This is a genomic window from Rothia sp. 32237D007AR, from assembly GCF_053544675.1.
The window spans coordinates 1-57,671 of record NZ_JBPPUO010000005.1; the positions used below are offsets into that span (position 1 = coordinate 1).

General features: G+C 55.6%; 53 protein-coding genes, 2 tRNA genes and 1 pseudogene (1 of these 56 running past the window's edge). 13 read left to right on the forward strand and 43 right to left on the reverse strand.

Annotation, left to right across the window (positions count from 1 at the left end; genetic code table 11):
• Positions 1–209: 209 nt before the first annotated feature.
• From ACED87_RS04505 to ACED87_RS04515, 3 genes are all read right to left on the reverse strand, one after another.
• Complete coding sequence (locus ACED87_RS04505) at positions 210–1,991, reverse strand: RNA-directed DNA polymerase (protein ID WP_449083935.1); 1,782 nt, start codon at positions 1,989–1,991, stop codon at positions 210–212.
• A gap of 168 nt (positions 1,992–2,159) precedes the next feature.
• On the reverse strand, positions 2,160–4,166 hold the full coding sequence (gene thrS, locus ACED87_RS04510; protein ID WP_449083933.1) for a threonine--tRNA ligase: 2,007 nt from the start codon (positions 4,164–4,166) through the stop codon (positions 2,160–2,162).
• Between the two features lie 105 nt (positions 4,167–4,271).
• Complete coding sequence (locus ACED87_RS04515) at positions 4,272–5,171, reverse strand: DNA-methyltransferase (protein WP_449083931.1); 900 nt, start codon at positions 5,169–5,171, stop codon at positions 4,272–4,274.
• 141 nt (positions 5,172–5,312) lie between these two features.
• On the opposite strand from ACED87_RS04515, the gene ACED87_RS04520 reads away from it, so the two are divergent.
• Both ACED87_RS04520 and ACED87_RS04525 read left to right on the forward strand, forming a co-directional pair.
• The gene (locus ACED87_RS04520) at positions 5,313–5,612 is read left to right on the forward strand and encodes an ArsR/SmtB family transcription factor (protein ID WP_449083929.1); all 300 of its coding nucleotides are present in this window, start codon (positions 5,313–5,315) and stop codon (positions 5,610–5,612) included.
• Between the two features lie 3 nt (positions 5,613–5,615).
• On the forward strand, positions 5,616–5,939 hold the full coding sequence (locus tag ACED87_RS04525) for a hypothetical protein (RefSeq protein ID WP_449083927.1): 324 nt from the start codon (positions 5,616–5,618) through the stop codon (positions 5,937–5,939).
• A 118-nt stretch (positions 5,940–6,057) separates the two neighbouring features.
• On the opposite strand, the gene ACED87_RS04530 is transcribed toward ACED87_RS04525, so the two are convergent.
• Complete coding sequence (locus ACED87_RS04530) at positions 6,058–6,882, reverse strand: fumarylacetoacetate hydrolase family protein (protein WP_449083926.1); 825 nt, start codon at positions 6,880–6,882, stop codon at positions 6,058–6,060.
• Positions 6,883–7,064: 182 nt separating this feature from the next.
• Here ACED87_RS04530 and ACED87_RS04535 point away from each other — a divergent pair, with 182 nt between their 5' ends.
• Positions 7,065–7,571 carry a GNAT family N-acetyltransferase gene (locus tag ACED87_RS04535; RefSeq protein WP_449083924.1) on the forward strand — a complete coding sequence of 169 codons (507 nt, stop codon included), beginning with the start codon at positions 7,065–7,067 and terminating at the stop codon, positions 7,569–7,571.
• A 112-nt stretch (positions 7,572–7,683) separates the two neighbouring features.
• On the opposite strand, the gene ACED87_RS04540 is transcribed toward ACED87_RS04535, so the two are convergent.
• The 13 genes from ACED87_RS04540 to ACED87_RS04600 all read right to left on the reverse strand — a co-directional run bounded on the left by ACED87_RS04540 (position 7,684) and on the right by ACED87_RS04600 (position 19,539).
• A complete protein-coding gene (locus tag ACED87_RS04540; protein WP_449083922.1) occupies positions 7,684–7,878 on the reverse strand; it encodes a hypothetical protein in 195 nt (64 codons plus the stop codon).
• Positions 7,851–8,567, reverse strand: coding sequence for a lipoate--protein ligase family protein (locus ACED87_RS04545; protein WP_449083920.1), 717 nt, complete (start codon positions 8,565–8,567; stop codon positions 7,851–7,853). The genes ACED87_RS04540 and ACED87_RS04545 overlap by 28 nt, the downstream gene beginning before the upstream one ends.
• Positions 8,567–9,400, reverse strand: coding sequence for a GNAT family N-acetyltransferase (locus tag ACED87_RS04550; protein ID WP_449083918.1), 834 nt, complete (start codon positions 9,398–9,400; stop codon positions 8,567–8,569). The genes ACED87_RS04545 and ACED87_RS04550 overlap by 1 nt, the downstream gene beginning before the upstream one ends.
• A 212-nt stretch (positions 9,401–9,612) precedes the next feature.
• Entirely contained in the window at positions 9,613–10,587 is a 975-nt protein-coding gene (gene nrdF, locus ACED87_RS04555) for a class 1b ribonucleoside-diphosphate reductase subunit beta (protein ID WP_449083916.1), read from the reverse strand.
• 107 nt (positions 10,588–10,694) lie between these two features.
• Entirely contained in the window at positions 10,695–11,186 is a 492-nt protein-coding gene (locus ACED87_RS04560; protein WP_449083914.1) for a MarR family winged helix-turn-helix transcriptional regulator, read from the reverse strand.
• Between the two features lie 157 nt (positions 11,187–11,343).
• Positions 11,344–13,524: a class 1b ribonucleoside-diphosphate reductase subunit alpha gene (gene nrdE / locus ACED87_RS04565; protein ID WP_449083912.1), complete on the reverse strand. Its 2,181-nt coding sequence runs from the start codon at positions 13,522–13,524 to the stop codon at positions 11,344–11,346.
• Positions 13,488–13,934: a class Ib ribonucleoside-diphosphate reductase assembly flavoprotein NrdI gene (gene nrdI, locus ACED87_RS04570; RefSeq protein ID WP_449083910.1), complete on the reverse strand. Its 447-nt coding sequence runs from the start codon at positions 13,932–13,934 to the stop codon at positions 13,488–13,490. Before nrdI ends, nrdE begins: the two co-directional genes overlap by 37 nt.
• A 117-nt stretch (positions 13,935–14,051) precedes the next feature.
• The gene (nrdH, locus tag ACED87_RS04575) at positions 14,052–14,285 is read right to left on the reverse strand and encodes a glutaredoxin-like protein NrdH (RefSeq protein WP_449083909.1); all 234 of its coding nucleotides are present in this window, start codon (positions 14,283–14,285) and stop codon (positions 14,052–14,054) included.
• A 496-nt stretch (positions 14,286–14,781) separates the two neighbouring features.
• A complete protein-coding gene (locus tag ACED87_RS04580; protein ID WP_449083908.1) occupies positions 14,782–15,864 on the reverse strand; it encodes an App1 family protein in 1,083 nt (360 codons plus the stop codon).
• Between the two features lie 111 nt (positions 15,865–15,975).
• Entirely contained in the window at positions 15,976–16,416 is a 441-nt protein-coding gene (locus tag ACED87_RS04585; RefSeq protein ID WP_449083906.1) for a hypothetical protein, read from the reverse strand.
• 178 nt (positions 16,417–16,594) lie between these two features.
• Positions 16,595–17,686, reverse strand: coding sequence for a 2,3-butanediol dehydrogenase (locus ACED87_RS04590; protein ID WP_449083904.1), 1,092 nt, complete (start codon positions 17,684–17,686; stop codon positions 16,595–16,597).
• A 189-nt stretch (positions 17,687–17,875) separates the two neighbouring features.
• Positions 17,876–18,331: a 23S rRNA (pseudouridine(1915)-N(3))-methyltransferase RlmH gene (locus ACED87_RS04595; protein ID WP_449083903.1), complete on the reverse strand. Its 456-nt coding sequence runs from the start codon at positions 18,329–18,331 to the stop codon at positions 17,876–17,878.
• A complete protein-coding gene (locus ACED87_RS04600) occupies positions 18,328–19,539 on the reverse strand; it encodes a class I SAM-dependent methyltransferase (RefSeq protein ID WP_449083901.1) in 1,212 nt (403 codons plus the stop codon). Before ACED87_RS04600 ends, ACED87_RS04595 begins: the two co-directional genes overlap by 4 nt.
• 239 nt (positions 19,540–19,778) lie before the next feature.
• Between ACED87_RS04600 and ACED87_RS04605 the strand changes: the two genes are divergently transcribed.
• The 6 genes from ACED87_RS04605 (at position 19,779) to ACED87_RS04630 (ending at position 24,175) form a co-directional block, all read left to right on the forward strand.
• Positions 19,779–20,393 carry a DUF4190 domain-containing protein gene (locus ACED87_RS04605; RefSeq protein ID WP_449083900.1) on the forward strand — a complete coding sequence of 205 codons (615 nt, stop codon included), beginning with the start codon at positions 19,779–19,781 and terminating at the stop codon, positions 20,391–20,393.
• Positions 20,394–20,571: 178 nt separating this feature from the next.
• On the forward strand, positions 20,572–21,264 hold the full coding sequence (locus tag ACED87_RS04610) for a LysE family transporter (RefSeq protein ID WP_449083898.1): 693 nt from the start codon (positions 20,572–20,574) through the stop codon (positions 21,262–21,264).
• A gap of 117 nt (positions 21,265–21,381) precedes the next feature.
• Complete coding sequence (locus tag ACED87_RS04615; protein WP_449083896.1) at positions 21,382–22,098, forward strand: hypothetical protein; 717 nt, start codon at positions 21,382–21,384, stop codon at positions 22,096–22,098.
• 1 nt (position 22,099) lies between these two features.
• Positions 22,100–22,318 (forward strand): helix-turn-helix domain-containing protein, encoded by a 219-nt coding sequence (locus ACED87_RS04620; protein WP_449083894.1) that lies wholly within the window; start codon positions 22,100–22,102, stop codon positions 22,316–22,318.
• Positions 22,319–22,581: 263 nt separating this feature from the next.
• A complete protein-coding gene (locus tag ACED87_RS04625; protein WP_449083892.1) occupies positions 22,582–23,376 on the forward strand; it encodes a tRNA threonylcarbamoyladenosine dehydratase in 795 nt (264 codons plus the stop codon).
• 10 nt (positions 23,377–23,386) lie between these two features.
• Positions 23,387–24,175, forward strand: a complete 789-nt coding sequence (locus tag ACED87_RS04630) for a TatD family hydrolase (protein ID WP_449083890.1) — start codon at positions 23,387–23,389, stop codon at positions 24,173–24,175.
• 81 nt (positions 24,176–24,256) lie between these two features.
• Here the strand turns inward: ACED87_RS04630 and ACED87_RS04635 are convergent.
• The 12 genes from ACED87_RS04635 to ACED87_RS04690 all read right to left on the reverse strand — a co-directional run bounded on the left by ACED87_RS04635 (position 24,257) and on the right by ACED87_RS04690 (position 35,892).
• A tRNA-Ala gene (locus tag ACED87_RS04635) sits at positions 24,257–24,332 on the reverse strand.
• 1 nt (position 24,333) lies between these two features.
• Positions 24,334–24,406: transfer RNA gene (locus ACED87_RS04640), tRNA-Ala, on the reverse strand.
• A gap of 198 nt (positions 24,407–24,604) precedes the next feature.
• Entirely contained in the window at positions 24,605–25,057 is a 453-nt protein-coding gene (rsfS, locus tag ACED87_RS04645; protein WP_449083888.1) for a ribosome silencing factor, read from the reverse strand.
• A gap of 59 nt (positions 25,058–25,116) precedes the next feature.
• Complete coding sequence (locus tag ACED87_RS04650) at positions 25,117–26,196, reverse strand: hypothetical protein (protein WP_449083886.1); 1,080 nt, start codon at positions 26,194–26,196, stop codon at positions 25,117–25,119.
• Between the two features lie 90 nt (positions 26,197–26,286).
• The gene (nadD, locus tag ACED87_RS04655) at positions 26,287–26,982 is read right to left on the reverse strand and encodes a nicotinate-nucleotide adenylyltransferase (RefSeq protein ID WP_449083884.1); all 696 of its coding nucleotides are present in this window, start codon (positions 26,980–26,982) and stop codon (positions 26,287–26,289) included.
• 103 nt (positions 26,983–27,085) lie between these two features.
• Complete coding sequence (locus ACED87_RS04660; RefSeq protein ID WP_449083882.1) at positions 27,086–27,307, reverse strand: hypothetical protein; 222 nt, start codon at positions 27,305–27,307, stop codon at positions 27,086–27,088.
• Between the two features lie 139 nt (positions 27,308–27,446).
• Positions 27,447–28,730 carry a glutamate-5-semialdehyde dehydrogenase gene (locus ACED87_RS04665; RefSeq protein WP_449083880.1) on the reverse strand — a complete coding sequence of 428 codons (1,284 nt, stop codon included), beginning with the start codon at positions 28,728–28,730 and terminating at the stop codon, positions 27,447–27,449.
• Between the two features lie 78 nt (positions 28,731–28,808).
• Positions 28,809–29,918, reverse strand: a complete 1,110-nt coding sequence (gene proB / locus ACED87_RS04670; protein ID WP_449089664.1) for a glutamate 5-kinase — start codon at positions 29,916–29,918, stop codon at positions 28,809–28,811.
• An 81-nt stretch (positions 29,919–29,999) separates the two neighbouring features.
• On the reverse strand, positions 30,000–31,595 hold the full coding sequence (gene obgE, locus ACED87_RS04675; RefSeq protein ID WP_449083876.1) for a GTPase ObgE: 1,596 nt from the start codon (positions 31,593–31,595) through the stop codon (positions 30,000–30,002).
• Positions 31,596–31,771: 176 nt separating this feature from the next.
• Entirely contained in the window at positions 31,772–32,029 is a 258-nt protein-coding gene (gene rpmA, locus ACED87_RS04680) for a 50S ribosomal protein L27 (RefSeq protein WP_135013898.1), read from the reverse strand.
• 53 nt (positions 32,030–32,082) lie between these two features.
• On the reverse strand, positions 32,083–32,394 hold the full coding sequence (gene rplU, locus ACED87_RS04685) for a 50S ribosomal protein L21 (protein WP_449083874.1): 312 nt from the start codon (positions 32,392–32,394) through the stop codon (positions 32,083–32,085).
• Positions 32,395–32,721: 327 nt separating this feature from the next.
• On the reverse strand, positions 32,722–35,892 hold the full coding sequence (locus ACED87_RS04690) for an Rne/Rng family ribonuclease (RefSeq protein ID WP_449083872.1): 3,171 nt from the start codon (positions 35,890–35,892) through the stop codon (positions 32,722–32,724).
• 528 nt (positions 35,893–36,420) lie between these two features.
• On the opposite strand from ACED87_RS04690, the gene ACED87_RS04695 reads away from it, so the two are divergent.
• Positions 36,421–37,047, forward strand: a complete 627-nt coding sequence (locus tag ACED87_RS04695; RefSeq protein ID WP_449083871.1) for a vitamin K epoxide reductase family protein — start codon at positions 36,421–36,423, stop codon at positions 37,045–37,047.
• A 76-nt stretch (positions 37,048–37,123) separates the two neighbouring features.
• On the opposite strand, the pseudogene ACED87_RS04700 reads toward ACED87_RS04695, so the two are convergent.
• The 5 genes and pseudogenes from ACED87_RS04700 to ACED87_RS04720 all read right to left on the reverse strand — a co-directional run.
• Positions 37,124–37,455 (reverse strand): annotated as a pseudogene (locus ACED87_RS04700) (nucleoside-diphosphate kinase); the annotation flags it as partial.
• A complete protein-coding gene (locus ACED87_RS04705; protein WP_449083937.1) occupies positions 37,456–37,893 on the reverse strand; it encodes a DUF4233 domain-containing protein in 438 nt (145 codons plus the stop codon).
• Between the two features lie 9 nt (positions 37,894–37,902).
• Positions 37,903–39,327, reverse strand: coding sequence for a bifunctional folylpolyglutamate synthase/dihydrofolate synthase (locus ACED87_RS04710; RefSeq protein WP_449083869.1), 1,425 nt, complete (start codon positions 39,325–39,327; stop codon positions 37,903–37,905).
• Positions 39,328–42,630, reverse strand: a complete 3,303-nt coding sequence (gene ileS, locus ACED87_RS04715; protein ID WP_449083867.1) for an isoleucine--tRNA ligase — start codon at positions 42,628–42,630, stop codon at positions 39,328–39,330.
• 849 nt (positions 42,631–43,479) lie between these two features.
• Entirely contained in the window at positions 43,480–44,004 is a 525-nt protein-coding gene (locus ACED87_RS04720) for an endonuclease domain-containing protein (protein ID WP_449083865.1), read from the reverse strand.
• Positions 44,005–44,610: 606 nt separating this feature from the next.
• Here ACED87_RS04720 and ACED87_RS04725 point away from each other — a divergent pair.
• The 3 genes from ACED87_RS04725 to valS all read left to right on the forward strand — a co-directional run bounded on the left by ACED87_RS04725 (position 44,611) and on the right by valS (position 48,513).
• A complete protein-coding gene (locus tag ACED87_RS04725) occupies positions 44,611–44,856 on the forward strand; it encodes a tautomerase family protein (protein WP_449083254.1) in 246 nt (81 codons plus the stop codon).
• A 65-nt stretch (positions 44,857–44,921) separates the two neighbouring features.
• Entirely contained in the window at positions 44,922–45,776 is an 855-nt protein-coding gene (pdxY, locus tag ACED87_RS04730) for a pyridoxal kinase PdxY (protein WP_449083256.1), read from the forward strand.
• 106 nt (positions 45,777–45,882) lie between these two features.
• Positions 45,883–48,513 (forward strand): valine--tRNA ligase, encoded by a 2,631-nt coding sequence (gene valS, locus ACED87_RS04735; RefSeq protein WP_449083258.1) that lies wholly within the window; start codon positions 45,883–45,885, stop codon positions 48,511–48,513.
• Positions 48,514–48,731: 218 nt separating this feature from the next.
• Here valS and ACED87_RS04740 read toward each other — a convergent pair whose 3' ends face one another.
• From ACED87_RS04740 to tig, 9 genes are all read right to left on the reverse strand, one after another.
• Positions 48,732–49,373 (reverse strand): mycothiol-dependent nitroreductase Rv2466c family protein, encoded by a 642-nt coding sequence (locus ACED87_RS04740; protein ID WP_449083260.1) that lies wholly within the window; start codon positions 49,371–49,373, stop codon positions 48,732–48,734.
• Positions 49,374–49,432: 59 nt separating this feature from the next.
• Positions 49,433–50,716 carry an ATP-dependent Clp protease ATP-binding subunit ClpX gene (gene clpX, locus ACED87_RS04745; RefSeq protein ID WP_449083262.1) on the reverse strand — a complete coding sequence of 428 codons (1,284 nt, stop codon included), beginning with the start codon at positions 50,714–50,716 and terminating at the stop codon, positions 49,433–49,435.
• A 234-nt stretch (positions 50,717–50,950) separates the two neighbouring features.
• Positions 50,951–51,628 (reverse strand): ATP-dependent Clp protease proteolytic subunit, encoded by a 678-nt coding sequence (locus ACED87_RS04750; RefSeq protein WP_449083264.1) that lies wholly within the window; start codon positions 51,626–51,628, stop codon positions 50,951–50,953.
• Between the two features lie 31 nt (positions 51,629–51,659).
• Positions 51,660–52,280, reverse strand: coding sequence for an ATP-dependent Clp protease proteolytic subunit (locus ACED87_RS04755; RefSeq protein WP_421083035.1), 621 nt, complete (start codon positions 52,278–52,280; stop codon positions 51,660–51,662).
• Positions 52,281–52,449: 169 nt separating this feature from the next.
• On the reverse strand, positions 52,450–53,205 hold the full coding sequence (locus ACED87_RS04760) for an iron ABC transporter ATP-binding protein (RefSeq protein WP_449083266.1): 756 nt from the start codon (positions 53,203–53,205) through the stop codon (positions 52,450–52,452).
• Positions 53,202–54,305 (reverse strand): iron chelate uptake ABC transporter family permease subunit, encoded by a 1,104-nt coding sequence (locus ACED87_RS04765; protein WP_449083268.1) that lies wholly within the window; start codon positions 54,303–54,305, stop codon positions 53,202–53,204. Before ACED87_RS04765 ends, ACED87_RS04760 begins: the two co-directional genes overlap by 4 nt.
• Positions 54,286–55,284, reverse strand: a complete 999-nt coding sequence (locus tag ACED87_RS04770; RefSeq protein WP_449083270.1) for an ABC transporter permease — start codon at positions 55,282–55,284, stop codon at positions 54,286–54,288. Before ACED87_RS04770 ends, ACED87_RS04765 begins: the two co-directional genes overlap by 20 nt.
• A gap of 79 nt (positions 55,285–55,363) precedes the next feature.
• Positions 55,364–56,374, reverse strand: a complete 1,011-nt coding sequence (locus ACED87_RS04775; protein WP_449083272.1) for a siderophore ABC transporter substrate-binding protein — start codon at positions 56,372–56,374, stop codon at positions 55,364–55,366.
• A gap of 307 nt (positions 56,375–56,681) precedes the next feature.
• Positions 56,682–57,671, reverse strand: the 3' portion of a protein-coding gene (gene tig / locus ACED87_RS04780; protein ID WP_449083274.1) for a trigger factor. It continues 309 nt past the right edge of the window; 990 of the gene's 1,299 nt are visible here — the last part of the coding sequence; the start codon falls outside the window, past its right edge; its stop codon occupies positions 56,682–56,684.

Consider the following 57,671-nt stretch of genomic DNA (forward strand, 5'->3'; position numbering starts at 1 on the left):
GCTCATATTTTTGCCGCGGGTGGGGCCGTTGTCTAGTTGGTGGGTGTGGGGTGCGTGTCTACTTTTGAATAAGCCTCTATAATTAATTATTCAAGAGAAGCAAGAATCACATCAACTGCACTTTATTCACAAAGCTCAGCACACCCGGATTGACTCTGGGCAAAACCATAAACCTAATAATTGAACAAAAGTGGGGAAGATTAGATAATCTACAAATCAGATAGGTTAATTAGATTAACATCGTTATCAAGCAATTCTTCGTAGAATTTTGAGACGACATCACCCTTATTGATATTGAATATATATCTACTATTTAATTCTGTCTTAAATCCTCCCTTTCGATAATTTTTATAACCTTTTCCCATGGAGTATTGGCTCACAACCCTCTTTTCTATATATCCTGAGCTAATAAAAGTGTAAATAAAGTAACGTAGCAGCCAGTGTTGCTCTCTCATTCTTGAATAGTTTGAAAGATCTTCATATGATGAGTGAGTTTGTATAAGTACCGAATCTATTTCTGACAGAATGTTTAACCAATCATTTCCGGATTGAATATTTCTATAACAAATCATTATAGCTAATATCATACTGAAGTCATCTGAGTCTACAGTGAAAATGTCTTTAACATACGATTGGATTTCAAAATGTACTTTAAATTCATAGGCGTACAGTAAAATTTGATATAACTCTTGATGGAGATTGTTTTTAGAATATAATTTTATCAAACTTGAAATATTCAATTTATCCGAGTAATATTTATTTACTATCCTATTTATCTTTAAAGATATATCATTGCCATAATCTTTAAGCACAGTGGAAAATCTTAGAAAATTATTAGTTAATGACGGGTTAGAAAGAGAAATATCAAGCAATCGTTCAAAAATGCTAATTCCATTAGAAGTTCCAGATTCTAGAAATACTTCCGAAATTCGATCGGTGCTAGTGTCCTCATTACTGATTTTAAAACGCAATGATGCAAATAGATATTTTAGGTAACCCTTTCCACCAGATTTCTCATCATAAACACAACGGTCAATCACATTATGAATTGAAGAACGCAATGTTGAATCCCATTTTCGAGAATTCAACTCGAGATTCCAGTTTTTTATGAATGCCTTACTATGCTTTTCTGCACTTGGATAACTCTCAACATATGTCTTAAATGTATTAATATTTAAACCCAACTCATTGCAAATAGTTGTAAATTCGCGTAAGAACCCTTCTTTTTCTTGCTCGCTAATATAACTAAACTTAAAATCATCAACGTATCTTGTAAATGTTTGATAATTTGAACTACGCAACCTAGCATCAAAAAAAGTCATGTAATATTCAGTCACAACCCTTGCCATCAATGTCCCTGTAGGGACACCGTGCGTTTCACCAAATTGACAGTTTCTAATAAGCTGATCAAGGTCCAGAGCAATTTGCCCAGGTATAGTAGTTTTTCTGGAGGCTTTGGCTTGATTTTTTCCGCGTTCTGCCCAATCAATGCTATGAGTATAAAGAGTTGGGTAAAAATTTGATAAATCTAAATTTAAAACACTTTTCCCAAATTGTAAAATATTTTTTTCTATTTCTTTTGTTTTTTCATATTCATACCCTTCGATATTGAAATATTTGGAAGTTGAGTTAATATCATTCTTAAAAGCGGTTTTAATTATTTCTTTTTTATCGACTAGGAACTTACAGATAATATAGTAGGAGTAAAAATTTGGAAATTTATACACACGTCTCGTAAACTCTGTCTTTGATATTGAAAATACTAAAGGTTCAGTATCTAGTCGTTCTTCCGGCAATGATATCTTACTACTATTAAGGATATCAATCAGCTCCTCCAGATCAAACAGGCCCTCATATATCGAATCCGGCAATCCGTAATTAACCGATTGATCATAATGATTGATTTTTATTTTTATTGGAGCATCATAATATCCGTATTTTATTAAGTTGTTTAAATTAAAAAAATTACTATAAATATCCTGCCTGGTCAATTTTCTCCTCCAGCATCAACACTAATTATAAATTAGGTTTATTTACAAAACATCAACTTTTCGTTGAATTAGGTTAGTCGCCCTATGAACGAAGTGAATCAGGATATAAGCAATAGCATTTGAACCCTTTTATGTGATGAGCCTTAATGAGTAAATTATATCTGCTTTCTATTGTAAGGAGATAGAATCCTCATTCACCCGCTCTTCAATATGCTTCACGATTCGTTCCACGGCCTCGTCCACGGGCACGCCGTTTTCCTGGGAGCCATCGCGGAAGCGGAAGCTGACCGCGCCGTTCTCGGCGTCCTCGCCACCGGCAATCAGGATGAAGGGTACTTTCTCCTTAGACGCGGTACGGATCTTCTTGGGGAAGCGGTCGGTTCCGTAATCCACCTCGACTCGTACGCCGCGGGCCTTGAGCTTGGCAGCAACCTCACCCATGTAGTCATTGAAGGCCTCAGCAACCGGTACACCAATCACCTGAACGGGTGCCAGCCAGGCAGGGAAAGCACCGGCGTAGTGCTCAATGAGCACGCCCATGAAACGCTCAAATGAACCGAACTTGGCCGAGTGAATCATGACCGGCTCCTGGCGGGTGCCATCTGATGCCTGGTATTCCAGGCCGAAGCGGGCGGGCTGGTTGAAGTCATACTGCACGGTCGACATCTGCCAGGTGCGGCCGATTGCGTCCTTAGCCTGCACAGAAATCTTGGGACCGTAGAAGGCTGCACCACCCGGGTCAGCTACCAGTTCCAGGCCGGTGTCGGCTGCGACCTTCTCCAGAATGGCGGTTGCTTCTTCCCACTGCTCGTCCGTACCGATGAACTTGTCCTTCTTATCGCCCTCGGTGTCGCGGGTGGAGAGTTCCAGGTAGAAGTCGGTCATGCCGAAGTCCTCCAGCAGGGAGAGCATGAACTTGAGCAGGTGGGCCACCTCAGCAGGTGCCTGCTCCTTGGTGACGTAGGAGTGGGAGTCGTCCTGGGTAATCATGCGCACGCGGGTTAGACCTGAGAGCACGCCGGACTTCTCGTCACGGTAGACAGAGCCGAACTCGAAGAGACGCAGGGGCAGCTCACGGTAGGAGCGGCCGCGGGAGCGGAAAATCTCGTTGTGCATGGGGCAGTTCATGGCCTTGAGACGGTAGGCCTGGCCGTCGTCTTCCATGGGCGGGAACATGCCGTCTGAGTAGTAGGGCAGGTGGCCGGAGGTGTAGAAGAGATCTTCCTTAGAGATATGCGGGGTCTTCACATACTCGAAGCCCTCTTCAATGTGGCGGGCGCGCACGTAGTCCTCCATGGCGCGCAGAATCACACCACCCTTGGGGTGAATCACGGGCAGGCCGGGGCCAACAGTCTTGGGGAAGCTGAAGAGGTCAAGTTCTTCACCCAGGCGGCGGTGGTCGCGGCGCTCAGCCTCAGCGATGCGGTCCTTATAGGCAACCAGCTCTTCCTTAGTGGGCCAGGCAGTGCCATAGATGCGCTGCAGCATGGGGTTCTTCTCAGAGCCACGCCAGTAGGCGCCACCGGAGCGCATGAGCGCGTAGCCGTTAGCAATCAGCTTAGTGTTGGGCAGGTGAGGGCCGCGGCAGAGATCCTTCCAGACGGTCTCACCCTTCTTGTTCACGTTGTCGTAGATGGTGATTTCGCCCTCCCCTACTTCAACGGAGGCGCCCTCAGCGGCGTCCGCGCCGGAGCCGGGGCCCTGGGATAGAGCGAGCAGTTCCAGCTTGTAGGGCTCGTTAGCCATCTCGGCCTCAGCCTCAGCCTGGGTGACAACGCGGCGGCGGAAGGTCTGACCGCTCTTAATAATCTTCACCATGTTCTTCTCAATTTTCTTGAGATCCTCAGGGGTGAAGGGCTCTTCAACGTCGAAGTCGAAGTAGAAACCGTCGGTAATGTAGGGGCCGATGCCGAGTTTGGCGTCCTTGCGGTATTCCTGCACGGCCTGGGCCATGACGTGCGCGGTAGAGTGACGCAGGACGTTCAGGCCGTCTTCCTCGTGGATAGACACGGGTTCAACGGTGCAGCCATCAGTCAGTTCGGTGTACAAATCAACCAGAGTGCCGTTGATACGGGCAACGACGATGTCAGGGTTCTCAGCGAAGAGGTCGGCTGCGGTGGTGCCTGCCTCAACCTGCTGGGCGGCACCTGCGACGGAAATGGAAAGAGCGGACAAAATTGTCTCCTTTAGATGTGCCCACCCCTACAACGGGTGAGCTCGCTTTACATCTGCACGGTACGAGGGTGCAGAACAAAGCCAATTTTACCGCTTCTAGGCCATTTATCGCTGTTTCTTGCGCAATGACACCTTATGAGTGGTCTTCGCTACATCAAGAGAGGCTTTAGCGCGAGACTTCTTAAAAGTGGTCTCTAACCCGTCTACAGCCTTGAAACGCTTGCGCATGACCTTAATAGCCTCAGGGTTCTGGTCAATAAGCAAGAACTTTCGGTCAAGCTGGGCACAGGCGTGACCAGTGGTACCAGAACCACCGAAGAAGTCCAGCACCCAATCCCCCTCAGCACTTGAAGCCTGAATAATGCGGCGCAAAATACCCAGGGGCTTCTGGGTGGCGTAACCGGTTTTCTCCTTGCCGCTGGGTGAGACAATGGTGTGCCACCAGACGTCCGTAGGTAGCTTGCCGATCTCCGCCTTCTCAGGGGTGACCAGCCCGGGCGCCATGTAGGGTTCGCGGTCTACAGCCTCAGAATTGAAGTAGTAGTTCTCAGGATCTTTGACGTAAACCAGAATATTGTCGTGCTTGGCAGGCCATTTCTTCTTGGACTTAGCACCGTAATCGTAGGCCCAGATGATCTCGTTCAAGAAGGACTCGCGGCCAAAGAGGGCATCGAGCACCACCTTGGCGTAGTGCACCTCACGGTAGTCCAGGTGTAAGTAGAGTGTGCCACTGGGTTTGAGAAGGCGCCAGGCCTGCATGAGGCGGGGCTCTAGGAACTCCCAGTAGTTCTCAAAAGAATCTGAGTAGCCGTAGATATCGCCCTTAATGGTTTCGTAGGTTTGGCCCTTGTAGCCAACCCGGCTGGCACCCTCAGCGCGCACAGTCTTAATGCTCTGGCGCTTCTGCACCTTGCCGGTGTTAAAGGGAGGGTCGATGTAGATGAGCTGGAAGCTCTCTGCGGGCAGGTTTTTGAGCACGGCGAGATTATCGCCGTGAATCACCATGCTGGTGCTGCTTTCTGACCACAAAGAACGTTTTGACACAAGGTACAGAATACCCCAAGCTCTCCCCCGCCTGCCTGCGCGGCGAGTGAGGGTTAAACCACGCCTTGACAAATAAAGAGTTCTTTATATAAAGTTTTATTTATGAAACCCGTTGAGAGTTACCCGCTAGAAACCTACGAACCGTCCGTAGCGCTCTTCTCAGCACTAGCGCACCCCCTGAGACTGGCCATCTGCCACCACCTCATGGAGCGCCCCCACACTGTCAGCGAGCTTCACACCTGCATAGGGGTATCACAGCCCCTAGCCTCCCACCACCTCAAAATACTCAAAGAGGCACAGGTCATCACCAGCACCCACGAAGGGCGAAACACCTTCTACCAGCTAGCAGATGACCACATCAAACACATCATCGCCGACGTCCACCACCACACAAAGGAATAAACAATGACTACCTCACCCCTGCACCGCGAAGCAGAAACCCACGAGCACACCCACGGCACCGACTGCGGCCACCGCTCAGTAGTACACCTCGACCACATCGACTACCTCCACAACGGCCACGCACACCGCGAGCACGGCGACCACTACGACGAATGCAACACCTGCGAATGCAAGGACTGCAACGACGCCTGCGCCAACTGCGACTGCAAGAACTGCGACTGCGCAACCTGCAACCACAACACCTGTGAATGCAAGGACTGCAACGACGCCTGCGCCAACTGCGACTGCAAGAGCTGCGAATGCGCAACCTGCGAGCACACCGCCTAAGTAGCTAAATAGCTCAAAGCTCATACAGCAAGAAACCTGCAAACCGCCCAGCGGCTTGCAGGTTTCTCTATGCCCTAAAACCCCCAAAAATAGTGGCCCCTTCTGATTCTCAAGGCACCTAGAGCACCTTGCACTCGTTGGTCAAAGAACCAATACCCTCAATCTCAGAAACCACCGTCTGCCCCTCGCGCAGCCACTGACGCGGGCGCACAGAAAGCCCCACCCCGGCAGGAGTCCCCAAAGCAATAAGATCACCAGGTTCAAGCGTCATAAAAGTAGAAATATAGCTCACCACCTGAGCCGGAGTAAAAATCATAGTGGCAGTAGTTCCCTGCTGCCGCACCTGACCATCAACACTACACGTCATAGCAAGACCACCTGCAATATCAAGCTCATCAGGGCTCACAATTACCGGGCCAAAAGGCGTCATACGGTCCCAATTCTTCCCCTGGAACCACTCAGAGGTGCGCCCCTGCCAATCACGCACAGACACATCATTCAAAACGGTATAACCCAGCAGGTGCTCATCCACCTGCTCTTCAGGAATGCGACGGCCCCGGCGGCCCACTACCGCGCACAACTCCACCTCCCAATCAATCTTGGTGCTCTCCGCAGGAAGCTCAATCACCTCACCCGGCCCCACCAAGGCATTACCGAACTTCGTAAAAAGAGTAGGATACCTAGGTAGCTGCGCCCCCACCTCTTCAGCATGATCAGTAAAATTCAGCCCCACACACAGCACCCGCTGCACCTGACTCAAGGGAGCAATAAAATCCCCAGAACTCACCTGGGCAGGCTGCGCCCCCACTTCTTCAAGGTCATCTGCAGGTAATACCCCCGCGCTCACAAGATCCTGCAGGGGCTGGTCAAGCTCGTACCAGCGTCCGCCCTGTTCAACTACTGCGTGGGCCGCACCTGCCCGCCTGACCTGTGCAAACTTCACCCCGGCCGTCCTTTCTGCTCAACTGTCTCAACACCCCTAGTCTGCCAGCTAAGGAGCTGCCCTAGAGGGCAATATTCTGTTGACAAGGTGAATAATCGGCGAAACCGTAGGCAATCATCAGCCAACAGAGTATTCTATACATCACAGTGTAAATCAAAATCCGACCCACAAGGAGGCCCACCATGAGCGGCTTGATTACCCTGATTTCACGCACCACAAAAGCGCGGAAACCCCTCACCATCAGCACCCGCCTGGCCCAGCTCGACGACGCCGAAGCCCTGGCGCGACTCTACTTCGCCTCCTACGACGGCGAACGATTCGCCTCACAAGCCGACGCCACCACCGAAATGGAACGCATACTCAAAGGCGAACACGGCGACTTCTACACCGAAGCCTCACCCGTAGTCGTTGACGAGCACGGCCGCATCATCGCAGCCTCCCTCTGCCTCAAACACCGCATGGTCACCGAACCCAAGGACATCCCCACCATCTACGAGCTCTTCACCGCAGCCTCACGCCGCCGCGAAGGCCTAGCAGAACAGCTCATCCGCCGCAGCATCGACCAGATGTTTGATGACGGCTACGAGCAGGTCTCAGTGCGCATCAGCGAAAATAACGCCGCAGCACTAGCCCTCTACCTGACCCTAGACTTCAACCGCTGGTTCCCCGAAGACGACGACATTCTCTAGACACCAGAGACTATCTAGCCCCCCGGTAGCCTAGACCCCTGGCAGACCAGTCAGTAAGTCCTCCACCGGGTCCAACAGGTACGGGGCATTGTTGCGCACATTACCCACGTCCTTACTGGGTGGACGCACCCGCCTGCCCGCCAGCGTCCGCACCCGCCAGCCCGGTAGGGCTCACCAGCCGGTCGACCAAAATCGGCACCGTACTGGTGGGCGCCACATTGTAATTAGTGATAGGGTCGCTGAGTTCAACCCCAGCCAAGTACTGGGGGTGCTCCTGGGCTAGCTCAAGGGCATAGCGTCCACACATGAAAAACCCTCACTTTCATAGGCCTCAATCACAGCATCTTCAAGATCATCAACGGTTAATAAAGGTTCAATATCAGTTGCTGCACCCACTGTTGCCGGGTCAAGGGGAAGACCAAGAGCCTCATAAACACCGGCAGTCACAGCCCGCAACTCATCAGCCCCAGCAACCACAATGCCCGCAGAGAACCACCAAGCCCCCACAACCACACGCTGAGCAGTACCAATCAGCTTAACCCGCCGGCCACCAGGCAACTGACCCCAAACCGAATACTCACCCGGGCAATACTCACCCGGTAACTCACCCACACCAGCAGGAACACCCAGCCTCGTAAGAGCCTGCGCAAACATAGCCCCAAAAACACCATACCGCTCATGATTACCGCTCACAGCATCAGAAGCCCTCTGAAAATGATCCACCACCAGGCACCCCGAATGGTAAGCAGCAGCATGCCCACCCACCGTCCGCACCAGAGGCTCAAACCCATGATTCTGTGCAACATCACGGGCCTGAGAAAAGCAGGGGTTAAGCTCATCCCTGCGACCAAAAGCCACCGTCGGCTCAGGACGGTAAAGCCGCAACGTACTAGGAGCCTCCCCCCTACCTACTGCGCGGACGGTCATCAGTGCAGAATCAACCAGCTCGGCCATGGTTCCACTGGTTGCGGGATCAACCCGCTCAAGGTGCAGCATCAGTCCACCGAAATCTCATTCAAACTCGTCGACACAAACTCCCACCAGGCCGGGCGCAAACCCGCATTCAAAGCAACCTGCTGGCTAATAATATGCGACGGGCTAGTACCATAAAAAGGCACAAACCCCTCAGCAAGAATAGCCTGCGACAGCTCTCTGACCAGGTAAGAGGCCAAACCCCTACCCCGGTGCTCAGGTAGCACATCAATCCCAATCTGGCGGCACCAATCAGAATCCTCACTAGCACCAGCCAAGGCCACCAGGCCCCCCTCAGCATAAGCACCCAGCACCTGCACATCAGGGCGCAACTCCTTAAAACCCAAAGCATTCTCAAAATCAGGGTTATCCCGGTAGCAGGCGAACTCTGAAGGTTCCAACCAGCGCACCGTATAACCCCCGGCAGTCAAGCCGGGGCGGGCGTCCGTACCTTGGGAAGTAAAAAAATCCCTACCAGGAGTAAAAAAGAGCGAAGTACCGCTCATCTGCAGAGCGTAGGGGGTGAGGTAGTCGTTGAGCTTACGCAATTCAGAATAGTCCCCCACCCAGTTACCGTTGTCGCCCGCTAGCAGGTTATCCGCCGCCTCACGTACTCGCGGGTGCTGGGCGCAAATGACAGTGAGCCCCCGGTAATTAATCAGACGCAACTCCCACTGGTCCCGGTAACGGCGGCGGGCCGGGTGCATCTGGTCGAGGGGGATTCGACGCGCTGAAAGATGGGTCGAGCCGTGCTGCTGGGCGATATCAATGGCCTGCTCCGGAAGGCACAGGTCGATGGACAGCTGGGCAGCCAAAATCTTCTCGGCCTGCTGATAGCTGGTAATAGGCGCGGGCATGGCTCTCTTTCTGCTCGGAGGGTTCAATATCAAGGGTACTCGCTTTAGGTGAATCAGTTTTACCCCGCATTTATTCTGTTTTACCCGCAACTAGTTGCGGCTTTTTCAGAATAAGTGCGGAGGCTCGGTTTCACTCCCATAAAAACAGCCCCTCACCGCTCCCCTAGTTCGGGGTATGGCGAGGGGCTAATCTCTAAGTGTGACTAGGCCTTTTAGAAGTCCCAGTCCTCATCTTCAGTGTTTACGGCCTTACCGATCACATATGAGGAGCCGGAGCCGGAGAAGAAGTCATGGTTCTCGTCGGCATTGGGTGAGAGAGCTGAAAGGATGGCCGGGGAGACGTTGGTGACGGAGGCCGGGAAGAGGGCCTCGTAGCCCAGGTTCATCAGTGCCTTGTTGGCGTTGTAGTGCAGGAACTTCTTGACGTCCTCGCTCAGGCCAACACCGTCGTAGAGGGAGTGGGTGTAGGCCACTTCGTTCTCGTAGAGTTCGTAGAGCAAATCGAAGGTGTATTCCTTGAGTTCTGCCTGACGCTCGGGGGTTTCCTTCTCAAGGCCGCGCTGGAACTTGTAGCCAATGTAGTAGCCGTGTACGGCCTCATCGCGAATAATCAGGCGAATAAGGTCTGCGGTGTTAGTGAGCTTGGCGTGTGAAGACCAGTACATGGGCAGGTAGAAACCTGAGTAGAAGAGGAAGCTCTCTAGCAGGGTTGAGGCGACCTTCTTTTTGAGGGGGTCATCGCCCTTGTAGTAGTCCATGACGATGCGAGCCTTCTTCTGAAGGTGCTCATTTTCGGTGGACCAGCGGAAGACTTCGTCGATTTCTTTGGTGGAGCAGAGGGTGGAGAAGATGGATGAGTAAGACTTGGCGTGCACCGACTCCATGAAGGCGATGTTGGTGTAGACGGCTTCTTCGTGGGCGGTGACGGCGTCAGGTAGTAGGGACACAGCGCCGACGGTGCCCTGGATGGTGTCCAGTAGGGTCAGGCCGGTAAAGACGCGCATGGTGAGCTGCTTTTCTTCGTCAGTCAGGGTCTTCCAGGACTGCACATCGTTTGAGAGCGGCACCTTTTCGGGTAGCCAGAAGTTAGCGGTCAGTCGGTCCCAGACCTCAAGGTCTTTTTCGTCTTCGATGCGGTTCCAGTTGATAGCTTCAACGTGTTTGACCAGTTCGACCTTCTCACTCATGGTAATGAGTTCTCCTCTTGTGGGGTGGTTGGGGTGCCTGAAAATGGCTTGGTTCTATTCTTTCACCCTTAGCCAGAATTTGCACCTGGCGCGGCTGGGTGAACATCTTAGGGGCGGACGTCCGCGCCCGCTTCTTCTTGCTGGGCGGCTAGGCGTTCGGCCTTGGTTTCCCTGTCGACCAGACGGCGTAGCAGGGGCAGGGCCGCAGCGAGTTGTGCGGCCTCTTCTGCGGTCAATATTTCGTCGGCTCGCTCTACGATCCAGCGGTCGCGGCGGTTGATGATGGAGTTAATGGTGTTACTCCCCTGGTCTGTTAGGTAGAGCTCTTTGCGGCGTTTATCGTGCAGGTTTTTGCCTGAGGCGATATAGCCGCGGCGCAGGAGTGAAGCCACGATTTTGTTCATGGACTGTGGTGTCATGCGCTGGAAGCGGGCTAATTCAGCACCGGTCTGCCTCGGGGCGGCCTGTAACTGGGCGAGTACGGTTTCTTCAGCAAATGAGAGTGGTGAGTGGGAGTCAGTTTCGTTCCTCAGTCGTCGATGCATTCTAAATACCGAGTAACGTAAGGTTCCCGCCTGCTCGTATGAAAAATTTTTCATGGGCGCCAGCCTAAAATAATCAGTTTAACTTATCAGTTATATAGATTATAAAGCTTGGCATAGAAAACCCGCCACCCCACACAGAAGATGACGGGCCCTCCCAGCCGGGGCAGGCGTCCGCACCTCAAAGGCACAAACCCCTACCCCACCTCAAGCTCTAGAGCATACAGCTCACACAGCCCTCAACCTCAGTACCTTCGAGAGCCATCTGACGAATACGTGAATAATAGATGGTCTTAATACCCTTGCGCCAAGCATAAATCTGAGCCTTATTAACATCGCGGGTAGTAGCGGTGTCCTTAAAGAAGAGAGTCAGCGACAGCCCCTGATCAACGTGCTGGGTAGCAACAGCGTAGGTGTCAATAATCTTCTCGTAGCCAATCTCATAAGAATCCTGGTAGTAATCCAGGTTCTCATTATCCATGTAAGGAGCCGGGTAATAGACGCGCCCCAGCTTACCCTCCTTACGGATCTCAATCTTCGAAGCAATAGGGTGAATCGAAGAAGTAGAACCGTTGATATAAGAGATAGAACCGGTGGGAGGAACAGCCTGCAAGTTCTGGTTATACATACCGTGCTCAGCTACATCGGCCGCCAGCTGCTGCCAATCCTCAGCAGTGGGCACAAAGTGGCCAGCGAAAAGCTCACGGGCCCGCTCAGTCTCAAAATCCCAAGTCCCGTTAATGTACTTCTCGAAGAACTCCCCCGATGCATACTTAGACTTCTCAAAGCCCGCAAACGTCTGCTTGCGTTCACGAGCAATCTCCATAGAAGCACGAATCGCATGGTAGGTGACGGTGTAGAAGTAAATATTGGTGAAATCCAAAGCCTCTTCAGAACCGTAGTAAACGTGCTCACGAGCCAGGTAGCCATGCAGGTTCATTTGACCCAGGCCAACAGCGTGGCTCATAGAGTTACCGCGCTCAATAGAAGGAACAGAAGCAATATCAGACTGGTCAGAGACAGAGGTCAGGGCACGGATAGCGGTGCCAACAGTCTTGCCCAAGTCGCCGCCGTCCATAGCCAGGGCAATATTCAAGGAGCCGAGGTTGCAGGAGATATCCTTACCAACGGTCGCGTAGCTCAAATCAGCGTTGTAAGCAGAGGGCTCAGAAACCTGCAAAATCTCAGAGCAAAGGTTAGACATGATGATCTTGCCGTCAATGGGGTTAGCCTTATTGACGGTGTCTTCAAACATGACGTAGGGGTAGCCAGACTCGAACTGAATCTCAGCTAGGGTCTGGAAGAACTCACGAGCATTAATCTTTGACTTCTTGATGCGAGCATCATCAACCATCTCGTAGTACTTCTCTGAGACGTTAATGTCTGAGAACGGCACCCCGTAGATACGCTCAACATCGTAGGGCGAGAAGAGATACATGTCCTCATTCTTCTTAGCCAGTTCGAAGGTGATATCAGGAATCACAACACCCAAGGAAAGGGTCTTGATGCGGATCTTTTCGTCGGCGTTTTCGCGCTTGGTGTCCAAGAAGGAGTAGATGTCGGGGTGGTGGGCGTGCAAGTAGACTGCACCTGCACCCTGACGGGCACCAAGCTGGTTAGCGTACGAGAAGGAGTCTTCTAATAGCTTCATCACGGGGATGACGCCTGAAGACTGGTTCTCAATCTTCTTGATGGGTGCCCCAGCTTCACGCAGATTGGTCAGGGCGAAAGCCACGCCACCGCCGCGCTTAGAGAGCTGCAAGGCAGAGTTAATAGAACGCCCAATGGATTCCATGCTGTCTTCAATGCGCAGCAGGAAACAGGAAACCAGCTCACCGCGCTGCTTCTTACCGGCGTTGAGGAAGGTGGGGGTAGCAGGCTGGAAGCGGCCGGAGATAATCTCTTCAACAATTTTGGTGGCCAGTGCCTCATTGCCTTCTGCCAGTAACAGGGCAACCATCACCACGCGGTCTTCGAAGCGTTCTAGGTAGCGCTGACCGTCAAAGGTCTTGAGTGCGTAGGAGGTGTAGAACTTGAAGGCACCTAGGAAGGTGGGGAAACGGAACTTCTTAGAGTAGGCCAGCTTCGAGAGAGATTTGACGAAGTCGAAGGAGTACTTCTCAAAGATCTCAGGCTCGTAGTACTGGTGCTTGATGAGGTAGTCAATCTTTTCTTCCAGGTCGTGGAAGAAAACAGTGTTGTTGTTGACGTGCTGTAAGAAGTACTGGCGGGCTGCCTGACGGTCTGCCTCGAACTGAATCTGGCCCTTCTCGTCGTAGAGGTTCAGCAGGGCGTTCAGTTCGTGGTACCCCATACCGCGATATTTTTCGGGGGTGCTTGGGTCCTCGTGGCCGGGTTCTACGCTGAGGCCGGGTACAGGGAGTTTTGAATCCAAAATTTTTCCAATCCTTCTTTAACAGTTTCTACGTCTTCTTCGGTGCCCATGAGCTCAAATTTGTAGAGCACTGGAACGTGGCATTTAGCGGCGACTTTTTCTGCTGCTACGCAGAAGAGTTCACCGAAGTTGGTGTTTCCCGAGCCGATGACTCCTTGTAGAAGTTCCCGATTGTGGGGGTTATTGAGGAACTTCACGGCCTGGGGCGGGATGGACCCTGACCCCCCGGGCCGCCCGTAGCTGGGGATGCACAGCACATAGGGGCCGGTAACCTGTGGGGGTTCTTGGCTGGTTTTCAGTGGCAGCCGGATGCTTTTTATTCCGGTCTTCTGCACGAACTTGTGGGTGTTTTCTGAGATAGAGGAGAAGTAGACGATGGTGGGTTGGCCGGTGGTGTCTGTGGTGTCCATAGGGGCAGGTGCCTGGATCTAGTCGTGCTGGTTAGGGGTGCACAAAGTGCGAGAAAATGCCCTGGGTGCGGACGCTGGTGGGCGCTGCCTACTCCCCCGGGCAGGTGTTTATGGGGTTTAGGCTGCGGCGCTAGCTAGGGCGTTGATCTTGTCGGGCTGGAAGCCTGACCAGTGATCTTCACCGGCGATAACGACAGGGGCCTGCAGGTAGCCCATACCCTTGATGAGGTCCAGGGCGGCGGGGTCCTCGGTGATGTCAACGGTGTTGTACTGGACGCCGAGCTTATCGAGAGCGCGGTAGGTCATGTTGCACTGGACGCAGGCAGGCTTGGTGTACACCGTAACAGTCATGGGGATTCTCCTTGGTGTCCCGCTGGTGGCGGGAAGTTTCTGGCAAAGGGCTCGCAGAGAGCCCACTTACTGGGTTGGCGGCAGTTTTAGCCCTGCGGCTTGAACCGAGATTTAATACTACATCTAGTGTTTCAAGAGCGCATCTAGCCCTACATGCTGTGGTTAGTTACAAAAGTTTTTAAAGTAATCTTCTATCCACAGCCCCTTCCGCGCGTTTGCAGGCTTTAAGGGGGTTATCCACATTAAGGGCTTTGTGGAAGGAGCTCAAGAGGGCAGATGTGACCTTTCGTGCACCAGTTGCAGGGGCCTTACAGACTGGAGCCCGGGCGTCCCGCGTGATATCAGGGGAAGGGATTTCAACCCTAAATTGAGCCTTGAGTTTTGGGAGCTGCCTAGAGGCGTTTTTTAAGGTTTTTTGGTCAGGGGTGTGTCGCTCAAAGGGGTGCTCAGTCAGGCTTGACAAGGGCGCCCCTGAGGGTGTTTAAACGGTGCTGTTTTAGACCAGGCCACGCTCTTTGAGCTGCTCGTAGAGGGCAGTGCCGTCATTGCCTTCAAGCCAGAGGTCGCCCTTAGTGATATCGCGAGCGCGGTTGTCGCCCCAGACGCGGCCTGATGAGAGGACGGTTTCGCCGAAGGTGAGGTTGCGGATGAGGATGGCTTCGACGTTGTTGGGGTAGCGGACGGCGAAGCCGTTGTAGATTTCGGGGTCGTGTTGGCCGTCGTCGCCGATGAGGATCCAGCGGATGTGGGGGAATTCGTGGGCGAGGCGTTTGAGGGTGTTGATTTTGTGTTGGGGGCCGGAGCGGAACCAGCGGTCGGGTGTGGGGCCCCAGTCGGTGAGGAGGAAGGTGCCTTTGGGGTAGCCGTTGCGGTGGAGGAAGCGGCGGAGGGTGGGGGTGATGTTCCAGGCGCCGGTGGAGAGGTACATGAAGGGGGCTGTGGGGTGGGCGCGGTGGAGGCGGTCCATCATGACGGCCATGCCGGGGGTGGCGCTTCGGGCGTGTTCGTTGAGGACGAAGCTGTTCCAGGCTGCGACGAGGGGGCGGGGTAGGGCGGTGTTCATGACGGTGTCGTCGACGTCGCAGATGATGCCGATGGTTTGGTGGTGGGGGACGATGTAGATGGTGGTGGTGGCGGGTTGGCTGCCGGGGGTGGTGAGGGTGATGTGGTGGGTGCCGGGTGGGAGGGTGGTGTTGAGTTTGACGTCTACTACTCCTCCGCGGTCGGCGTGGACGCGGTGGGTTTGGCCGTTGATGTGGATGTCGATGGGTGCGTGGGAGATGGCGACGGAGGTGAAGGAGCGCCAGCCGCGGACTGGGTCTATGGTGGGGTCGTTTTTTTCGAGGGAGTCGAAGAATTCTTCGAAGAGGTCGGTTTTGTAGAGGGCGCGGCCGAGGATGCGGACCCAGTTTTGGGTGCCGTAGCCGACGCTGGGTACGATGACGGGTTCTAGGCCGTGTTTTTGTGCGTGGCGTTCGCGGTAGGTGTGGATTTTGTCGCCGATGCGGTAGCCGATGTTGGCGGCTTCGTCTGCTGCTTCTGAGACGATGGTGCGGATTTCGTGTGCCCCTGTGGTCATGGTTCTAGTTTTTCATATTCGGTGGGTTGGTGCATGTTGGGGTGGGGTGTTTTAAATGGAGGCGGTGGGCACCGTTGTTGGTGCCCACCGTGGGTGGTGTGGGGTGGGTTTTTAGTCGATGTTGAGGGTGCAGGTGGCGCTGCCGGTGCCGTGGGCTTGGTTGGCGTGGTTGACGTGGTCGCCTTCTTGGAGGGCGTAGCCGGTGCCTTTGATGGCGCAGGTGACGTCGGTGGTGGGGTCGTTGGCGGTGACGGTGACGCGGATTTGTGAGTCGGTGAGGTCTGCGAGGTTGTTGTAGGTGAGTTTGTAGTAGGCTTCGCCGTTGAAGTCTGCTTGGTTGCCGTCGAAGTTCATTTGGTCTTGGTAGACGGTGATGGTTGCGGGGGCGTGGGTGTTGTGGTGTTGGGCAGTTACCTCGATGGTGATGTCGTCGCGTGCGCCCCAGTTGTTGGTGGGTTCGATGCCCATGCCGGGGACGATGGTTTGTGCGCAGCTTGCGAGGAGGGTGGTTGCCGCGAGTGTGGATACTACGGTAACTGTTTTCTTTGTCATGTATAAAATATAGCGTTTTTGGTGGTTTTTGGGTGTGTGTTACGTTTTGGTGGGTGGGGGTTTGTGGCTAAGTTGGGTGGTGTGAGTGGGGTGGGGTGTGTGGGTATGGTGCGGGCGGGTGCCGCTTGCGTAGGGGTACCCGCCCGGTGTTTGCCGTCTATGGTTGGCTGGTTTGTGCTTATTGGGCGTCTGCTAGGCGCTGGGGGTCAGTGGTGACCAGGATTTTGACGGCGGTTTCGTTGTGGTTGATGAGGGTGTCGAAGCCTTTGTCGATGAGGTTTTCGAGGGGGATGCGCCCGGTGATGAAGGGCTTGAGGTTGACTTTGCCTGATTCGACGAGCTTGATGGTGTCGGGGTGGTTGTTGACGTAGGCGATGGTGCCGCGTACGTCTACTTCTTTGAGGACGAGTTTGTGGAGGTCCATCTGTGCGGGTTTGCCCCAGATGGAGGCTACGACGATGATGCCTTGGGGGCGGATGGCGTCCATGAGGGTTTCGAGGACGACGTTGACTGAGGTGCATTCGAAGGCTACGTCTGCGCCGCGGCCGTCGGTGAGTTTTTTGACTTCTTCGACGATGTCGACTTCTGCTGGTGAGAGGGCGTGGTCTGCTACTCCTGCGTCGAGGGCTTTTTGGCGGCGGAGGCTGGAGAGTTCGCTCATGATGACGGTTGCGCCGTAGGCTTTGAGGACGGCTGCGATGAGGAGGCCGATGGGGCCGGCGCCGCCGACGAGGGCTACGTCGCCTTCTTTGATTTTGCCTGCGCGTTCAACGGCGTGGTAGCCGACGGTGAGGGGTTCGATGAGGGCGGCTTCGTCGAGGGGGATGTCTTTGGAGATTTTGTGGACCCAGCGGCGTTTGACGGCGACTTTTTCTGAGAGGCCGCCGCCGCGTCCGCCGAGGCCGATGAAGTTCATGTTTTCTGAGAGGTGGTAGTTTTTGTTGTCGGGGCCGGTTTCTACGTCTTCGTCGAGGATGTAGGGTTCGACGACGACGTGGTCGCCTACTTCGAGGTCGGTAATGCCTTCGCCGAGTGCTTCTACGACTCCGGAGAATTCGTGACCCATGGTGACGGGGGCGGTTTCACCTGAGATGGGGTGGGGGGTGTGCTGGGTGGGGCAGAAGATGGGTCCGTCGAGGTATTCGTGGAGGTCGGTGCCGCAGATTCCGGCCCAGGCTACTTTGATGAGGACTTCGCCGGCGCCTGCGGTGGGTTCTTCGATGTCTTCGATGCGGATGTCTTTGTTGTCGTAAAAGCGTGCTGCCTTCATGGTATTTGATCACCTAGTTAGTTGAGTGGTTTTTCCTTGCTACCAGGCCGCCCCGGGTGGCAAGGGGTGGTCGTCTATGACCACTTTTATCCTATCTCTTCTGACCGGTCAGTGTGGTTAGGGCTACTGTGTATGTCGCACTTTAGCGCAATTCGAATATGTATTCGATTACCTTGTCTGGGGTTGAGTTTACACGTGGTGGTAGGGGCGCCCGGCAGCGATCTCCCCTGCCCGGTAAATCTGCTCTGTGATGATTAGGCGTACCAGCTGGTGGGGGAAGACTAGGTCAGAAAGACTCCAGATAGTATTGGCTCGCGCTCTCACAGTCTCATCAACCCCGTAGGCACCCCCGATAACCAGCACGACCTTTTTGAAGCCTAGCTGCTCTTCTAGTAGGTGTGCTAAACCTGGGGAGCTGAGCATCTTGCCGCGCTCATCAAGGAGCACCAGGTAATCATCGCGCTCTACTTTCCCTAGAATTCGGCGGGATTCTTCTGCCCGTGCGGCATCCTGGGCCAAGGATGAGTGGGGCAGGTACTGCCAGCTAATATCCCAGGGCTTGCGCAGGCGACTCTCGTAGCGGTCGATACCGTCTTTAACCCATTTTTCGTGTTTCTTGCCGATGGCAATAATTTTGATAGTCATCGAATCTCTTTCTGTTGCGGTGCGCAGGCGCTAAGGACGGTAAAGGTGGGGGTGCGTTCAAGCTGACGCACCTGCTCAAAGCGCTCTTGCACCTGACTGCGGTAGCGGGCGTGAGAGTTATGCACTAGATATAGGCGCCCACCGGGGGCTAGTAATCGTAGGGCAGCATCCAGTAGGGGCCCTACCAGGCTAAGGTCAACTGCGGTTCCTGTATGAAAGGGCGGGTTGAGCATGAGCACATCAGCGCAACCCTGGGGTAGGCGGGCCCCGGCATCGTCCCAGCTCACCTGCACCCGGGCGTCCTGACCCAGGTTGAGCTGGGCAGAGCGCACAGCATCCACATCAAGGTCAGTTGCCCACACCTGGGCGACCTCAACACCCGCCGGTAGGTTCTCTAGCACCTGAAGCGTGACTGAACCATTGCCGCACCCTAAATCAACCAGGGTCAGAGGGTGGGCAGGGGCCTGCTTGCTGATATCGGTCAGGACGCAGGTGGCCAGTAATTGCCCACCCCGATCTGGTTTGCCCCCAGAGAAGACCCCGCCGCAAGCCTGGAGAGGCCCGGCAGGGACAGACACCTGAGCTGCAGGTGCAGGCCCGGTCGCCAGTAAACAACGGTGCTTACCCTTACCGCGCAAACCCCGCACCTGCTCAAAATCCTGGGCAAGAGTTTGGTTGAAGGTTGTGCTCATGTGCTTGGTATTACCGCCCAAGATCAGGGTAGCCTCACTCCCCTGCTGCGCCTGATAAGAGGAAAAATCGTGGGCAAGGTCAGCGAGCGCGGCGTGGCTCTTGGGTAGATGCCCTAAGGCGAGGTGCCCTGTGAAGTGGTGGTGGGTGAGGGCTTGGTGGAGGCTGAAGGTTGTGGGGTGTATTTCGCCGGTGGGATCGAGTCCTGCCACGATTAGGCGGGTGGCGGCGTCCGGGTTTTCTTCTGTCAGGGTGCGGTGCAGGGTGAGGGCGTCGGTGTAGGAGCGTTGGCGGCTGATGACCCGGTGGGCCCCTGCTGCGGTGTGGGTCAGGGCCCAGCGGGTGAGGGTGCCGGTGGGGTCATCGAGGATGAGGATATCCCCGCTTGTGCTCTCTAAGGTGGTGAGGGCTGTGGTGGCCTCCGCTAGGATGAGCCTGTCGAGGGCGCTTGCGGTGGCGGGTAGAGGTGAGGTGGGGGTGCTGGGGTGGGTGAGGTTTTGGTTTTTTGGTGTGGGCACTTTTTCAGTATCTCATGTTTGGTCGGTGAGGTGTGGGCCCTGTGTGCGGGATGGCGTTCTGCCCTGTGATAGTAAAGCTGATAGTATTCTGTGAGCAGGGCTACTAGGCCCTGTTCATACCGCACACCCGAAATGAGTTTATTGATATGAGCGAGCAGACACCTTCTTCCTACTCTGCACCCCATTCCGCTAATACCCCTTACCAGCCGGTGAATCCTCAGTCTGAGAAGACTAACCTTTTGGCTATTCTCAGCCTTGTTTTTGCTTTCTTGATTAACATTGTTGGTGTTATTCTTGGTTTCATTGCCTTGAACCAGATTAAGCGCACTGGCGAGAAGGGCCGTGGGCTAGCTATTGCAGGTATCGTCATTGGTGCCCTGAGCCTTCTAGCTTCAATTCTTTTCTTTGCTTTCCTCTTTGCTGGCATCGGTAATGAGATTGCTAAGTCTTCTGCAAGCCACAGTTCTGCCGTTGCTGCTTCAAGTTCAGCTTCTGCCTCCGCACAGGCAACCAACGAGATGAGCAAGGAAGCTTCTTCTGCTGCTGATGAGGCTTCAGCTAACGCTTCTACCGCAGCTGCTTCTGCTGCCCTTGACCCTGCTTCACCTTACTGTGTTGCCTTGGATGAGTTCCTGGTTGCCTCTGACAACATTCAGAAGGATGTAACTACTCTGGAAAGTTACATGGCTTCTTTGACGAACGTGCGCGATAACGCACCTTCTGAAGAGATGCGCACTGCTCTGACCAATGCCATTGAGGCTGCGAAGGTTGGCGACGTTGATACTTTTGAGTCTTCTCTCAATAGTGTCACCTGGGATCTTGGTCTTGATGCTGTGAACTGCGGTATCGAGTAATTTCTAAGGTTTAACCTTTTTATAGTGAAGGGGGCCCTGCACTGTGGTGTGCAGGGCCCCACTTTTTTGTGGGGTTCTTTAGTTGGTCATGGTGACTGTTTTGTGCAAGGGTTCTAGGGGTTCACTGTGTGAAACCTTTTTCTGCTCTCATCTACCTTTTTCGCTACTATGAGGTGCTATGACTTTTACCCTCTGGCTTTCTCTCGTTCTTGCCTGCCTGGTGATCTCTTTGACCCCTGGTGCAGGTGCGGTGAATACCATGACAACTTCCCTGCTTTATGGCTGGAAGAGGGCTTTTTTCACGGTTATAGGGCAGCAGCTGGCCCTGGTGGTGCAGATAGCTATTGTGGCTGCTGGCCTGGGCGTGGTGGTTGCTAATTCGCCGGTACTCTTTGATGTGATTCGCTACGGTGGGGCAGCCTACCTGGTCTATCTTGGGTTAGGCATGATTTTTGCTCGCCCTCAGACCCCGCAGCAAGCCCGCGATGAGGCAGACAGTAGCGGGGGTGCCTCGGCCCAGCAGGGGCAAGGACGCGGCACCCGAGTAGGTGCGCGCTTGCAACCGGGTACTCCCCTGGCTCTCTTTAATCGGGGTTTCTGGGTGAATATGTCTAACCCTAAGGCCATTGTTTTTATTCTGGCCTTTATGCCCCAGTTCGTGCGGCCCGATGCCCCGCAACTGCCCCAGTATCTGGTAGTTGCGGGCACTATGGTGGCCATTGACATTCTAGTGATGTGGGGCGGTTTTGGTCTGGTGGCAAAGTCTTTGACGAGGCTTTCGCATTCAGAGCGCGGGCAGAAGATACTGAACCGGGTTTTTGGTTCTCTCTTTATTCTGGTTGCCGCTCTCATGGTCTTTGCAGGGCATTAGGCGAAGAAGTCGCGGAAGGACGTCCGCTCTTCAATATCTTGTGCTGGCACTCCCACCCTGGTAATTTAATGTTTATCGATAATATCGTTTTTCAATAAACTGCATGTGGAGGTTACCATGCCCGCCATCCCTCTTACTCTGTTCGCTAGCCTGATAATCGCAGGTTTAATCGCCTTCTTTTTCCTCAAATACCTACAGACACAACGAGACCTACAAGCCACCCTCAAAGCCACACAATGGTTAGCGACCCTCTATGCTGGGGTGGTAACCGTCCTTACCCTCATCGGGGTAGCTCAACTTATCATCGGTCGAGAAGCACCGAGTGCTGCCCTTCCTATTAGCCCCTGGCTACCAGAGGGAATGAACGTTCACCCCGGCGCTAATGGTCTTAGCCTTGAGAACCTGCATTTTGACACCATCACAGCAGATGCAAGAGGAATCCCACTTGAGGCCGCACTACTTCTTGCCGGGTCCCTCATTCTCGGTAGCATCATGCAAGTGAGCATAGCACTAGCTTTTCGGGCACTAGCACGCGGGCGGCTACAGGGAATCCCCTTCCGCCCCCAGCTCACCCGCCTCACCCAGTCCCTAGCCTGGGTTGTTCTTATCTGCGGGTTCATGGCCCCAATTCTTGAAGGATTTGGGGCTGCCGCCCTTGCCTCCGAATCCCTCATAGGGTGGGAGCTCACCGGTGGGCTCTCTAGTGCACCAACCCCCAACCTTGCTGTTTTCATCAGTTTCTGGCCCATTGGAGTATTTCTCATGCTTTACACCCTCTCAGCTATTCTGGAAACCGGCGAACAACTGCAGAAAAACACAGAGGGGTTAGTCTAAGATGCCAACTGATATATCGCAGGTCCACTGCCACCTAGATGAGCTCTTAGACAGCAGGGGCATGACCCTCAGCCGCCTCTCCGAACTAGTAGATATCAGCCTGCCTAATCTCTCTATCCTCAAGAACAATAAGGCTAAAGCGATTCGGTTCACCACCCTCACCGCTATCTGCAAGGCCCTGGACTGCGAAATCGGTGAGCTTCTAACCCTCGAACATTAAATAGATCTACGTGGTTGAAGCTAGATCGCCCTTCATGCCATAGCTCCCCCTAGGCTTCGTCCTCCATCTGGCGACCGTGCGTCATATCGCTGAGCGTGCACATGGCAGGTGCACGCTCAGCGATATAAGGCACTTTCATAGGCCACTACCCTCCTTGCGGCGGGAGGTTCTTCTCGCAAAGATAAGCGGACGGGCCTCAACCCCTGCTTCAGGTATGTGGCATAATTGCCAGGTTAGACACAACTTTTCCAAGGAGGCCCTGAGTGGGTGTTGAGAGCGAACGTTTTGCCCGGTTGAGACTACTTTTTAAGGACGAGGGCCTGCAGAAACTTCAGGACGCCACCGTCATGGTGCTCGGCCTTGGCGGTGTAGGTTCTGCCTGCGCTGAGGCCCTGGCCCGCGGCGGGGTGGGTAACCTGATTGTGCTAGACCGGGACGTCGTTGATGAGAGCAACATTAACCGGCAGGCCTTGGCCTTTACTTCTACCTTGGGCAAGGTTAAGGCTGAGGTCATGGAGGGCATGATTAAGGAGATTCAGCCCGATTGCACGGTGATTGCTGAGCGGGCTTTCCTCACCCCCGATAACTTGGCTGAGACTCTGGATAAGTTCCCCCGCCCTGACTACGTCATTGACTGCATTGATACCATCACCCAGAAGTTGGCTGTCTACCAGTGGGCTGCGGAGCGGGGCCTGAACCTGGTAGCGTCGATGGGCGCGGCCAACCGTCTTGACCCGACCATGTTGCAGTTCGCTAATATTCGCCGCACCTTTAACTGTTCTATGTCTAAGGTGATTCGTTCTGAGTGCCGCAAGCGTCAGATTTATGGTCTTGAGGTGCTCTTTTCAACCGAGTTACCTTTCAAGGTGGAGAAGGCTCCTGGTGCTAAGACCAAGGGTGAGACTCTGGGGTCTATGAGCTATATGCCTCCGATTATGGGGCAGATGCTGGCTGGTAAGGTGATTCGTCAGCTAGCTGGCATGGAGCCGGTTCCCGCTCCGCCTTATATTGGCACCCGGGCTAGTGGAGAGGACGCCGCACCTCAGCCCCTACTGTAGTCCCGCTCGTATGCTGCTTGATACCCATTTTCACTATGATTTCCTGGCCCCGCCGCTTCGGCCTTCTTTTAACGAGGCCTTGCGGGCCCAGGGTGTGCAGCTGGTTGCCCAGACGCTGAAGCCCTCGGCCTACCGGGAGCTTCGGCAGGTGGCTGACCCGGCGGGCCCGCTCTTGTCTCTTGGTTTTCACCCCTGGCAGGTGGCTGATGTGGCTCAGGTTGAGACTGAGCTTGCGGTCTTTGAGGCTGAGGTAAGCAGCACCCGGCTGATCGGTGAGATTGGCCTGGATTTTCTGCCCCGCCGCCTGGAGGCTTCCCCTGCTGACCTGCAGTTAGAGGCTTTGCGCCGCATTGTGGGTGGGGTGCTCCAGGCTGCTGCCGGGCAACCGACTGAGAAGCCCTATGTGCTGTCTGTGCACGCCGTCCGCGCAACTGCTGCGGTTCTTGACCTTTTTGAGGAGCTTGATGTTCCCAGCCCCCCTCTTGTTCCGGTGATTCACCGGTTTGGGGGCAGCAGTGACGAGCTGACCCGGCTCATAAGATTGGGTGGGTGCATATCGGTTCACCCGCAGATGCTGGCTACTAAGCGCGGACGGGCCTATACCCGCCAGGTGCCCGCTGACCGTCTGCTCTTAGAGACGGACTTGCCCGAGCAGCCTACCGACGCGCTTGATATCCAGCAGTTTGCCTCAGATGTGAGCGGACGCCTGCACCGACTTGTCGAGTGCATTTCGGCTGAACGCGGCGAAGATTTTGCACCAACTCTGTTAGAGAACCAGAGACGGCTCTACTCTCTTTAGCATCCTATTGCCAGGCTCGTAGTCTGAGCCTACGGAGGGCACAAAAAAGATCTCAGCAATCTGTGATTGCTGAGATCTTAGTGGTGGAGGTAAGGGGATTCGAACCCCTGACCTTCTGCATGCCATGCAGACGCGCTACCAACTGCGCCATACCCCCGTGGAGCTAAGGGGATTCGAACCCCTGACCTTCTGCATGCCATGCAGACGCGCTACCAACTGCGCCATAGCCCCTTATTCAATTGTTGGCCGCTCTCGCGGCGACTGTTCTATCTTATGGCACCTACAAGGCTCATGCAAATCAAACCCCCACCAGCACCCATGAACTGCATCACATACACTGTATGGGTCATTTACCCGCTTAAACCAAAGGACGCCCCACCCAACTCCCCGTACGCAGAAAAGATAGGTGAGGCGTCCTTGCAGAAGAATTTAGTCTTCGCGCTGGTTCATCAAATCCGCCTCAGGGGTGATGATTTCAAAGTCAGCTTCAGCGCCCTCAGTATCGACACTATCCACTTCACTCTCTAGGCCCAGGTCAATGCGGGGTGCATCGCCCCAGAGGCGATCTAGGGCATAGAAAGCACGGTCTTCTTCGTGCTGCACATGCACCACAATATCGCCGAAGTCCAGCAGGACCCAGCGGCCCTCAGCCCGACCTTCACGGCGTAGGGGCTTGAGGCTCAGCTCTTCACGGAGCTTATCTTCTACCTCGTCAACAATCGCGTTAACCAGGCGTTCGTTGTGGGCAGAGACAACTAAGAAGCCATCAATCAAACCCATAATGTCAGAAGCATCAACGGCCAGCAGGTTAGTACCCTGCATATCGTCGGCCGCGCGTGCGGCTACCTTCAACGCTTCAATAGACTCTGCAGCTGCAGTCATTTCGCCCTTTCCGAGCAAATCATTCCCCAAACCTTTTGGGGTCTTATTCAACTAAAACTTTATCTGAAGATGAGGAACCACACGCCATAGAGCACCAGCGCCAAAAACAGCAGACCGAGAACAGCTATTACAGCACCGTTAGGGCTCTTAGCTGATGACGGGGCTGAGTGATAGGTAGCTGCGGCTTCTTCTTCCATATCGGCAAGAGCACCGGGTGAGGACTCATCTATTTGCCTAACGGCACCTGCGAAGTTGACGCGCTGTGCATCTTCTTCACCGCCAGGGCCGTTGCTCTCTACCAGAGTGCTCTCAGGTGTAGGCTCGGTGAGCTCTTCCTTCTCTTCTGCCTCAGGCTGGGAGATATACTCTTCTGGTGCCTGGGCAGTTTCTTCAGAACTCTCAGAGTCTACCTCAAGGGCACCGTCACTGGCTAGGGTGGTATCGGCCGGTTCAGTCACACCGGCGCTGTCTATTTCGGTAAGGTCAAGACCCTGGGCATCAACAGCGCGCACGGGTGCAGGTAGCTCTGGGAGGTGCAGCACATCCTCAGGTTCTTCTACCTGCGAGTAATCATCTTCGAGCACTTCCTCATCTTCGAGCACCTCTTCGTTGGAGGCTTCTTCCTCAGGTAGCTGCTCTTCTTCCAGCTCTAGCTCATCGATGCTCACGAAGTCGCTTTCACTGGTGATTTCGCTGGTGGCAGTAGCAAAATCTATCTGCTCACTGGCCTCTGCTACAGGGCGTTCAGGCTCCAGCACCTGCGCATCGATATGAGCCAGGGGGTCTTCAATGACGGTGGCGCGGGTTTCATCAAATTCCACATCAAGGTCATCGCCCTCATCTGTGCTGATACTTCCCATCTGTGAAAGATTCATCAGGGAACGGGCGGCGTCCTGGCCCCTATCTGCCCCCTCGATATCCCCCATAAACATGGGCACCTCAGGGAGGTTCTCGTCCCCCCTTTCTAGGGCGCGCAGATAGTCAGCAGCCTCTTGGTAGTAACGCGTCAAGCGGCGCGGGCCCATAGGGCGGACGGGGGGCGGAATCTCTAGCCCGTCCTCAATGATGTAGCTTTCGGTAAGGTAGGCAGGTATCTTGTCGTTCCGACCGCCTTGAGCCTGATCCTTGTGTGTACTCACAGTGTTTCCTTGAGTCTGATGCCTGTTCTTGTGGTTAATGCTACCAAGTCACTCGATTGCAGGGGTTCTCTGCGGCAATGACAGCAGATTTTATTTTATGCGGGGCAAACCAGCCACATACCCGCCGCCCACGCTGCTGGGGGTAGATTCGGTATAAAGACTGTATTTGTTGATGTACTGCACCACCCCATCGGGCACCAGGTACCAGACAGGCAGGTCTTTGCAGGCCCGGTCACGGATGTCGGTTGATGAGATAGCCATAGCCGGGATTTCAATGACGCGCACGCGCCCCTGTGCCTCTTCTGGGACTCTCAGCTCATGGCCGGGGCGGGTGACCGCCACAAAGGTTGCAAGGTCCCACATCTTATGGGCCTCTTTCCAGGTGGTAATTTGGCTCATGGCGTCCGCACCGGTGATAAAGAAAAGCTCATCATCGGGCCGCTCTGCCCGCAAATCGGTGAGAGTATCAATAGTGAAAGTAGGGCCCTGCCGGTCAATATCGACCCGGCTCACAGTAAAGCGGGGGTTAGAGGCGGTGGCGATCACGGTCATGAGGTAGCGGTGCTCAGGGGCAGTTACCTGCTTATCAGCTTTCTGCCAGGGGTCGCCGGTGGGTACAAAAATTACCTCATCGAGACTCAGCACGGCAGCAACTTCACTAGCTGCCACCAGGTGCCCATGGTGAATAGGGTCGAAGGTGCCGCCCATAACGCCTACACGGGTGGTGGCATGGTCGGGTTCAGGGATTCCAAGCTCACGGCGGATCTCTTGGGCGGGACGAATCACGGGGTTTCCTGCTTGCTCTGGTGTCTACGGCTTCGGCGCGGGCCCGCTACCCCGGTGGACGGGAGTGGAAGGGGCACCGCGCCGAAGAGTGGTGAAGAAAAATTTAGTGCTTGTGCTTGCGCTGATAATCGCGCAGAGCCTCAGTTTCCTCGTGAGAGAGGTGGTCAGCTGCATGATCTGGGCGTACCACGCCACGGCCTGAAAAAGAGATGGTAATCAGCAAAAGCAGGCCAAAGATAATGAAACCGATAATGGCGAACCAGTAGGTGGGCATGCCCAGCAGTTCAAGCTGATGGCTACCTTCTTCTGAGGCAAGAACAAACATGTGTGTACCTTTCAAGACCGGGCGGTGTGTAACCGCACCAGGAGGGGCAAAGGGGGGGCTGGTGTCTTAGCTACCATGCTACCGGGTGGTAGCTCTTAGAGCAGAGCTTTACCCGGTAGCAGGCCCCATATTTCTGGTATTAGTCGCGGCTGTGCCAGTCCCCGCGCACAATCCACTTCGTAGTGGTGAGCTGCTCTAACCCCATGGGGCCACGGGCGTGCAACTTCTGGGTTGAAATACCCACCTCAGCACCCAAACCGAACTGGCCGCCGTCCGTAAAACGGGTAGAAGCATTCACATACACCGCCGCTGAATCAATATCGCGAATGAACTTCTCCGCATGACCAATATCGTTGGTCAATATCGCCTCAGAGTGGCCGGTGGAGAACTCACGGATATGGGCAATAGCTGCCCGAATATCTGGCACAGTCTTCACAGCCAAATCCAAGGAGCCATACTCAGTAGCCCAGTCATCGTCGGTTGCATCTACCGCATCTACACCCTCAGGCAAAATTCCGCGAGTAGCCTCATCCACGTGCAAGGTCACCCCGGCCTCTGCCAGCGCCGCAAGGACGACTGGGGCAGCTTCTGCGCCCTCAGCCAGCAAGAGAGTTTCCACCGTGTTGCAAGTACCCGGCCGCTGAGTCTTAGCATTCACCAAAATATCAGCAGACTTCTCAGGGTCAGCAGACCTATCAAGGAAAATATGGCAGTTACCCTCACCAGTCTCAATCACCGGCACCTTAGCGTTCTGCACCACCGACTGAATCAGGCTATGACCACCGCGAGGAATCAGCACATCAATGTGACCACGAGCCAGCATCAAGGCGGCAGCACCCTCACGACCAAACTCGTCGACCGACTGCACCGAATCAATCGGCAACCCAGTAGCGTGCAGAGCATCGCGAATAATACGCACAATCACCTGGTTACTCTTAGCAGCAGCCGAACCACCACGCAGCATCACAGCACTACCGGCCTTAATAGCCAAACCAGCAATATCAACCGTCACATTCGGGCGGGCCTCATAGATCGCACCAACCACACCCAAAGGTACTCGAACCTGCTGCAAACGCAGACCATTAGGCAAGGTAGAACCGCGCACCAGCTCCCCCACCGGGTCAGGTAGAGCAACCAGCTCACGCAAGGCCTCGGCAAGTTCATCTACTCGCCGCTCGGTCAAACGCAGACGATCCAGCATAGCCTCGCTCATACCGGCAGCTCGCTCACGCTCAAGATCCTGAGCATTCTGCTCAATAATCACAGCCGCATGCTGAACCAAAGAATCAGCAACAGCCAGCAGCGCCCGGTTCTTCCACCGAGTATCAGCCTTCGCCAGACGGCGGGAAGCAATACGAGCATCAACCGCCATGTCGGTTATCTGCTGCATCACATCATCATTCACCTGTAACTGTTCACTCATGAGCTTCTCCTTTACATAAGAGTCAAATAAGGTTGAAACAATCCTACCGGCCACCCTCCATGACGGCCCGATTATTACTTACAGAGGCGGGCTGACCAGGGCAATATTATCGGCATGAGCCACCGTGCCGTCATAGGTCTCCCCCATCGCTTTTTGAATCTGCTCAGTATGCAAACCCACCATCTGGGCAGTCTCACCAGCAGTATAAGAACTCAAAGCGTGGGCCAGCACCTGGCCAGACTCATCAACAATCGCCACCGGGCTACCACCCTCAAAGGACCCCTGAACACCCAGCACACCAGCAGCCAGCAAGGAACGACGCCGACGCAAAGCAGCAGCAGCACCAGCATCAACCACAATCGCGCCCTCAATATCAGCCAGATGCTCCAACCAGAGAGTCTGCACCGGGCGGCGCTCGCCGGTGGCATAAAACCAGGTGCCTACGTCCGCCCCAGCAAAAGCTGCACGAGCATTCGTTGCGCTCGTAACCAGCGCCGGGATACCGGAGGCCGCCGCCACCTGGGCAGCCTTAACCTTAGTGGCCATACCACCAGAGCCAACACCGGCAGCGCCGACCGAGCCGATCGACAAACCTGCCAAATCAGTAGCATCACGCACACTACTGACCCGCTCCCCGCCCAGGTCGGGGTGACAGGTGTAGAGAGCATCAACGTCCGACAACAAAAGCAAAGCATCCGCTTTGACAGTGTGGGCCACCAAAGCCGCAATACGGTCATTATCGCCAAAACGAATCTCACGGGTTGCTACCGCATCGTTCTCATTGATAATAGGCATAACACCCAAGTCCAGCAGACGCTCAAGCTGACGGTGGGCATTCTGGTAGCGATCACGAGCCATCAAATCCTCAGCCGTGAGCAAGACCTGGGAGACAGTGACCCCATAACGGCTAAAAATATCGGTGTAGCGGCTCATCAACAAGGACTGACCAACGGACGCTGCTGCCTGCTGGGTTGCCAAATCCTTAGGGCGGCGCGACAGACCCAAAGGGGCCAAGCCAGCAGCAATAGCACCAGAAGAAACAAAGACCAACTCAATGGAGGGGTGCTCTTTCTTCTTCTTAGCCAGCACATCAGAGATGGTGGCAATAGCTAATTCATCTAAGGAGTTCTCAATAGAAGTCAGGGACGAAGAACCAACCTTAACGACGATACGTTTAGCCCGGGGCATATCGGAACGCTCAACGATAGGGCTGCGGCGGTGCTTACCGCGTGATTCGGCGCTGGCCTGAAAGGCGCCCTTCAGATCCAATTATTCTTCTCCTTTAGCACGCTTCTGAGTCTTAGCCGCCTTAGCCTTGGCCTGACGGGCCTCATCAACAGATTCAGTCCAGATACCGGCCACACGCTCAGCTTCAAGCTCAGCACGAGCCTCAGCCTTGGCGTCCATACGCTCATGGAACTCAGCCTTACGCTGGGCACGAGTGGGGCGAATGAGCTCCTCCAGGCGGGCATCGGTACCGCGAGGAGAAGACAGCAGCTCAGCACCACCAACCATAGTGGGCTCCCAGTCAAAGACCACAGCATCTGCTTCTTCACCAATCACCACAGCGTCCCCCGCGACAGCACCAGCCTTGAAGAGCTCATCTTCAACGCCCAGCCGGTTAAGGCGGTCAGCCAGGTAACCAACAGCTTCATCATTATTAAAGTCGGTCTGCTTAATCCAGCGTTCAGGCTTCTCACCAATGACGCGGAAGAGCGGCTCAAGGTTGCGTTCTTCCTTACGGATAATGAATTCCTGGCGCTTCTTGGAGCGGAAGCCCTTAGGCTTGACCACGGTAGTATCTTCAGCCGGGGCGTCCTTGCTCTTCTTGCGGGCCTTACGGTCTGCCTCTACCAGCTCTGCCATGGCAAAGGTTAGCTGCTTGAGACCCTCATGGGAGGCGGTTGAGATCTCAAAAACCCGGTAGCCGCGCTCTTCAAACATGGGGCGCACAAACTCAGCCAGTTCTCGGGCTTCAGGCACATCAATCTTGTTGAGCACAATAATCTGGGGGCGCTCGTTCAGGGGAACGGTGACGCCTGCGGTGGGGTCAACCTCGTAGTTTTCAAGTTCGCCGCGAATAACATCGAAGTCGCTGATGGGGTCGCGGTTCGGTTCCAAGGTCGCACAGTCAATCACATGAACCAGGGCACTAGAACGCTCCACGTGACGCAAGAAGCGGTGGCCCAGACCCTTGCCATCAGAGGCACCTTCAATCAGACCGGGCACGTCTGCAACGGTGTAGCGGATATCGCCAGCCTGCACCACACCCAAGTTAGGGATCAAGGTGGTAAAGGGGTAGTCAGCAATCTTGGGGCGGGCTGCTGAGATAGCTGCAATCAGGGAAGACTTACCGGCTGAAGGGTAGCCCACCAGGGCGATATCTGCGATGGACTTGAGTTCTAGGACAATATCGCGGGTGGAACCGGGAATACCTAGCAAAGCAAAACCCGGTGCCTTACGTTTAGTGGAGGCCAGGGCAGCGTTGCCCTTACCGCCGATGCCGCCTTCAGCTGCAAGGAATTCATCACCGATACGCACCAAATCAGCTAGCACGTTACCATCACGGTCTTTAACCACGGTGCCTTGAGGGACAGGCAGAATCAGGTCTTGACCGTTAAAGCCGTGGGACATGTCCCCTCGGCCGATATCGCCGTTAGGGGCGCTCTGGTGGGGGCTGTGGTGGTATTCCAGCAAGGTGGTAGTCTGAGGGTCAACGCGCAAAATGACGTCACCGCCCTTACCGCCGTTACCGCCGTTGGGGCCACCCAGGGGCTTAAATTTCTCACGACGAACAGAGACACAGCCGTGCCCACCGTGCCCACCAGTTACGTGTAGGACCACGCGATCTACAAATTCTGCCACGAGTGCAAGCTCCTTCAAGCTAAAGGTTTGGTTTGATTATCTAGTCTACAGGGTCGCCCCGTCACCAGCCTGTGGCCAGGTGCCCCGTAGACGGCTTATGATCAGTATGGTGCGCAAAAGGGCGACTACGAGTTGCCCCGTAATCGCCCTTCTAACTGATGTGAGGTGATAAAACCTTACTCAGCGGCTGCAAGGATGTTAACAACCTTGCGGCCCTTGCGGGTACCGAATTCGACCTTACCTGCTGCCAGAGCGAACAGGGTGTCGTCGCCACCGCGGCCTACGTTGTTGCCGGGGTGGAAGTGGGTGCCGCGCTGACGAACGAGGATTTCGCCTGCGTTGACGGTCTCGCCGCCGTAGCGCTTAACACCGAGGTACTGGGGGTTTGAGTCACGGCCGTTGCGGGTGGAGCTTGCGCCCTTCTTATGTGCCATTGATGCCTACCTTAGGTCAAAGAGTGTTGGGATAAAACCAGTTTACGCTGAATTTACGCGTTGATCGCAGTGATCTTAACGGTGGTCAGTTCGGCGCGGAAGCCCTGACGCTTCTTGTAACCGGTCTTGTTCTTGTACTTCTGAATAACGATTTTGGGACCGCGAAGGTCTTCAATCTTTTCTGCGGTGACCTTGGCTGAAGCCAGGGACTGTGCATCAACGGTGACCTTGTCGCCGTCAACTAGCATCAGCACGGGCAGCTCAATGGTGCTACCGGGCTCGCCAGCGACGCGGTCAAGGGTAACCAGGTCTCCAACTGAGACCTTTTCCTGGCGGCCGCCAGCGCGGACAATTGCGTATGCCACTTGGGAACTCACTTCTTCTTGACGTCATTTTAATGATTCAGAACAACTCCCCTGCAAGGAACTGGGGCGCAACAGCAAGGTGGTGGCCCTGTTTGCCCAGGGGTACCGGGCGACTTCAGGATCTATCGTTCTGAGGTGGTTTGGCCTTACCCCATATGGAATATGCCTAGCTGAGTCCACGCTAACGCTTGCTTGTGGAAACAACACCGACTCACCAGTTTACGTGGTGAGTCGGTACTGGGCAAGATATGTGGTGAACCCCTCAGAAGGCATGGCAGAGCTTGCGCTCGCTGCGAGCTTGCCATACCTCCTGATAGGTTCTTTCCCTTATTTACCTGCCCGCTTGATATCTGCAGCCGAAACACCAACACCAAGCATGACGGGGGCGTCACCCTGGGAAGCTACGGGCTTTTTAGCCTGGTCGATGCTGGCAAGAACAGAGCTACCGGTTGCCGCGGCAAGCTCCTGAGTACGAACCTCAGTTGAGCCAGCACCTGAGCTCACCGCGCGGCGGGCACGACGCTTCTTACGGGGTGCCTCGCCAGGAGCGGCTACAGGTGCGGACGCCTCAGCGGGGGTTTCACTGGGAGCCTCAACCTTCTTGCCCGGTGTAGCAACACCGGTAACAGCCGGATCAGCTACAACCTCAATAGGAGCCACATACTTAACGTCGGAGCTAGAAGCACGGCGGGGCTTGCGGTTGCGCCCCTTAGCGGTCTCGTCCTGGCTACGGGCTCCACGGCGATCGGTGCGGTCGGCACGGTCGTTGCGGTCTGCGCGGTCGTTGCGGTCTGCACGGCCTGCTTGGTCGTAACGGCCAGAACGCTCACCGGCAGTAGCTTCTTCCCCATCACGAGGCTCATAGTCACGCCCAGCCTTCTGCGAAGCACGGGCACGAGCCTCAGCTGCACGAATAGCATCCAAACGAGCCGAATTCTGGGTGAAACGAGAATCAACCTCAGGGTCAACATCCAAAGAGGCATCAGAGTTAGCTGAGAAATCATCTGCAGAGATTTCTTCGCGCTTCTTACCGCCACGGCGCTTGGACTGGTTGCGCGAACGTCCGCGCTGACCAGAGCGATCCTCGCTCTCAGCACCATCTTCAGCGTCAAAGACAGCAGCCAGAGACTCAAGAGTGAAAGAGCCCTGCTCCCCCATTCTCTCTTCAGGCTCAGGCTCTACACCGGTGGGAAGCTCAATGACCTCGTCCCCAATAGTGAGCACCTGCTCACCGTGGCCCTCCTGGGTGCGCTGATTCTCCAGCTCCTGCCCAGACTCAGCCCGGCGATTACGCTTGCGGCGCTTACGCTTACGGGCAGACTTCGACTCAGCCTCGCCCTGCTCATCCTCAGTGTGGGAACTAGCTGCAACAATATTAGCTAGGGCAGCCTTGCGAGCCTCAGTCTTCTGCTCGTTCTCTTCATCAACCTCAGCGAAGTCACGGCGGTTCTGAGCCTTCTGGTTGCGGTAGCGCTTACGGTCATCACGCTCAGCGCGGTGAATGAAATCGCTAGCACCCCCGGTGCGGCCCTTCAAGGGCTGATCGTGTACTAGAATACCGCGGCCAGCGCAGGCCTCACAGGGTTCTGAGAAGACTTCCAGCAGGCCAGTACCCATCCGCTTACGGGTCATCTGCACCAAACCTAGTGAGGTCACCTCAGCAACCTGGTGCTTAGTACGGTCGCGCCCCAGACACTCCACCAGACGGCGAAGAACCAGGTCACGGTTAGATTCGAGCACCATGTCAATGAAGTCAATCACCACGATGCCGCCAATATCGCGCAGGCGCAGCTGGCGCACAATTTCCTCGGCCGCTTCCAGGTTATTCTTGGTTACGGTTTCTTCCAGGTTACCGCCAGAGCCAGTGAACTTACCGGTGTTCACATCCACCACAGTCATAGCCTCAGTACGGTCAATCACCAAGGAACCACCAGAAGGCAGGTAGACCTTGCGGTCCAGGGCCTTAGCCAGTTGTTCTTCGATACGGTAGTGGTCAAAGAGGTCATCGTCCTCCTCCCACTTTTTGAGGCGGTTCAGCAGATCAGGGGCAACATAGGTAACGTAAGCTTCGATGGCGTCCCAGGCATCTGAGCCTTGAACCATCATCGAGGTGAAATCTTCATTGAAGACATCGCGCACGGTCTTAATGGTCAGGTCAGGCTCCTGGTAGAGCAGCTCAGGGGCCAGCACCTTACGGGACTCACTCTTAGCCTGAATTTCTTCCCACTGCACCCGCAGGCGGTTGATGTCATTGCTCAGCTCTTCTTCGCTGGCACCTTCAGCGGCGGTACGGACAATCACACCGGCGTCCTCAGGCAGACGATCCTTGAGAATCTTCTTCAGACGCTGACGCTCAACATCGGGCAGCTTACGAGAGATACCGGTCATGGAGCCACCGGGCACATAGACCAGGTAGCGGCCCGGAAGGGAAACCTGGCTGGTGAGGCGAGCGCCCTTGTGCCCTACGGGGTCTTTGGTGACCTGCACGAGTACTGAATCGCCTGCTTTGAGGGCGTTTTCGATTTTGCGGGGGGCACCGTCAAGACCGGTGACATCCCAGTTGACTTCACCAGCGTAGAGTACGGCGTTGCGGCCTCGGCCGATGTCAACGAAGGCAGCTTCCATGGAGGGTAGTACGTTTTGTACCTTGCCTAGGTAGACGTTGCCGATGAGGGAGTCTTGCTGGGTTTTGGAGACAAAGTGCTCTGCTAGGATCCCGTCTTCAAGTACGCCGATTTGGATGCGGTCGTCCTTTTGGCGAACTAGCATCTGGCGGTCCACTGATTCGCGGCGGGCAAGGAATTCTGCTTCGGTGATGACCTGGCGGCGGCGGCCGGTGGCGCGTGTTTCGCGGCGGCGTAGGCGCTTGGCTTCTAGGCGGGTTGATCCGCGGACGCCGGTGACCCGGTTAGTGCTGTGTGAGTCAGATAGGCGCGGGGCGCGAACCTTCACGATGGTGTCTTCGGGGTCGCCGTCGGTGCCGCCTTCAAATTCTAGGTCGGCGTCCCCGCGGCGGCGGCGACGGCGGCGGTGGGAGGTGACTTCGGGGTCAAGATCAGCTAGGCGGCGTTCGCGTCGTTCTGCTTCTTCGGCTTGGCGGCGGGCTTCTTTTTCAGCCCGTAGCTGCTCCATGATTTCGTCCATGTTGGGCGAGTAGAAGAGCATGTTGTTAGAGCTTACGGCTGCATTGACCTGGGCGAGTTCTTCTTCCTTGATTTCGCGCAGGCTCTTCTGGGGCGTGGGAGACTCTTGAGTATTTTCTGTGGTGGTTTGCTCGGTCTGGTCTACAGCTGTCTCGGTTTCTTCTGCGGTAGCCTCAGTTTCTGTGTCGACTGTCTGTGTGTCGGCGGCCTCCGTGGCCTCTTCCTTATCGGGACTCTTGGCCGGGGCTTCTTCCGCCTCAGTGTTTGCTTCGGTAACCGGCTGTGTGGCTGCGGTTGCTTCTGCAGCCTGGGTTTCTTCGAGGTTTTCTGTTACCTCGGGCTGTTCGCTGCTCATCAGCGATCACTCTCCTTGTATTCGTATGCCCCTGCCGCACCAACGGTCTTGCCTGCAGTCGGTGGTCCCTACCTCTTGAGGGTGGTCCGCCGAAATCCTTGTTTACCCGGCAGAGCCATAGCTCCTTGGCGTGCTCGACAGGTCAAGGCTTCTGTGCGCCATGTCGAGGGGTGCCGGGCCAGCGGCAACAACCCGAGTCAGCGCTAGGGCTGAATGGTGTGGGGCCTGTCGGTAAGGACGCTTGCCGGTAGGCAGTACGTCACCGGCCGTCTCGGGGTGCCTGCTGGGTAGTGTCACCGCGTGCGGGCGGCACACTACCACACTCATTCTCTCACACCCTGGCTATTTTCACCCCATCAAAATCCAACTGGCCCCCTACCCTACTGGCCGCAGTCTGTGGCCTGGCCCCATGCGTCCTTACCTGGGAACTTAGTAAAGAACACTTCCTTGTGGTCTGTACAAGAGGGCTGGTGTGGTCTCTGACCCGTACTATGGAAAGGAAAGATTTATACAGTCAAAGGATTCACCGTGTCTATCCCCGTGAACACCCCCCATACTGATAGTGATATCAGCCAGGCCCAGCGTGATCGCCGGTTCGGCTGGTTCACCCTCATTCCCGGCCTACTAGCCTTCGTCTCTGGGGCTATCTTGGTCTATGAGCGCCTGCAAATTTATATGGACGGCGCCCACAAGTCAGTGTGCGACATTAACGCCCTGCTCAACTGCGGCACCGTCATGCGCACCTGGCAGGCTGAGGCTTTCGGCTTCCCTAACCCCTTTATCGGTATCGCAGGTTATGCTATCGTCCTCACTATCTCCACTGCCCTCATCGCTGGGGCATCATTTGCCCGCTGGTACTGGGTGGCCATGCAGGTGGGCCACACCCTGGCCATGGCCTTTGTGCTCTGGCTCTGGTACAACACCACCTTTGATATCAACGCTCTTTGCCTCTTTTGCATGATTGTGTGGGTGATGCAGACTATCATCTTCGTGAAGGTCACGACCCGCAATATCCATGCCGGGGTTATACCTGCTTCTGAGAGTATCCGCCAGGCTGCCCCTAACTGGACTTGGTTCTCTATCATCTTGGTCTGCATCTTAGTCTTCGGTATTATTTTCATCCGCTTCTTCGATGTGATCATGGGAATGTTCTAAGCCCTTCCTCAACACCAAAAGGCCGGGGCCCCTATAGTGGGGGCCCCGGCCTTTTACATGCTCAGGTGACTGGCAGCTAGGAGCCAAACCAGAGCGCAATTTCCCTTTCTGCAGACTGTGCTGAGTCCGAACCGTGCACTAGGTTCCTCTGCGCTCCCTCCCCCAGCTCCGGCCAAAGTCCCCGCGGATAGTACCAGGGGCGGCCGTAGTGGGGTTAGACGAACCCATCAGGTTCCGAGCACCTTCCACCACTCTCTCGCCCTCTAGCACCAGCGCCACCAGAGGCTCAGAGCCCATATAAGATACCAGCGGCTCAAAGAAAGACTTACCCCTATGCTCAACATAGTGCTCTTCTAAAAGCTGGTAAGAAGGCACCAGCATTTTCAGTTCAACAATCCGGTAGCCTTTTTAGGCAGGGTTAGCTTTCTCCCATTCCTCCTGCTCTTTGGCGCGCACAGCGTTCTCAGCATCTAGCCGGGCACCGCGCGTCACCGCATACCAGTAGGCCACAGCAAAAGCCGCACCCACAAAGAACATAGATGGTAGGGCAAAACCCACAAGGATCAGGGCCCCTTGCAGGGCGTACCCCAGGTGGTAACCCCACGGCTTCTTCAAGAAGGCCGGGGCCACCACCAGGGCTGCTGCCAGGGCTAAACCAAGGGCCCAAATGACGACCTTGACCCAGGTGGGGGCACCAAAATGGTGACCGAAAATGGCCAAGGTCGCAAAGAAAGCAACCAGGGACTCAAGCGAAAGCACCATGGAGGTAAACATGACCTTGATAGAGCGCAGCTTCTTAGGCTGGCCCGGGCGCCATTCACGCTGGGCGCGCGTCATTCTCACCATCATCTTCCCCTAGAGCCCCAGCAGGGTGCTAGCTTCGCCCACCACGGTAATAGAACCAGTCACCAGTACAGCAGAGTTCAAGTTAGGCACATCAGCTGCTGCCGTCACCGCTGCCGAGAGAGCATCAGGGATATTCTCATAGGTCTCGATAGCATCTTCATCAAAACCAGCATCAAGAGCCAGCTGGGCTAGCTCTTCAGGGGCAATAGCACGCGGGGAATCTGACCTGGTCAGATGCAACACAGTGCGCCAATCAGCCCGGTCAACATACTCATCAAAGAGCACATTCAGCATGGACTGGGCATCCTTTTCACCCAAAACACCCACCAGCAGATGCAACTCCTCAAAGCTGAAAGACTCCTTGAAGGCAGCAGCAGAAGCAGCCACCCCGTGAGAGTTATGGGCAGCATCCAGCACCACCAGAGGCTCCCTACGAGCCACCTCAAGACGACCCGGCGAGCGCACCTCACCAAAGGCCAACTTCACCAAATCAGGGTTCAGCTCTTTTTCTCCCCCACCCAAGAAAGCCTCAACTGCCGCCAGGGCAAGGGCGGCGTTCTGGGCCTGATGGGCCCCGAAAAGGGGCAGGGCTATCTCTTCATACCGGCCAGCTAAACCCTGGATGGTCAGTAGCTGCCCGCCCACACCAGCGGTACGCTCCACGGTGCCGAACTCTACACCTTCAAAACGGTAGTCGGCCTTGTGGGATCGGGCAGCTTCCAGGAGCACCTGGGCGGCAGAAGGGTCTTGGGCGGCAGAGACCAAAAAGCCGCCGTCCTTAATAATTCCTGCCTTCTCCCCGGCAATCTCAGCCAGGGTCTGCCCCAGCATGTCGGTGTGGTCCAGGCCGATGGGAGTAACCACAGATACGGTAGCCTCAGCAACGTTAGTGGCGTCCCAGCAGCCCCCGATACCGACCTCAAGCACCATGACGTCCACCGGTTCGTCCGCAAAAATAGCGAAAGCCAGAATGGTCAGGGCTTCAAAGTAGGTGATGCGGGGCGCGCCAGCTGCCTCAAGTTCAGCGTCCACCATCTGCAGGTAGGGCTGAATCTCATCCCAGATACGCACGAAAGTGGAATCTGCCACCGGTTCCCCATCGATAGAGATCCGCTCGGTGACCTTAGAAATATGGGGGCTGGTGTAGCGGCCCACCCGGATATCGTGGGCCATGAGCAGGCGCTCGACCATGCGGGCGGTTGAGGTTTTACCGTTGGTTCCGGTGATGTGAATGACCGGGGCTGCCTTATGCGGTTCACCCAGAATTTCTACGGCACGGTCCATAGCGTCCAGGCGGGGGGCCATCTTGTGCTCAGGGGCACGAGCCAGCAGGTCCGCATACACCGAGGCCAGGCCGGGGGCGTCATCAGCACGCGCGCCCTCGGCAGCGATCTCGGCAAATACGGGGTCAAGCTCCATTTTGTCCTTGGTCATTTAGGCCTTCTTCACAGTCGCTGAGAATTCAGCGCCTTCCAGGTAGTTCACTGACACAGCCAGGGTCTCACCAGCTACCAGTTCCTCATGCTTCTTAAGAGCCTCAAGGTCAGCAGCAGGGGCGGTGATGGTTAGCTCGATACGGTCTGAGACGTTCAGGCCAGCGTCCTTACGTTCAGACTGGATGGCGCGGACGGCATCGCGGGCAGTACCCTCAGCCCGCAGCTCATCGGTCAAAGTGGTGTCAAGGACCAAGAAGCCACCACCGGGCAGAACAGAGACAGCCCGCTCAGCAGCACCATCAGTTTCTGCTACCACGGTTTCTAGCTCGTACTCACCAGGCTCCAGGGCCATATTGTCAGGGCCAACCACCACGGTGCCGTCCTCGGTGACCTTCCAGTCCCCGCTCTTAGAGGCCTTGATAGCGACCTGAACCTGCTTGCCCAGGCGGGGGCCAGCGGCGCGGGCATTGACCTTAAGCTGCTGGGAGATACCAAAGTCAGCAGGAGCCACCTGGGCAGCATCCAAGAGTTCTACCGCCTTGATGTTGAGCTCATCAGCAATGATGGACTCAAAAGTGCCAGCTAAATCCTTACCGCCGGCAACGGCCACAGTCAGGGCTGCTAGAGGCTGGCGCACACGCAACTTGTGGGCCTTACGCAGGGCAGAACCAGCGGACGCCACAGTGCGGGTAGTCTCCATGAGGGCAAGTAGTTCTGCCTCATCCTTGAAGTCTTCCGGTGAGGGCAGATCAGTCAGGTGCACCGAACGCTCCCCGGTCAGGCCGCGGTAGATTTCTTCGGTGGTCAGCGGCAGCAAAGGTGCAGCTACCTTCACGAAGGTGACCAGGGCGGTGTAGAGCACGTCGAAAGCGGCGGGATCTTCATTGAAGAAGCGCTCGCGGGAGCGGCGCACGTACCAGTTGGTCAGGGCATCAGTGTAGGTGCGCAGGGCCTCACAGGCTGCTGAGATGTCGTAGGAGTCCATGGCCTCGGTGACTTCAGCAACTAGCTGGCGGGTCTTGCCCAAGATGAAGCGGTCCATGACATGCTGCCCCTCGGTGACCAGCTTAGCCTCGTAGCCTGCGCCATTGTTAGCGGCGTTAGTGTAAAGGGCAAAGAAGTGGTAGACGTTCCACAGGGGCAGCATGACTTGGCGTACACCCTCACGGATACCCTGCTCGGTGACAATCAGGTTGCCGCCGCGCAGGATCGGGGATGACATGAGGAACCAGCGCATGGCGTCCGAACCATCGCGGTCCAGAACCTCAGAGACATCCGGGTAGTTACGCAGGGACTTAGACATCTTCTGACCATCCGAGCCCAGAACGATACCGTGGGCGATCACGTTCTCAAAGGCGGTGCGGTCAAAGAGGGCAGTTGCCAGGATGTGCATGGTGTAGAACCAGCCGCGGGTCTGGCCGATGTACTCCACAATGAAATCTGCCGGGTAGTGGGCCTCGAACCACTCCTTGTTTTCAAAGGGGTAGTGGAACTGGGCGAAGGGCATAGAACCGGAGTCGAACCAGACGTCCAGCACGTCTTCTACACGGCGCATGGTGGACTTGCCGGTGGGGTCATCGGGGTTGGGGCGGGTCAGCTCATCAATGTAGGGGCGGTGCAAATCAACGTCGCCGTCCTTATTCAGGGGCAGGCGGCCAAAGTCAGCTTCCAGCTCAGCCAGGGAGCCGTAGACGTCGGTGCGAGGGTAGTTAGGGTCATCAGAAACCCAGACCGGGATGGGAGAACCCCAGAAGCGGTTACGGGAGATGGACCAGTCGCGGGCATTTTCAACCCACTTACCGAACTGGCCCTGCTTGACGTTCTCAGGGATCCAGTTAATGTTCTCATTCAGCTCGCTCATGCGGGCCTTGAAGTCAGTAACGCGCACATACCAGGAGGTGATAGCACGGTAGACCAAAGGGGTGCGGCAGCGCCAGCAGTGGGGGTAAGAGTGCACATAGGATTTCTCGCGAATCAACACACCCTCAGCCTTGAGGGTATTGATGATGGTGCGGTTAGCATCAAAAATCTGCACGCCAGCAACATCAGCCAAGGGAGCACCCTCAGCTAGAGAAGCGTCAGCGAAAAGGTCCAGGAACTTAGCGCCCTCGTCGATAGAAAGAATGACGGGAATACCGTAGCTCTCACAGACCTTCTGGTCATCCTCACCATAGGCAGGTGCCTGGTGGACCAGACCGGTACCATCGGTGGTGGTCACATAATCAGCAACCAGAATCTGCCAGGCTTTTTCAGTGCCGAACTTTTCGGTGTCAGTGAAGTAATCCCACAGGGGTGCATAGCGCACGCCCTCCAGCTGAGCGCCGGTGTAAGTGGCGGTCACAGCCTCACGGGCAGCGTCCACGGGATTTTCAGCATCCCCGTAGCCAAGGTCCTTAGCGTACTCCCCCAGCAGGTCGGCAGCTAAGAGGAAACGACGCCCCTCCAACACACCAGCACCGGGAACCACAACATAGCTGATCTCAGGGCCAACAGCCAGGGCCTGGTTGGTGGGCAGGGTCCAGGGGGTAGTGGTCCAGGCGATAGCCTCAACCCCGGCCAAGGCCTCTGCAACGGTCTTATCAGTAGCCAGGGAGGTATCACCAGTGATACGGAAGGCCACGGTCACGGAGGGGTCTTGACGGTCCTTGTAGACGTCATCGTCCATACGCAGCTCGTGGTTAGATAGGGGGGTTTCGTCCTTCCAGCAGTAAGGCAGCACGCGGAAACCCTCATAGGTCAGGCCCTTATCGTACAGCTGCTTGAAAGCCCAAATCACAGACTCCATGTACTCTACGTTCAGAGTCTTGTAGTCGTTCTCAAAGTCCACCCAGCGGGCCTGGCGAGTAACGTACTCTTCCCATTCCTTGGTGTACTTGAGCACAGATTCGCGGGCAGCATCATTGAAGTTATCGATACCCATCTCGATAATCTGCTGCTTATCAGTCATACCCAACTGCTTCATCGCTTCAAGCTCAGCAGGCAGGCCGTGGGTATCCCAGCCAAAGCGGCGTTCAACCTTGTGGCCGCGCTGGGTCTGGTAGCGGGCTACCAGGTCCTTAACATAACCGGTCAGCAGGTGGCCGTAGTGGGGCAAGCCATTAGCAAAAGGAGGGCCATCATTGAAGACGAACTCGTTGGCGCCGTTCTCACCAGCCTCACGGTTATCGATGGAGGCTTGGAAGGTTCCATCATTCTTCCAGTAATCCAGCACTGCTTCTTCGAGTGCGGGGAAAGAGGGGGAAGGAGCTACAAAACTGGCTCCACTTGCGCTTGCCTTGGGATAAACAGGCTTCTTGGTCATGGTTGCACCCTTAGGTTCTTGTCTGCCTAGTACTTGGGGTGCAAGGACGCCTGCCCACCCCCGCCTGCTCGACGGGTGAGAAACCTGCGCGGTACCACCTTGCTTACCGGCTAGCGTGCCGGTCGCTTCATGACTGCTGTGACGGGCTTACCCGCCCGGTTCTACTAAGATTTTCATCTGTTCTTCCGGGGCGCTCGCCGGTGATTGCCGGGTCAGTACGCTGGTTGTGTTCCTATTCTAAGTGGATTTGAGGTCACTGTCGAACCTACTTCCTACCCTGCTTTCACTGAGCAAGATGGAGCTTTTAAAAGAACTGCGCTGGCACCCCAGCCTCGCATGAGCGGGGTGGACTACCAGCGCAGTGTCAGTAGGGTGATGAGCCACTACACAAGCTATTACGGGCTCACCCGTCCCATCTGCCGGTTACATCTATTCCGCGCACTCCCCTCGCCGCAACGAAATACGGGGGTGTGCAGGTACAACCAACACCAGGATTGCTCACCGGCCATCCACCGGGTCTGTGCAACTTTCTCTATTTTATGCCGGTTACCCACAGGTGTCTAACGGTTTATCAGGCAAACACAGCCCGCCAAAATCACATCCAAGAGAGAGTTACAAAGGTGTGAGACTACATATAGTGCCCAGCAACCACAACGACCCCTAGATAAGGGAATGCACAACCAGATAGATGTGAGCGATTGGGCACAAATTACAATTCTTACCCCTGGCTTACCCTAGTATTTTCCCCTCCCTGACCGCTGACGTCCGCGCCCCTTCTTCCAATGAGTGCCCATCAGAGTCTCGAAGCGCTTATGCCGCCAGTGGGCACTACGAGAGTCTGGTGGACATCTAGCGGTAGCGAGCACGGCAGAAGGCTCGCTCCACCTTAGTTTTAAGATCATGCGGACGCTGGGTAAGCTCGTCCCAGGTTACTCGAAGCACCTCCCACCCCTGCCCTCGCAGTAGAGCCTCGCGCTCATTTTGCCGCCCAAAGACGTCCTCACGCTGACCAAACTGGGTATATTTAATCTGCCCATCAAACTCAACAATGATATTGAAATCTGGCCAAGCAAAATCTGCTCTGAACTGCTGCCCGTAAACCCCAATCACATACTGCTCAACAGGTCGAGGCAACCCACACCTCATCAGAAAAAGCCGGAGTAAGCTCTCTCCCGGTGACTCGCTGAGAGGGCTTACAGTATCTGCGATAAGGCGAGCCTGCACAGAGCCACGACCAGACATTCCCCGCAAAGCACCTACCAGCTCTTGATACTCAATCTGCCGCAAAGAACTATCGGCAAGCACGAGCGCCTCTTCAAAATCCATCACTCGCATACAGTGGAGAACCGTATCTAGCGGAGCGGTCACAGCCACACCTAAACGCCTCTGGGTTTCATACCGCTTGTTTCTATGCCGAATAATCCGAGGCGTAGGGTTCCCATGAGACTGACCCACTGTATGAATAGAAGTAGGTGTATGGAGTAACCACATATCATGAACCGCTGCCGCTGAAGAGTGGGACAAGACCGAGGTTTTGAGTCGGCTTCTGCCAAACCCAATAATCTGAGCCAGATACTGTTGACTAGGGTAAAGCTGAGAATAGAAGGTACTTTCTATGTAGCTTGCGTAGCCAAGCCGCCGGTACTGGCCACGAGCGACTGCACGGGCGAGGGCGTCTTTGTTCATGCCTCGTGCAGATAAATCCTCTGTAGTCTGCACAGCCATAGCAATTTCTTCCGGTGTTTTCATGTTCAGATTATTAGTAACATCAGATGAATACCACCAGGTAGGTGTCTCCTGTGGAGAGCGGTTTGCGCCTTGGGGTGTTGTGGATGCAGTAAAAGTGGTGAAGCTGCGGCGCAGTATGACGCAGCTGAACTGAGTGTCCACAAGAATCTTGCACCGCCCACCAGAGAGATAAGCACTCCGAGAGTCTGGTGGGCACTCAAAGACGCTAGCTGGCCCGATGCGCCGCTAAACTTGGGTGCAAGTATTACCAAGGAGAAGATGATGCCCCTCATTAACGTCTCGTACGCCTCGGCCCAGTCTGAGGAGAAAAAAGCAGAACTCATTGCTGAGCTCACCCGCACTTATGCCCGGGTGATGGGAACTAAAGAGAGTTCAGTGTGGGTGATGCTCAATGAGGTGCCGCGCACCGACTGGGGTGTGGGCGGGCAACCGTTAGCGGCCCTTGATGCGGTGACCGCTAGAGGTAACCAGGGGTAACTAGCGGTAAGGACGCCGGCCGCACCTGCCCAGGGCACAGCCCGGGGCGTGCCACAATGGTAACTATGCGTATTTTGTCTATTCAGTCTGCTGTTGCCTACGGCCACGTAGGTAATTCAGCCGCCGTTTTTCCCCTGCAGCGCCTTGGCCACGAGGTCATGCCCGTCAACACTGTTCTGTTCTCAAACCACACCGGCTACGGGGCCTGGCGTGGCCCACTCATCTCAGGCGATGACGTCCGTGAGATTGTCACCGGCATTGAAGAGCGGGGCGGCCTGACCGACACTGCCCTGGTCATTTCTGGCTACCAGGGTGGCTCATCGATTGGCGATGCCATCCTCGATGCCGTTGCCAAAGCCCGGGCGGCAAACCCCAAGGTCCTCTACTCCTGCGACCCGGTACTAGGTAACGCCACCAGCGGCTGCTTTGTCTCCCCAGAGGTGCAAGAGCTGATTCGTGACCGTGTGATTCAGCACGCCGACATCATCACCCCCAACCAGTTCGAACTAGGTTTTGTGACCGGCACCGACCCCAAGACCATGGATGAGGTACTCGACTCTGTGGCTGCCGCCCAGAAGATTGGCCCCCAGACCGTGCTGGTCACCAGCGTCAACACCCCTGAAACCCCTGAAGATTCCATTCAGATGCTAGCTGTTTCAGGTGATGAAGCCTGGCTGATTACTACACCGCGCCTGCCTATGAAAGCCAACGGCTCAGGGGACGTCACCCAGGCCCTCTTTGCCTCCCACTTCGCCTCAGGTAAGAGCCTGAAAGAGGCCCTGGAGCTGACCACCGCCAGCGTCTACGAGCTGCTGAAGAACACCCTGGCCTCAGGCCAGCGTGAACTGCAACTGGTTGAATCCCAGCAGGCCTACGTTGAACCGGCCCAGACCTTTGAGGCTGTAGCGGTTAAGCGCTAAGAGCTACTAGAGGGCTCAAGGGTTTTTACCCAGTGGACGGAGTTCTCCCGCTGACTGTAGTCAATCTGACCTGCATAAGAAATCTATCCGTGAGAGAATAGGCACCATGGCTGAAATCAACCAGGGCACAGACACGCCCGCAGAAAACACCGTAGAAATTACCGTCCCCACAAAGCCCGGCCTTGAAGGCCTCGAAAAGAAGTTCACCGAGAACTGGGCCGCCAACAAGACCTACGCTTTCGATACGAACACCACCCGCGAGCAGGTCTACTCCATCGATACCCCGCCGCCGACCGCGTCCGGCTCCCTGCACGTCGGTCACATGTTCTCCTACACCCAGACCGACGTCATCGCCCGCTACCAGCGCATGAAGGGTAAGAACGTCTTCTACCCCCTGGGTTGGGACGATAACGGCCTGCCCACCGAACGCCGCGTACAGAACTACTATGGGGTTCTCTGCGACCCCGCAATCCCCTACGACCCTGATTTCACAGCTCCTGAAAAGCCGGCCAAGAACCAGCGCGACTGGCCCCGCATTTCCCGCAGAAACTTCATCGAACTGTGTGAAATCCTGGCAGTAGAAGACGAAAAGGTCTTCGAAGAGCTCTTCACCACCCTGGGTCTTTCCGTTGACTGGTCGCACACCTACCGCACCATCGACGCCCACTCCCGCAAGGTCTCCCAGCTGGCCTTCCTCAACGACCTGGCAAGCGGGGATGCTTACATGGCAGAAGCACCCACCATGTGGGATGTCACCTTCCGCACCGCAGTTGCCCAGGCAGAACTTGAAGATAAGGAACGCCCCGGCGCCTACCACCGCATCTCCTTCCACCGAGAGAACGGCGAAAAGGTCTGGATCGAAACCACCCGCCCCGAACTTCTGCCCTCCTGTGTAGCCCTGGTTGCCCACCCCGATGATGAGCGCTACAAGCCCCTCTTTGGCACCAAGGTCACCTCGCCCCTCTTCGGTGTAGAAGTTGAGATCAAGGCCCACCCTCTGGCCCAGCCCGATAAGGGCGCCGGTATCGCCATGATTTGTACCTTCGGTGACACCACCGACGTCACCTGGTGGCGTGAACTGCAGCTACCCACTCGCGCCCTCATCGGCCGTGACGGTCGCTTCTCCGCCGACACCCCCGAGTGGATTACCTCTGCTGAGGGCCGCGAACGCTACGAGCGTATGGCTGGTACCACCGTCTTCACCGCCCAGAAGACCGTTATTGAAATGCTGGTTGAAGCCGGCGAAATGGACGGCGACCCCAAGCCCATCACCCACCCGGTCAAGTTCTACGAAAAGGGCGATAAGCCCCTGGAAATCGTGGCCTCCCGCCAGTGGTACATCCGTAACGGTGGCCGTGACGCCGAACGCCGTGAGGCCCTGATTGAACGCGGCCGCAACATCACCTGGCACCCGGCCTTCATGCGCTCTCGCTACGAGAACTGGGTTGAGGGCCTGAACGGCGACTGGCTCATTTCTCGTCAGCGCTTCTTCGGCGTGCCCTTCCCCATCTGGTACAAACTCGATGCCGATGGTGAACCCAACTACGATGAGCCCATCATCCCCAGCGAAGAGATGCTCCCTGTTGACCCTGCCGCAGAGCCTGCCCCCGGCTACACCGAAGAGCAGCGCGGCCTACCCGGTGGCTTCATCGCTGACCCCGACGTCCTGGATACCTGGGCCACCTCATCGCTGACCCCGCAGATTGCTACCGGTTGGGCCGTGGACGAGAACCTGCACAAGGTCACCTTCCCCATGGACCTGCGCCCCCAGGGTCATGACATTATCCGCACCTGGCTCTTCTCCACCGTGGTACGCTCCAACTCCCTGGAAAAGTCCGTGCCCTGGACCGACACCGCCCTTTCCGGCTGGATCCTGGACCCAGACCGCAAGAAGATGTCCAAGTCCAAGGGTAACGTCGTGGTACCCAACGAGGTTCTAGAAAAGTACGGTTCGGACGCCGTGCGCTACTGGGCTGCCAGCGCCAAGCTGGGTGCCGATACCGCCTACGATGAGGCCCAGATGAAGATTGGTCGCCGCCTGGCTATCAAGCTGCTCAACGCCTCTAAATTCGTACTCGGTTTAGGTGCTACCGCCAACTCGGTCATCACCGACCCGGCTGCCGCGGGCGTCCTCACCAATGAGCTGGACCGCTCCCTGCTAGCCCGTCTAGCTGCCCTAGTTGAAGAGGCCAGCGCCGCTTTTGAGAACTACGAGTACGCCCGTGCCCTGCAGATCTCTGAGACCTTCTTCTGGCACTTCACCGACGACTTTGTTGAACTCATCAAGGACCGTGCCTACGGTAACGTCGGCGAAGCAGAACAGGCCTCTGTTCTTGCGGCTCTGGCCACCACCTTGGACGCCATGCTGCGCCTTTTCGCCCCCTTCCTACCCTTCGTCACCGACGAGATTTGGTCCTGGTGGCGAGCAGGCTCGGTCCACCGCGCGCCCTGGCCCACCACCGATGGTTTTGCTACCGCCGTAGCGGACGCCGACCCGGCCGTCCTGCCCACCGTTGCCGCTGCTCTGGGTGGTCTGCGTAAGGCCAAGTCAGAGGCCCAGGTCAAGCAGCGCACAGAGGTTGAAACTGCAACCATCACCGGTTCAGCGGACGACCTTACCCGCATCCGCGGCGGTCTGGGTGACCTCAAGGCCGCAGGTAACGCCCGCGACCTCACCCTCACCGAAGCAGAGGGCGAGCTGGCTGTCACCGACGTTGTGCTCATTACTGAGGACTAAAACTAATGTTATGGGGCCTGCATACCCCCTAGGCTGCTAACCTTCTTGAGCTCGCGCTGGGGCGCTCGCTCAATTCATGCCAGCCCCAGCCAGCCGCCTGCGGGGGGGTATACAGGCCCTGACGTAGTTGCGTCTCAAAAGATTAGGCCCGGTTCCAGCGCTTCTGGAACCGGGCCTTTCGTGTATTCAGTAACAGGGGTATAAAGCGCCGCCCGCTACTACTTTTCGGTGTTGAAAATCGGGCCAACAGTGCGGGGTCGCTTGAGCTCAAAGAAACCTGGGTAAGAGGCTAAAGCTACAGCACCGTCAAAAACTTTCCCAGCCTCTTCACCGGTAGGGGCCGGGGACATCACCGGCCCAAAGAAAGTAACACCATTGACGCTCATGAGGGGAACCCCAATGTCATCTCCCCCAGCGGCCTCAAGACCTGCCCGAGTAGAGGCCCGCATCTGCTCATCGTATTCCTCACTGAAAGCAAGCTGGGCAAGCTCTCCAGGCAGGCCAACCTCAGCCAGGGCAGCCTCAATGGCCTTCTCAAAGTAAGTGCCTTCCTTATTTCCCCCAGGGTGAATCTGCTCCCCGATGGCAGTATAGAATTCATCAACTTTTTCCTGACCGTACTTCTCAGCTACCGCAGTAGCCACCCGGGCCGGGCCCCAAGTATTCTCAATGTGCTTGCGGTAGTCAGGGTCAAGGTCGCGGCCCTCATTGAGGACGGCCAGGGAGAAGGGGTGCCAGGTGACCTTCACCTCGCGCTGGGTTTCAACCTCTTTAATCCAGCGGGAGGTCATCCAGCACCAGGGGCAGGTAGGGTCAAACCAAAAATCGATAGTATGTTCAGCCACGGGGTGTCCTTTCATTCAGGGTTCCATCATAAGAGCCCGCTGCCGGTCATCAGTCTACCGACAGCGGGGAATCTTTAAGCAGATTTTTTCTCAGAGGCTTCTAGCACCAGAATAGGGTCCTTCTCCCCTGCCACAACTGCCTCATCAATAATGACTGAGGTGACATCAGAGCGGCTAGGCACATCGAACATGACCGGCTGCAAGATTGACTCCATAATGGAACGCAAACCGCGGGCCCCGGTGTCCCGTTCAACAGCCTGGCGGGCGATAGCTGCCACGGCGGCGTCCTCAAAAATCAGTTCTACCCCATCAAGGGCAAACATGCGCTTATACTGCTTGACCAGGGCATTCTTAGGCTCAGTCAGAATCCGCTTGAGATCAGACTCAGTGAGCTTGCCCAAGGTAGCCAGCACTGGTAGACGGCCGATAAATTCAGGAATCAGACCAAACTTCAGTAGGTCTTCAGGCATGAGCTTAGTAAGAATATCGCTCTCTTGAGCAGCCCGGTCGATAGAAGCACCAAAGCCGATGCCCTTACGGCCCACACGGCCGCCCACAATCTCTTCAATACCGGCAAAAGCCCCGGCAACGATGAAAAGAATGTTGGCCGTATTGATCTTGATGAAATCCTGTTGAGGGTGCTTACGGCCACCCTGCGGGGGTACAGCAGCCTCAGTACCTTCAAGGATTTTCAGTAGGGCCTGCTGCACGCCCTCGCCCGATACATCTCGAGTGATAGAGGGGTTATCTGCCTTGCGGGAAATCTTGTCGATTTCATCAATGTAGATAATGCCGCGCTCAGCTTTTTCAATATCGCCATCTGCAGCTTGGATGAGCTTGAGCAGAATGTTTTCTACGTCCTCACCCACATAACCGGCCTCAGTTAGGCTGGTTGCATCGGCAACGGCGAAAGGCACGTTAAGTTTTTTGGCTAGAGTCTGAGCCAGGTAGGTTTTACCGGAGCCTGTGGGGCCCACCAAGAGGATGTTGGACTTAGCTATCTCTACGTCTTCACCCTCAGTAGCTAGTAGTTCCTTGGCTTCAAAGGCAGAGCTTTGCTGGGCCCGGATCCGCTTGTAGTGGTTGTAGACGGCAACAGCAAGTGCACGTTTGGCGGCCTCCTGGCCGATGACGTACTCCTGCATGTGGTCAAAGATTTCACGCGGGGTGGGTAGCTCTTCAACGGCACCCAAATCTTTTACATCTGCGAGTTCTTCTTCAAGAATCTCGTTGCACAGTTCGATGCACTCATCACAGATGTAAATATTGGGGCCGGCGATCAGTTTTCGAACCTGTCGCTGGTTCTTCCCGCAAAATGAGCATTTGGGAAGAGTGGTGCTATCGCCTAGCCGAGCCATAGACCTTACCTTTCCTTGGGTTCTTCTTCCTAATCTACCGTGAAAACCTGTCTATCCCAAGATATGACGATTTGGGCAAGGTTACGTCTTGATGACTTAACAGAAAAGCGAGGCGGGGTTATTCCCCTACCGGCCAATGAATAAGGGGATACGACGGACGCCGCCCCTGCCCTAACCTGCTACGGGGCAGGGGCGGCGGGGCGGCGTCCGCACCGATGAGGAGCCTAAGAGAACTTAGTCGTGCTTCTGGGCGGTGTTGAAGGAGGGCTTAACAGCCTTGCGTGATTCTAGTACCTGGTCAACGATGCCGTAGTCCAGGGCGTCCTTGGCAGTTAGGATGTTGTCACGCTCGATGGACTTATCGACCTCTTCAAAGGTTTTGCCGGAGTGCAGGGCCAGGGTCTGGGCGGTCCACTCGCGCATGCGCATCACCTCATTAGCGTGAATCTCAATGTCGGAGGCCTGGCCACCCTGCTGACCGGAAAGGGCCGGCTGGTGGATCAACACACGGGCGTTGGGCAGGGCAAGACGCTTACCGGGGGTACCGGCTGCCAGCAGGACGGCGGCAGCTGAGGCGGCCTGGCCCAGGCAGACGGTCTGAATCTCAGGGCGAATGTACTGCATGGTGTCGTAGATAGCGGTCATTGCGGTGAAAGAACCACCGGGTGAGTTGATGTAGAGGGTGATGTCACGGTCAGGGTCCTGCGATTCGAGCACTAGCAGCTGGGCCATGATGTCGTCTGCGGAGGCGTCATCGACCTGCACCCCCAAGAAGATGATGCGGTCTTCAAAGAGCTTGGCGTAAGGGTCCTGGCGCTTGTAACCGTAGGGGGTGCGTTCTTCGAAGTTGGGCAGCACGTAGCGGCTGGTGGGCATACCGGCAGGTGCGGTTGATGAAGGAAGGTGAATCATTCGTTTCTCCTGTTAAAAGTTCTGTGCCGGTTTACTTGTCGGTGGCGCTGGTGGCCGGGCCGATCTTATCGAGAATCTTGTCGAAGAAGCCGTAGGCTAGGCCTTCTTCGGCGGTGAACCAGTTATCGCGGTCATTATCTCGCAGAATGGTTTCAACAGTCTGGCCGGTGCGTTCTGCGGTGATTTCGCTCAGGCGCTTCTTCATATCAAGAATGAGCTGGGCCTGGGTGCGGATGTCGGAGGCAGTGCCGCCGATACCGCCGGAGGGCTGGTGCATGAGGATGCGGGCGTTAGGGGTGGCGTAGCGCTTGCCGGGGGCACCTGCGGTAAGCAGGAACTGGCCCATGGAGGCTGCCATGCCGGTCACTACAGTCACAACGTCGTTAGGGATGAGCTGCATGGTGTCGTAGATGGCCATGCCTGCGGTCACTGAGCCGCCGGGTGAGTTGATGTAGAGGTAGATATCTGCCTCGGGGTCTTCGGCTGAGAGCAGCAGCAGCTGGGAGCAGATACGGTTGGCGTTCGAGTCACGCACCTCAGAACCCAGCCAGATGATACGTTCTTTAAGCAGGCGGTTGTAGACGTAGTCGTCCTGGCTACCCATGGGGGTTTCCATGGCGGGGGCCTGGTGTGCTTCAGGGGTGAAGGACATGTGTTCCGCTCCTTGTGTCGGTTGCGGCACCCGCGCGGACGCCGGTGCTAAAGATTTGCTTGACACTTAGGTTATCGCTTTTGGGGTAGCAAAACGGGCCTTTTGCCCCTCAGTTCGCTGTTGGCATGTGCCCTATGACAGTGAAGAAGAGCCAACAGGTAGAGAGGTATTAGTGGTAGCAGGCAATAGGGCCGTTAGGGCCCTGGATGACCTGAACGGGGGTATTGAAAATATCAGTGAGCAGATCATCTTGCATAATCTCTTCAACGGTTCCAAAGCTGGCCAGTGTGCCATCTTTGATGGCGCAAATGTAGTCAGCGTAGCGGGCTGCAAAGTTAATATCGTGCAGTACAACAATAATGGTGCGCCCCAGGGTACGAGCAGCGTTGTGCAGGTGCTGCATCATCTGCACTGAATGGGAGATATCCAGGTTATTGAGAGGCTCATCTAGAAGCACGTAATCAGTTTCTTGGCAGAGCACCATAGCCACGTAGGCCCGCTGACGCTGGCCGCCAGAGAGTTCATCCAGGTAGCGGTTTTCCAAGGTGGTGAGGTTGAGGAAGTCGATGTAGCGGGTGATGATTTCTTCGTCCTCTGCGGTGAGCCGTCCACCGGTGTAGGGGAAGCGCCCAAAGCCTACCAGCTGGCGTACGGTGAGCTTAGTGACGAAGTGGTTTTCCTGCCGCAGGATGGAAACTACTTTGGCAAGGTCTTTAGATTTGGTGGTGGCTACGTTGAGGCCGCCAACTTCGATAGTTCCTGAGTCAATATCAAGTAGCCGCCCCATCATGGTCAGCAGGGTTGATTTACCTGCACCGTTGGGGCCTACCAGGGCAGTGATGCCGCCTGCTGGTAGGTGCACATCAACTGGGCCGATATTGGTTTGCCCGGAGTAGCTTTTAGCGACCTGGTGGAGGCTAATCATAGTTTGCCCTTTCGAAGAATCACAATCAGGAAGGTGAGGCCACCAATGAGTTCGATGATGATGCCTACCACTCCCTGGGCTGAGAAAATGTGGTTCATGATGAAGTAGGAGATTGCCAAAATAGCAAAGGAGAGCACCGTGGCCATGGGAAAGAGGTAGCGGTGGTCGTAGGTATCAGCGAACTGGTAGGTGAGGGTTGCTACCAAAAAACCCAGGAAGGTTAGGGGGCCAACCAGGGCAGTTGAAACAGCCATCATCACCGCAACAAGGATGAGCACGATAATAGATTCCCGGCGGTAGTTGACCCCCAAGTTAGTAGCTGCCGGTGCCCCCAGGGTGAGAGCATTGAGGGTGCGGGATTTTGCGTAGAGAACTAGGACGCTCAGAATCACCAGGGGCAGGGCTACCGGGTAGTAGGCAGGGTCAGCATTATTGACTGAGGCGAAGAGACGGGCGGTGAGAATATCGAACTCACTGGGTGTAAGCATGCGTTGCATGAAGGTGGAGACTGAGCCCAGTCCCCCACCCAGCACCACACCCACCAGGAGCATCACGTGCATGTTGGCCCGCTTGCCGGTCAGCAGCCAGGAGTAGAGCAAGAGGCTCAGGGCCACCATCATCAGTAGCTGGAAAACAAAGGTTTCAAGGGTGCGAGCTGCAATCAGCCCGGCAGCGCCTGCAAGATAGATAGAGGCGGTGTGGATAGCAGCATAGAGAGCCTGAAAGCCCATAATGCCGGGGGTGATAATACGGTTATTAGTCACTGTTTGGAAGGCCACCGTGGCAACAGCCTGGCAAACAGCAGCCACCGCCATAGCAATAAGGGCATTAGAGCGACGCTCAGCAATAAGCCACCACTTGGGGGTGCCCGTCTCGAAGGGGTTGGCGTAGGCCAAAAGCCCAAAGGCTGCCAGGGCGGCAGTAACCGTCAGCGCAGCCAGTAAGACCCAATAGGTGCGGGCAGCAGCAGAGGTTTTGAAAGCCCCAGCGCTGCGCGCCGTACCTGCCCTACGGGAGGCGGGGCGGACGTCTGCACCGGTAACCTGTTCAGCCAGTGCGGACGCAGCCCCGCGGCTTTTCTTATTGACCTGCTGCTGCACGGGGGCGCCCCTTCACAATCAAACCGATGAAAACAATGGCACCGACAATACCCAAAATCACCGATACTGGGATTTCAAAGGGGGCGATAATGGTGCGCCCTATCAGGTCGCAGACAGTCACTACCCCGATGCCCGTCAGTGCCACCCAGGGTAGGTTTGACCGTAAATCATCACCACGGAACATGCTCACAATATTAGGAACAATCAGCCCCAAGAAAGGCAGGGCCCCTACCACCACGGTCACCACACCGGTAGCAATAGCAATCAGGGCGGTGCCCACCAGCATAATCTGGGCGTAGTTAAGACCCACGTTGGTGGCAAATTCCTGGCCCAGACCGGCAACTGTTAGACGATCGGCGTACCAAAAAATTGCTGCTACCACTAACAGCACCACCCACAGCACCTCGTACTGCCCCCTAATGACAGAGGTGAAGCTGCCGGCAAACCACACACCAAGATTCTGAAGCAGGTTAGTTTGTAGGGCGAAAAAGGTAGTGAAGGCTGAGACAACAGCACCGAGCATCATGCCCACAATCGGGACGATCAGGGAAGAGCGAAGCGAAACCCGCCGCAAGAAAAGGAAAAAGACCATGGACCCGATAAAGGCAAAGACGACTGCCGCTGTCATCTGCTGTAATAGGTTGGCGGCAGGGAAAAAGTAGAGCATAAAAAGCAGACCCAGACTGGCCCATTCGGTGGTACCTGTCGTTGTTGGTTCCACAAACTTATTTTGGGTCAGCATCTGCATCACCAGCCCACACATGGCCATAGCGGCGCCAGCCAGCACTAGGGCTATGGTCCGAGGGATGCGGGTAATGGCAAACATAACCGCCCCATCTGCCTGGTTAAAAATATCGTATTCCCCGGTCAGAAGAGAGAGCACAAGCAGGGCAATAATTGCCAAGCTAGCTAGCAGAAACTTGCCACTGACCAGAGAGTTTCTGGTGCGTCCTGCTCGGGTTGTTTCAACGGTCGTCATAAAAGCCCTTAAGGAGTCACCCCGCCGCATGCAGCAGGGTGACTCCTCTATTCGTGGTTATAGCCTCGTAGCAGGTGCCTTACTTGGCAGCTTCGAGCTGATCGGCAAAATCGTTAAGAATCTCGGTATAGGTGATGATGGATTCATTGGTATAAGTATCAGCCGGAGCGTAAACAATCTGATTCTTAGAGATTGCGGTGACCTTGGTCAAGGCGGCACTATCGTTAATGACATCTTGTGCCGCAGGTGAGCCCTCATCAGCAGTTGTACCAGCATCACGGTCTAGCACCAGCAGCCAGTCGGGGTTAGCTTCTGCGATGGCCTCCACAGAGATATCGTCGCCCTTGTGGTTATTTGAGGCGTTCTCAATCTCAAGGGCGGGCTTAAGCTCTAGAAGGTCAAAGACAGGCCCGTAGGTGCGCCCCAGAGAGGGCGCGATATAACCGATGTTACCGCCTGAGACGTTCACAGCCATGACAGTAGATTCACCATCGTAGGCTGCCTTGGCACGTGCGAGTGCAGCATCAAAATCTGCGATAAGCTGATCAGCTTCAGCCTGCTTACCAAAGATTTCACCCAGTGCTGTGACCTGGCGTTTTAGTTCAGCATCCAGGGGCTCGCCCTTGCGCGGCTCAAAATCTACGATAGCTGCCTGGGGGTTCAGCTCCTTGATAGCTTCGTAGTGCTGCGAGAAACGCTGACCAACGATAATCAGTTCTGGTTCTTCAGCAGCAAGTAGCTCAAGTTTGGGTTCACGGTGGGTACCAATATCGGTAATTCCTGAATCGTTCTTGTAGGTCTCAATAGTCACAGGAATCAGTGTAAGAGGGGCTGCCACCAGGTCAACGCCCCAAGACTCCAGTACCTCGAAAGTGCGGTTATCGGTTGCTGCTACTTTCTGGGGAGGCACAGCAACAGTCACATCACCGTAGTTATCGGTGACAGTAACAGTACCGGTTGACTGACTGACAGAAGCTGAGGATGACGCGGCAGATTCCTTAGATGCGTCGGTGCTACCTGCGCCACAAGCAGTAAGCGCCAGTGCTAGAAGGGAAGTGGCTGCAAGCAGGGAGATAGGGTTGGCCTTCACGGGTTTTCCTATATCTATAAATGGGATGATACGGGGTAGGCCTTAACAAGATGTAAGGCTCAACTTACCTAAGAATAGTTAGCCTCACCTTACTTTTTCAACCCAAAAACCCCTATTACGCAATATTTTTTTAACTTATTTACCGGTCACCTCTGGTTTCCCCCCCTAAAGAGCGGACGCAAGGAAGAGCCACCGGCCTTACCCCACAAAGAATTTACCCCTAGACAGCACAAAACCCCCACAAGAGCCCTCACGGGGCCCCTGCGGGGGTTTACATAAAGAAAGTTTAGCGCCTTAGAGGCAGAACTTACTCAGCGTCTGCGGTCTCACCCAGGAAGGAGGAGAGGTCAACAGCCTTGCCGTCTGCGTCCTTAACCTCAGCCTGTGCCAGGACAGCTGCCAGAGCCTTTGAACGGCGAACCTCGCCAACGATCATGCCGGACTGGCCTGAACCATCAAGCATCTGAGCGAACTGGTTGGGGTCCATGCCGTACTGCTGGCTCATGGTGATGATGTAATCAATGAGCTCTGACTGCTCGACAGAAACTTCTTCCTTCTCAGCAATGGCGTCAAGAATCATCTCGTTCTTGAAGGCACGCTCAGTGTTCTCACGAACCTCTGCACGATGCTCGTCGCTCTCGTGCTCCTCACCCTGACCGGAAGCCTTGAAGTGCTGCTCCAGCTGGTCTTCAATAACCTTCTCGGGAACGGGGATTTCAACCATTTCAACCAGAGCATCAAGCACCTTATCGCGTGCCTCTACACCCTGCTCGGCAGCCTTTGAATCAGCAGCCTGTTTCTTCAGGTCTTCCTTCAGTTCAGCAATGGTGTCGAACTCTGATGCCAGCTGAGCGAAGTCGTCATCAGCCTCAGGAAGCTCGCGCTCCTTCACAGCGGTAACCGCAACCTTAACGGTTGCTTCTTCACCAGCATGCTCGCCGCCAGCTAGTTTGGTGACGAAAGTTGCATCTTCACCAGCGGAGAGGCCAAGAACAGCCTCATCCAGACCGTCTAGCATGGTGCCGGAGCCAACCTGGTAGGACAGGTCGTTAGCAGCGTCAACCTCTTCGCCGTCAATCTCAGCGGCAATGTTGATGGTCAGGAAGTCTTCGTTAGCGGCGGGGCGCTCAACAGCCTTCAGAGTGCCAAAGCGGCCACGCAGGGCATCAAGAGCCTTCTGCTCATCTTCTTCGGTGACCTCTACGTTGGCGACCTCAACCTTGATACCTGAGTAGTCAGGCAGTTCAACCTCGGGGCGGACGGTAACCTCGATGGTCAGCTTAAGGTCTGCTTCACG

Bases quoted from the DNA above. Each gene is read 5' to 3' on its own strand.
- nrdF (WP_449083916.1), bottom strand. From the start codon at position 10,587: ATGAGTGAGAAGGTCGAACTGGTCAAACACGTTGAAGCTATCAACTGG.
- ACED87_RS04610 (WP_449083898.1), top strand. From the start codon at position 20,572: ATGACTTTTACCCTCTGGCTTTCTCTCGTTCTTGCCTGCCTGGTGATC.
- ACED87_RS04525 (WP_449083927.1), top strand. From the start codon at position 5,616: ATGACTACCTCACCCCTGCACCGCGAAGCAGAAACCCACGAGCACACC.
- nrdH (WP_449083909.1), bottom strand. From the start codon at position 14,285: ATGACTGTTACGGTGTACACCAAGCCTGCCTGCGTCCAGTGCAACATG.
- ACED87_RS04770 (WP_449083270.1), bottom strand. From the start codon at position 55,284: ATGACGACCGTTGAAACAACCCGAGCAGGACGCACCAGAAACTCTCTG.
- ACED87_RS04535 (WP_449083924.1), top strand. From the start codon at position 7,065: ATGAGCGGCTTGATTACCCTGATTTCACGCACCACAAAAGCGCGGAAA.
- proB (WP_449089664.1), bottom strand. From the start codon at position 29,918: ATGCCCCGGGCTAAACGTATCGTCGTTAAGGTTGGTTCTTCGTCCCTG.
- valS (WP_449083258.1), top strand. From the start codon at position 45,883: ATGGCTGAAATCAACCAGGGCACAGACACGCCCGCAGAAAACACCGTA.
- ACED87_RS04540 (WP_449083922.1), bottom strand. From the start codon at position 7,878: ATGTGTGGACGCTATGCCCTTGAGCTAGCCCAGGAGCACCCCCAGTAC.
- ACED87_RS04550 (WP_449083918.1), bottom strand. From the start codon at position 9,400: ATGCCCGCGCCTATTACCAGCTATCAGCAGGCCGAGAAGATTTTGGCT.
- ACED87_RS04585 (WP_449083906.1), bottom strand. From the start codon at position 16,416: ATGACAAAGAAAACAGTTACCGTAGTATCCACACTCGCGGCAACCACC.
- ACED87_RS04595 (WP_449083903.1), bottom strand. From the start codon at position 18,331: ATGACTATCAAAATTATTGCCATCGGCAAGAAACACGAAAAATGGGTT.
- rsfS (WP_449083888.1), bottom strand. From the start codon at position 25,057: ATGACTGCAGCTGCAGAGTCTATTGAAGCGTTGAAGGTAGCCGCACGC.
- ACED87_RS04545 (WP_449083920.1), bottom strand. From the start codon at position 8,567: ATGCTGCACCTTGAGCGGGTTGATCCCGCAACCAGTGGAACCATGGCC.
- ACED87_RS04580 (WP_449083908.1), bottom strand. From the start codon at position 15,864: ATGACCACAGGGGCACACGAAATCCGCACCATCGTCTCAGAAGCAGCA.
- ACED87_RS04560 (WP_449083914.1), bottom strand. From the start codon at position 11,186: ATGAAAAATTTTTCATACGAGCAGGCGGGAACCTTACGTTACTCGGTA.
- ACED87_RS04620 (WP_449083894.1), top strand. From the start codon at position 22,100: ATGCCAACTGATATATCGCAGGTCCACTGCCACCTAGATGAGCTCTTA.
- ACED87_RS04590 (WP_449083904.1), bottom strand. From the start codon at position 17,686: ATGAAGGCAGCACGCTTTTACGACAACAAAGACATCCGCATCGAAGAC.
- ACED87_RS04740 (WP_449083260.1), bottom strand. From the start codon at position 49,373: ATGAAAGGACACCCCGTGGCTGAACATACTATCGATTTTTGGTTTGAC.
- ACED87_RS04615 (WP_449083896.1), top strand. From the start codon at position 21,382: ATGCCCGCCATCCCTCTTACTCTGTTCGCTAGCCTGATAATCGCAGGT.
- ACED87_RS04750 (WP_449083264.1), bottom strand. From the start codon at position 51,628: ATGATTCACCTTCCTTCATCAACCGCACCTGCCGGTATGCCCACCAGC.
- ileS (WP_449083867.1), bottom strand. From the start codon at position 42,630: ATGACCAAGAAGCCTGTTTATCCCAAGGCAAGCGCAAGTGGAGCCAGT.
- ACED87_RS04760 (WP_449083266.1), bottom strand. From the start codon at position 53,205: ATGATTAGCCTCCACCAGGTCGCTAAAAGCTACTCCGGGCAAACCAAT.
- ACED87_RS04710 (WP_449083869.1), bottom strand. From the start codon at position 39,327: ATGACCAAGGACAAAATGGAGCTTGACCCCGTATTTGCCGAGATCGCT.
- ACED87_RS04630 (WP_449083890.1), top strand. From the start codon at position 23,387: ATGCTGCTTGATACCCATTTTCACTATGATTTCCTGGCCCCGCCGCTT.
- nrdI (WP_449083910.1), bottom strand. From the start codon at position 13,934: ATGGACACCACAGACACCACCGGCCAACCCACCATCGTCTACTTCTCC.
- ACED87_RS04515 (WP_449083931.1), bottom strand. From the start codon at position 5,171: ATGGTGATTCACGGCGATAATCTCGCCGTGCTCAAAAACCTGCCCGCA.
- ACED87_RS04755 (WP_421083035.1), bottom strand. From the start codon at position 52,280: ATGTCCTTCACCCCTGAAGCACACCAGGCCCCCGCCATGGAAACCCCC.
- ACED87_RS04520 (WP_449083929.1), top strand. From the start codon at position 5,313: ATGAAACCCGTTGAGAGTTACCCGCTAGAAACCTACGAACCGTCCGTA.
- rpmA (WP_135013898.1), bottom strand. From the start codon at position 32,029: ATGGCACATAAGAAGGGCGCAAGCTCCACCCGCAACGGCCGTGACTCA.
- ACED87_RS04660 (WP_449083882.1), bottom strand. From the start codon at position 27,307: ATGTTTGTTCTTGCCTCAGAAGAAGGTAGCCATCAGCTTGAACTGCTG.
- ACED87_RS04705 (WP_449083937.1), bottom strand. From the start codon at position 37,893: ATGGTGAGAATGACGCGCGCCCAGCGTGAATGGCGCCCGGGCCAGCCT.
- ACED87_RS04690 (WP_449083872.1), bottom strand. From the start codon at position 35,892: ATGAGCAGCGAACAGCCCGAGGTAACAGAAAACCTCGAAGAAACCCAG.
- ACED87_RS04665 (WP_449083880.1), bottom strand. From the start codon at position 28,730: ATGAGTGAACAGTTACAGGTGAATGATGATGTGATGCAGCAGATAACC.
- clpX (WP_449083262.1), bottom strand. From the start codon at position 50,716: ATGGCTCGGCTAGGCGATAGCACCACTCTTCCCAAATGCTCATTTTGC.
- pdxY (WP_449083256.1), top strand. From the start codon at position 44,922: ATGCGTATTTTGTCTATTCAGTCTGCTGTTGCCTACGGCCACGTAGGT.